General features: G+C 44.1%; 34 protein-coding genes. 29 read left to right on the top strand and 5 right to left on the bottom strand.

The window, feature by feature from the left end:
- Positions 1 to 666: 666 nt before the first annotated feature.
- Both KN811_RS19030 and KN811_RS19025 read right to left on the bottom strand, forming a co-directional pair.
- Complete coding sequence (locus KN811_RS19030; protein ID WP_187967096.1) at positions 667 to 843, bottom strand: histone H1; 177 nt, start codon at positions 841 to 843, stop codon at positions 667 to 669.
- Positions 844 to 1,000: 157 nt separating this feature from the next.
- Positions 1,001 to 2,119: a LytTR family transcriptional regulator gene (locus KN811_RS19025; protein ID WP_187967097.1), complete on the bottom strand. Its 1,119-nt coding sequence runs from the start codon at positions 2,117 to 2,119 to the stop codon at positions 1,001 to 1,003.
- A 206-nt stretch (positions 2,120 to 2,325) separates the two neighbouring features.
- Here KN811_RS19025 and KN811_RS19020 point away from each other — a divergent pair, with 206 nt between their 5' ends.
- The 5 genes from KN811_RS19020 (at position 2,326) to KN811_RS19000 (ending at position 5,765) form a co-directional block, all read left to right on the top strand.
- Positions 2,326 to 3,189 (top strand): hypothetical protein, encoded by an 864-nt coding sequence (locus KN811_RS19020; protein WP_187967098.1) that lies wholly within the window; start codon positions 2,326 to 2,328, stop codon positions 3,187 to 3,189.
- 84 nt (positions 3,190 to 3,273) lie between these two features.
- A complete protein-coding gene (locus tag KN811_RS19015; RefSeq protein ID WP_187967099.1) occupies positions 3,274 to 3,609 on the top strand; it encodes a hypothetical protein in 336 nt (111 codons plus the stop codon).
- Between the two features lie 14 nt (positions 3,610 to 3,623).
- Entirely contained in the window at positions 3,624 to 4,055 is a 432-nt protein-coding gene (locus KN811_RS19010) for an OB-fold protein (protein ID WP_187967100.1), read from the top strand.
- A gap of 14 nt (positions 4,056 to 4,069) precedes the next feature.
- Entirely contained in the window at positions 4,070 to 4,618 is a 549-nt protein-coding gene (locus tag KN811_RS19005) for a YceI family protein (RefSeq protein WP_187967101.1), read from the top strand.
- A gap of 235 nt (positions 4,619 to 4,853) precedes the next feature.
- Complete coding sequence (locus tag KN811_RS19000) at positions 4,854 to 5,765, top strand: DUF5777 family beta-barrel protein (protein ID WP_187967102.1); 912 nt, start codon at positions 4,854 to 4,856, stop codon at positions 5,763 to 5,765.
- Positions 5,766 to 5,865: 100 nt separating this feature from the next.
- Here KN811_RS19000 and KN811_RS18995 read toward each other — a convergent pair whose 3' ends face one another.
- On the bottom strand, positions 5,866 to 6,141 hold the full coding sequence (locus KN811_RS18995) for a hypothetical protein (protein ID WP_187967103.1): 276 nt from the start codon (positions 6,139 to 6,141) through the stop codon (positions 5,866 to 5,868).
- Between the two features lie 452 nt (positions 6,142 to 6,593).
- Between KN811_RS18995 and KN811_RS18990 the strand changes: the two genes are divergently transcribed.
- Positions 6,594 to 8,405 (top strand): glycoside hydrolase family 2 protein, encoded by a 1,812-nt coding sequence (locus KN811_RS18990; RefSeq protein ID WP_247716565.1) that lies wholly within the window; start codon positions 6,594 to 6,596, stop codon positions 8,403 to 8,405.
- Positions 8,406 to 8,809: 404 nt separating this feature from the next.
- Positions 8,810 to 9,268, top strand: coding sequence for a small multi-drug export protein (locus KN811_RS18985; protein ID WP_187967105.1), 459 nt, complete (start codon positions 8,810 to 8,812; stop codon positions 9,266 to 9,268).
- A gap of 48 nt (positions 9,269 to 9,316) precedes the next feature.
- Here the strand turns inward: KN811_RS18985 and KN811_RS18980 are convergent, their stop codons facing one another.
- A complete protein-coding gene (locus tag KN811_RS18980) occupies positions 9,317 to 10,090 on the bottom strand; it encodes a carbohydrate-binding family 9-like protein (RefSeq protein WP_187967106.1) in 774 nt (257 codons plus the stop codon).
- Between the two features lie 326 nt (positions 10,091 to 10,416).
- Positions 10,417 to 11,025, bottom strand: coding sequence for an RNA polymerase sigma factor (locus KN811_RS18975; RefSeq protein ID WP_187967107.1), 609 nt, complete (start codon positions 11,023 to 11,025; stop codon positions 10,417 to 10,419).
- 272 nt (positions 11,026 to 11,297) lie between these two features.
- Between KN811_RS18975 and KN811_RS18970 the strand changes: the two genes are divergently transcribed.
- The 22 genes from KN811_RS18970 (at position 11,298) to KN811_RS18865 (ending at position 40,837) form a co-directional block, all read left to right on the top strand.
- The gene (locus KN811_RS18970) at positions 11,298 to 12,296 is read left to right on the top strand and encodes a FecR family protein (protein WP_187967108.1); all 999 of its coding nucleotides are present in this window, start codon (positions 11,298 to 11,300) and stop codon (positions 12,294 to 12,296) included.
- Between the two features lie 124 nt (positions 12,297 to 12,420).
- On the top strand, positions 12,421 to 15,771 hold the full coding sequence (locus tag KN811_RS18965) for a TonB-dependent receptor domain-containing protein (RefSeq protein ID WP_247716564.1): 3,351 nt from the start codon (positions 12,421 to 12,423) through the stop codon (positions 15,769 to 15,771).
- A gap of 9 nt (positions 15,772 to 15,780) precedes the next feature.
- On the top strand, positions 15,781 to 17,391 hold the full coding sequence (locus KN811_RS18960; RefSeq protein ID WP_187967109.1) for a RagB/SusD family nutrient uptake outer membrane protein: 1,611 nt from the start codon (positions 15,781 to 15,783) through the stop codon (positions 17,389 to 17,391).
- Between the two features lie 14 nt (positions 17,392 to 17,405).
- Positions 17,406 to 18,578, top strand: a complete 1,173-nt coding sequence (locus KN811_RS18955) for a heparan-alpha-glucosaminide N-acetyltransferase domain-containing protein (RefSeq protein WP_187967110.1) — start codon at positions 17,406 to 17,408, stop codon at positions 18,576 to 18,578.
- Positions 18,579 to 18,708: 130 nt separating this feature from the next.
- Complete coding sequence (locus KN811_RS18950) at positions 18,709 to 20,523, top strand: PQQ-dependent sugar dehydrogenase (RefSeq protein ID WP_187967111.1); 1,815 nt, start codon at positions 18,709 to 18,711, stop codon at positions 20,521 to 20,523.
- A gap of 44 nt (positions 20,524 to 20,567) precedes the next feature.
- A complete protein-coding gene (locus tag KN811_RS18945) occupies positions 20,568 to 21,587 on the top strand; it encodes an SMP-30/gluconolactonase/LRE family protein (RefSeq protein WP_247716563.1) in 1,020 nt (339 codons plus the stop codon).
- A 16-nt stretch (positions 21,588 to 21,603) separates the two neighbouring features.
- Positions 21,604 to 22,851, top strand: a complete 1,248-nt coding sequence (locus KN811_RS18940) for an amidohydrolase/deacetylase family metallohydrolase (RefSeq protein WP_187967112.1) — start codon at positions 21,604 to 21,606, stop codon at positions 22,849 to 22,851.
- A 189-nt stretch (positions 22,852 to 23,040) separates the two neighbouring features.
- The gene (locus tag KN811_RS18935; protein ID WP_187967305.1) at positions 23,041 to 24,669 is read left to right on the top strand and encodes an aminotransferase class V-fold PLP-dependent enzyme; all 1,629 of its coding nucleotides are present in this window, start codon (positions 23,041 to 23,043) and stop codon (positions 24,667 to 24,669) included.
- Between the two features lie 289 nt (positions 24,670 to 24,958).
- On the top strand, positions 24,959 to 25,441 hold the full coding sequence (locus tag KN811_RS18930) for a RidA family protein (RefSeq protein WP_187967306.1): 483 nt from the start codon (positions 24,959 to 24,961) through the stop codon (positions 25,439 to 25,441).
- 41 nt (positions 25,442 to 25,482) lie between these two features.
- Positions 25,483 to 26,403, top strand: coding sequence for an RraA family protein (locus KN811_RS18925; RefSeq protein WP_187967307.1), 921 nt, complete (start codon positions 25,483 to 25,485; stop codon positions 26,401 to 26,403).
- A gap of 23 nt (positions 26,404 to 26,426) precedes the next feature.
- Positions 26,427 to 26,918: a nuclear transport factor 2 family protein gene (locus KN811_RS18920; RefSeq protein WP_187967308.1), complete on the top strand. Its 492-nt coding sequence runs from the start codon at positions 26,427 to 26,429 to the stop codon at positions 26,916 to 26,918.
- Positions 26,919 to 27,164: 246 nt separating this feature from the next.
- Positions 27,165 to 28,289 carry a bile acid:sodium symporter family protein gene (locus KN811_RS18915; protein WP_247716562.1) on the top strand — a complete coding sequence of 375 codons (1,125 nt, stop codon included), beginning with the start codon at positions 27,165 to 27,167 and terminating at the stop codon, positions 28,287 to 28,289.
- A 133-nt stretch (positions 28,290 to 28,422) separates the two neighbouring features.
- Complete coding sequence (locus tag KN811_RS18910; RefSeq protein WP_247716561.1) at positions 28,423 to 30,399, top strand: TonB-dependent receptor family protein; 1,977 nt, start codon at positions 28,423 to 28,425, stop codon at positions 30,397 to 30,399.
- A 232-nt stretch (positions 30,400 to 30,631) separates the two neighbouring features.
- The gene (gene tssD / locus KN811_RS18905) at positions 30,632 to 31,018 is read left to right on the top strand and encodes a type VI secretion system tube protein TssD (protein ID WP_187967310.1); all 387 of its coding nucleotides are present in this window, start codon (positions 30,632 to 30,634) and stop codon (positions 31,016 to 31,018) included.
- Between the two features lie 385 nt (positions 31,019 to 31,403).
- Positions 31,404 to 31,799: a type VI secretion system tube protein TssD gene (tssD, locus tag KN811_RS18900; protein WP_187967311.1), complete on the top strand. Its 396-nt coding sequence runs from the start codon at positions 31,404 to 31,406 to the stop codon at positions 31,797 to 31,799.
- A gap of 11 nt (positions 31,800 to 31,810) precedes the next feature.
- On the top strand, positions 31,811 to 32,647 hold the full coding sequence (locus KN811_RS18895) for a DUF2778 domain-containing protein (protein WP_187967312.1): 837 nt from the start codon (positions 31,811 to 31,813) through the stop codon (positions 32,645 to 32,647).
- 33 nt (positions 32,648 to 32,680) lie between these two features.
- On the top strand, positions 32,681 to 33,136 hold the full coding sequence (locus KN811_RS18890) for a hypothetical protein (RefSeq protein ID WP_187967313.1): 456 nt from the start codon (positions 32,681 to 32,683) through the stop codon (positions 33,134 to 33,136).
- 28 nt (positions 33,137 to 33,164) lie between these two features.
- Positions 33,165 to 34,952, top strand: coding sequence for a type VI secretion system Vgr family protein (locus tag KN811_RS18885; RefSeq protein WP_187967314.1), 1,788 nt, complete (start codon positions 33,165 to 33,167; stop codon positions 34,950 to 34,952).
- 2 nt (positions 34,953 to 34,954) lie between these two features.
- Positions 34,955 to 35,815, top strand: coding sequence for a hypothetical protein (locus KN811_RS18880; protein WP_187967315.1), 861 nt, complete (start codon positions 34,955 to 34,957; stop codon positions 35,813 to 35,815).
- Complete coding sequence (locus KN811_RS18875; protein WP_187967316.1) at positions 35,812 to 39,576, top strand: PAAR-like protein; 3,765 nt, start codon at positions 35,812 to 35,814, stop codon at positions 39,574 to 39,576. Before KN811_RS18880 ends, KN811_RS18875 begins: the two co-directional genes overlap by 4 nt.
- A 1-nt stretch (position 39,577) precedes the next feature.
- Positions 39,578 to 40,159: a hypothetical protein gene (locus KN811_RS18870; RefSeq protein WP_187967317.1), complete on the top strand. Its 582-nt coding sequence runs from the start codon at positions 39,578 to 39,580 to the stop codon at positions 40,157 to 40,159.
- Between the two features lie 12 nt (positions 40,160 to 40,171).
- Complete coding sequence (locus tag KN811_RS18865) at positions 40,172 to 40,837, top strand: XAC2610-related protein (RefSeq protein WP_187967318.1); 666 nt, start codon at positions 40,172 to 40,174, stop codon at positions 40,835 to 40,837.
- Positions 40,838 to 41,297: the final 460 nt, after the last annotated feature.

Genomic DNA, 41,297 nt, shown 5'->3' with positions numbered 1-41,297 from the left:
TGAAGTAACATCTGTAAATTTTTATAACCCATATGTAGATGGTTGAGTGATTGCTAAAGGCGATTATACCAAAACCCCGGCTGTATCGGTACATCCCGGCGGGGCCGGGGCACTCAGCGGCCTCCATTAAAGCTGTTTCAGAGAAATCCATACTAGTACCTCAAACCACCCAGTCCATAGGTGGTTGAGTGTCCCGAGCTCCGCTCGGGACGTATCGAAACCACCGGTCGCTCTTCATCAGCTTCACCCCCTTCATTCAAACTCATTCACAGGTTTCTCACGAATGCCCTACAAGATTATAACAATTTTAGCTGTTTTTAAACAAATACAATAAACACTACCCGCAAATGAAAAAAACTACCCGGTTTATCTTTAGTACATTAGCTGTTCTCGTAGGCTTATATCCTATCATATACTTTCTAAACGATAAGCATTTCGCTCTTACCTTCTTTACCTGGCTTCTTATAAGTGTCACTGCGAGAGGCAACATTTATCCAGCCACATAAATTGTAATGACATTAAACCCGGGATTAAATCTTTGTGAATCTGTGTAGTAAAATAAGGCCCATAACGGGAAAACCACAAATGGAAGAATAATAAGATGGAAAAAGACAAAAAGAAACCGCCCGGACCATTCTCAGTCCGGGCGGTCTTTTCTTTAAAGCACTATTTTTTGGATTCTTCCAAAGATACTTTGCGGAACTCTTTCATAAGTTTGCTGATTTCCAGCGCAGACTTACGGGCCCTTGTACCGGCCGCTTTGTTTCCTTTTTCAACTTGTAACTGTGCTTCCGCGTTAAATGTTTCGATCTCTGACTGGATCGTGCCTAATAAATCTTTCATTTGAACTGTAAATTTTTGCAATGAAGGGCGAAAATAGTCAAATTTAGTTACAGTAAAGGTTACCAAACGATTATTTTTAACCAGGAGAGAGGAAATCGAGCGTTATAACCGTGTTCTTTTTCATCAACCTGCAACCGGCAACTGGCAACCGCCACCATTACCCTCTCAACCACTGCTTAAACTCAGAAGCCTTGTTCTTGCTGATAATAATATCCAGGGGAAATTTAGGGTTCACTTCTATCTTCAACTGGTTGTTTCCGTATTTATAGATTTTGTCAATGCTGTTAATGGAGAGGATAACACGGCGGTTTGCCCTGAAAAAGAGGGTGCTGTCCAGCTCCGAGAACACTTCTTCCAGGCTGTTGTTGCTGTGAAAGATCCTGCCGTCCGAGCAGCAGATATGGGTCACGGTGTTTTCCATGTATATAAAGGCTATATTATGGGGTTCAATAGAAACGATCTCGTCTTTTACATAGGTTAATATCCGCTTTTTTGCCGTGCTATTGTCCCGGTCGCTTTCGGGGTCATCTGCATTTTCTTCTACTTTTTGTTTGTACAGGGTGAGGTCGTGATTCAGTTTGGACAGGGTTACGATATCCCGGGAAAGCCCTTCGTTCTTTATTTCCAGTTTTTTTTCGTACCGTCCGCTGATAAGGCGTACCATAAAAAGGGACATCAGCACAATGAGCATGCCCGAAATGGCATAGGCGAGGATAAAATTGTTCTTCAGTTGCAGCATTCTTGCCTTGATATGGTCTATATTGGCATGGGCGGCGACGATCCAATCCGTATTTTTTACGGGGTAGAGGTAAATGATCTCCGAGTCCCTGTCCGTATCAGAGAATTCCCGGATACCCCCGGTCTGTTTCTTTTGTTTCAGGAGACTGTACAGGTCATTAGGGTCCGGCTCGGAATACACGGCAGGTTGCACAAAAGATTCTTCCGGCAATATCAACTGGCCTATCTTTTCCGGGTTCGGATGGCAGATCTCAATGCCCGACCAGTCAAACATACATACAAAGCCTGCTTCCATACTCGTATTTTCAAGGCTCTTTTGCAGATTATTGACCACTTCTTCCTTAGACAGGCCGTTTTCCAGTTGAAACTGCACCAGGGATGAGATCTCACTGGCTTCGCGTTTGCTCGATTCGATCTGGGTCCGCAAAAAATGATTGGTCGAGATCTCCAGCAGGTAGTTCATACTGAAATAGCCCACCACAAAAGTAACAATGGCCAGGCCGAGGAAGGTAAAAAAATAGACATGATCTTTTTTCATACAGGGGGGAGTTTAAATGTCCAAAATACGGCTTTTAAAAAAGACATCGCAAACCGGGCGGCGGATTATTTTGGAATTTCCTGAGGTGCTTAACCGCAGTTTTTCCCTTTTACCGGTTATTTTTTCCCTCTCGCTCAGGTTTTTTTGGTGTAATGCGTTTATTGTCAGTTAATTTGATGTGTCAAATTTAAAACAAAATTTACATTATGAAAAAAACCAGCCTTTTACTTGCGATCGTGATTTTCGCCTTTTATTCCTGTAGCAGCGATGACGATTCTTCTTCTACCCCCGAGCCGGAAGAAAATTACATTAAGCTGGCAGAAGATGGCGATCACGGACAGATCCTTACCGACAGTGAAGGAATGACACTCTATTTCTTTTCCAATGATTCCAAAGAGACTTCTACCTGTAATGAAGGATGCCTGAGTGCCTGGCCCGTGTTCTATGCCGAAGACATTACGGTAGACGAAGGGTTGGATGCCAACGACTTTGCGACCATAACACGGGAAGACGGAGAAAAACAGACCACCTACAAGGGCTGGCCCCTGTATTATTTTGCCCAGGACAACGCAGCCGGGGAAGTAAATGGCGATGGAGTGAATGACATATGGTATGTAGCAAAGCCCGACTATTCCCTGATGTATGTCCATGCCCAACTGGTGGGAGACGACGGAAAAAATTATATTATCGATGAAAACGGGGATTATGTAGAAGGTGAGGGGACCACCCTTTACATTACCGATATCATGGGAAATACCCTTTATGCATTTGCCCCCGATACAAAAGACAATAATACCTATACTAACGAAGACTTTTCCAATGATTCTGTCTGGCCCATTTTTCATGTAGACCTCGACAGGCTTCCCAGTATCCTGAATCCGGACGATTTTAATACGATCCTGGTCCACGGAGAACGGGACCAATTGACCTACAAGGGCTGGCCCCTGTACTATTTTGGCCCTGACGATGCCAGGGGAGACAACAAAGGGGTGAGTGTGCCCAGTCCCGGCGTATGGCCCATAGTGAATACCGACACCCAGGAGGCCCCTGAAGCCGTAAACAGGGGATAGGCCGGAACGGACAATTGAAAAAGAGGGGGCATAAGACTTTTTAGCCCTCTCTTCCCTCTTAGTTTAACAGGCATGATAACAAAAATGACAACAACCAGAATTTTATACCTTATCCTTCTTGCCGTTTGTACGGTTTCCTGCGAGTATAATGTAGAAGAGGAGGACATGGAAGAGATTTCATGCGATCCCGGCATTTCTTTCTCAACGACGGTAAGGCCAATTATAGACAATAATTGTATACAATGTCATAATGGCTCTGTACATCCGCTCGATTTTCGCAATTTTTCCACGGTTAAGGACAATGCCGAAAAGATCAGGGAGCTTACCGAAGCGGGCATCATGCCAAAGCAGGGATCGCTGACTTCAGAAGAGATCGCCCTGATAGGCTGCTGGGTAGATAACGGGGCTGCGGATAATTAAAACTGGAAATTAATATGAAGGGAGTAAAACGTTCGGTTTATATTTCGGGCATACTTATCATTGTAGGTGTCCTGATAGGGCTTATTGCCTTTATGAGGCTCTATAACAAACCGCACACAGATGTTAACGCCTCCGATGCCGATCATACCCTGGCGGCAAAAACACTGCTGGAAGCATTTAAAACCGATGAGAACAATGCAAATAAATTGTACCTGGACAAGATCATACAGGTAGAAGGAGAGATCAGGGATATCAGCGCAGCCGATGGCAACAGTATTATTACCCTTGGAGTGGAAGGTTCCGAAGAGAGCATCATATGCAATATGTATCCTACCGAGAACAAGAAGGCCCTGGGCCTGCATAAAGGGCAACAGATCAGGATAAAAGGGATATGCACCGGGTTTCTGCTCGATGTTATCCTGGTCAGGGCAGTCATTAGCGATTAAAAACAGGTTTAAAAATGCAGATCAGATCCATAATAATACTGATTTTTATAGGCTGGCATTCTTTGCTGTTCCCCCAGGAAAAATACCTGACCAAACAGGGAAATATTTCCTTTTATTCCCATACCCCGGTAGAGGATATCAAGGCGGAGAACAAGCAGGTGCTGAGCATCGTTGACCTTTCTACCGGTGAGATCGCCATAAGTATACTGATGAAATCCTTTGTTTTTGAAAAGGCCCTGATGCAGGAGCATTTCAATGAGAACTATGTGGAGTCCGACAAGTTTCCCAAGGCGACCTTTACCGGGAAGATACAAAACCTGCAGGAAGTTATGTCCGGTGACAATGGTGTAGCGGAGGTCGATGGAAAACTGACCATTCACGGTATCACAAAGCCCGTTCAGATCGAGGCCAGGACAGATACGGAAAACGAAAAGATAAGCCTCACCGGAAAGTTTATGATCACCGTTGCAGACTACGATATTAAAATACCGGCCATTGTACGCAATAATATAGCCCGTGAAGTGGAGGTTTCCTTTAAGCTGGAACACCTGCCGTATCGTTGAGCTATATATGAACCAACGGCCGAACTTAAAAAGGTAGCCCGAAGATATCAGCTCAGTGCAGACAGGCCCGGTACAGGTAAACTCAATATGGTATTTATCGAAAGGCTTGCTCTGAGGTCGTTAATTCAGTCACATTTTAAAGTCCTATGTCCTATAATCTTATGTCTAACATCTGATATCTAATATCTAACATCTTATATCTTAAAGTCTTAAGATAAACCATTTATCAAAAAAAATGAAAAAGTCAATACTGATATTGTTTTTCCTGGGCCTCTGCACCCATATGTCTGCCCAGGACCTGATGGAGATACTGGATGAAGAAACTCCACAGCATACGGAATACATAAGTGCTACCTTCAAAGGCACGCGGATCATTAACGGCCATTCGATAGAGAACCGGAAAAAAGGGGTATTGGAATTCCTGATCTCCCACCGCTTCGGCCGGATCAATGACGGTATCGACGAATTTTTCGGCCTGGACGATTCCAATATCCGTTTTGCGCTGGAGTATGCCCTGACGGACAACCTCATGTTCGGAGTGGGGCGGAGCTCGTTCGAAAAAACATACGACGGTTTTGTAAAGTACAAACTCCTGAAACAGGCTACGGGAAAAAAACCGTTCCCTTTGAGTGTGTCCCTTTTTGGCAGTGCCGCCTGGAAAACGCTGAAGGATTACGATCCTGAAGACAAACCCGATTTCAGTGACCGCCTGTTCTACACCACCCAGGTGCTTATGGCACGGAAATTCAACGAAAACCTTTCCCTTCAGCTTTCCCCCACATACGTACACCGCAATTCTGTGAAAATAGACGCCGACCCCCACGATATTTTTGCCGTAGGGGCTGGAGGCCGTTACAAGATTAGCAAAAGAGTGTCTGTCAATGCCGAATATTTCTATACCGTTAATCCTTTAAAATCGGTAAACACCAAAGATGTCTTTGCCCTTAGTGTGGATATAGAAACCGGGGGGCACGTGTTTCAGCTTATGCTTTCCAATGCCCTCACCATGATCGAAAAGGCATTTATCACCGAAACCACCGACGACTTTTTTAGTGGAGACATTCACTTTGGCTTTAATATCTCCAGGGCCTTCCACCTCGGAAAAAAACACCGCAGGATTCCGGACGAAGGAGAACAGGAATGGTAAAAGGGTAAAAGAAACAGGAAAAAACAGATCGAAGCCGCTGTAACCGGTTCTTCTGGGGAAATAATTTTACCTTTAGCCTATGACAAAATCTGATAATTGACTAAAAATCAATCGGATAATTTTTTAGTGTTTGTTCCCTCCCAACCTCCCCCAAGGGGAGGAGCCATGGGCTCCCCTCCTTAGGAGGGGCTGGGGGAGGACTTTTCAGCTGGACTGAAGATAAAGAAGCGCTCATAAGTCTAATCCTTGTTAAGTCAACGTATTTTTTGTTATGTACTAAAAATTTTGCCTTATAGTACCTCATGACGATTGAAGGCCATACTATAAGTCCAATCAACAAATCAGCGAAAACCCCTGCTATCCCCGTTAATCTCATTCAATCTTATTTAATCTCCACTCCCCGGGCATCGTCGAGAGGAAAACATCTCCGGTTTCCCCGAAAAACCCCGGATTTGAAAAGAAATGACCAAAGAATGAGACAAAATGCAGAACCTTTAAATACTGCTTTCCTCTATCTTGGGACTCCTAAAATGATACATGTCAACGGTATGCTTATACGGTTTTAATCCGGCGAAACTTCCGGGGTTAATCTCCTATCAATCTTTTAACCTTGTCTTGACTGGCAAGGAAAAGGATACTTAAATAAAAGACCATTAACACCAGCTATTGACAAGACATAAAATACTATTAAACTGAAAAGGCAGGACAGGCTTTTTGGGGAAAGACTATTGTTTTTTTCACTGCCAAACGAAGTGCCGGACGAACCCTTAAATTAAAATTATATAACGCTAAAACAAATACAGAATTACTATGCGAAACACTCGAATCTTGACCGGAATATTTTTTATATCATTTTTTCTGTCAGCTTACCTGTTACAGGCACAGTGGAAACCTGCCGGAAATAAAATAAAAACCGTCTGGGCCGGGGAGATAGACCCGGAAAAGGTCCTGGACGAATACCCAAGGCCCATCATGGAACGAAAAGCCTGGAAAAACCTCAACGGCCTGTGGAATTACAGCATCACGGAACGCCATAAGGCCAAACCGGATGGCAACGACGGTAAGATTCTCGTTCCCTTTGCGGTAGAATCCAGCCTGTCGGGGGTTATGAAAAGAGTCGGCGCATCGCATGTGCTGTGGTATAACAGGAGTTTTACCGTCCCGGACGACTGGCAGGGCAAAAATATCAGATTGAATTTCGGTGCGGTAGACTGGCAGGCGGAGATATGGATCAATGACATCAAAGTCAGTACACATACCGGCGGATATGAACCCTTTTCAATAGATATTACCCCGTTTCTCAACAGCGATGGCCCCCAGGAATTAACGGTAAGGGTCTGGGACCCGTCCGACGAAGGCTCACAACCCCGGGGAAAACAGGTAAAGGACCCTAAAGGCATCTGGTATACCCCGGTTACCGGGATCTGGCAAACCGTCTGGTTAGAGCCGGTTAACGAAAAACACATAGAAAATACCAGGGTTGTTCCTGATATTGACCGGAATACGGTAAAATTCGATACGGATGTCAAAGGATTTGAGTATGGAGATGTGGTAGAAGTCACTGTTTTTGACAAAGGGAAAGAAGTGGCAAAAGGAAGATCTGCGGCCAGCCAGGAGTTTGAAATTACGATCGGCGATCCGAAACTCTGGTCGCCCGAATCCCCGTTCCTGTACAGGACAACGGTTAAACTGATCAGCAACGGTAAAGTGACGGACGAGTTCAAGAGCTATTTTGCCATGCGGAAGATCTCTACAAAAAGGGATGGGAACGGCATCGTGAGAATGCAGCTCAACAACAAAGATTATTTCCACTTCGGCCCCCTCGACCAGGGTTGGTGGCCCGACGGACTTTACACGGCCCCATCGGACGAAGCCCTGAAATACGATATCGTAAAGACCAAAGAAATGGGCTATAACATGATCCGGAAGCACGTAAAGGTAGAACCTGCCCGCTGGTACACCCATTGCGATGAGATCGGGATACTGGTCTGGCAGGACATGCCCAATGGCGACCAGCAAAAAGACTGGCAGATGCGAAAGTATTTCGACGGAAATGAATTGCAAAGAACAGTGAAATCAGAACAGATCTACCGGAAAGAATGGAAAGGCATCATGGATTACCTCTATTCCTATCCCAGCATTGTAGTATGGGTGCCGTTCAACGAGGCCTGGGGGCAATTCAAAACGGAAGAAATAACGGAATGGACCAAAAACTACGACCCCAGCCGCCTTGTCAACTCGGCCAGTGGCGGAAACCACTTTCAAACCGGAGATATCCTGGACCTGCACAACTATCCCGACCCCAGACTCTTCCTCTACGACGCACGCCGCGTAACTGTTTTGGGCGAATACGGAGGTATCGGGCTCCCGCTTAAAGGGCACCTTTGGGAAACAGATAATAACTGGGGATATGTGCAATTCAAGAATTCCAAAGAAGTGACCGATGAATATGTAAAATACGCCCGAAAGCTGAAAGAGCTGGTCCGGTCCGGCTTTTCAGGGGCGGTTTATACCCAGACCACCGATGTGGAAGGCGAAGTTAACGGACTGATGACCTATGACAGGAAAAAAGACAAAATGGATGTTGAACGTATAAAAAAGATCAACCAGGAGGTGATCAATGTGGTGAATGAAAAATAAATACTTCAGGTTTTCCGCTTTGGGGTTACTACCTCGGTATGGATCTGAATTATAAAAAGAGAATGTCTCAAAAGTAATATTTCCGTCACCCTGAACTTTTACCCTGAGCACAATCGAAGGGTTGTTTCAGGGTCTCATAACGATCGTCCGATTAGCATGATGGGATGCTGAAACACTTCAATTGTACTCTGTGCATGCAAGTTCAGCATGACGGTTTTAAAGACTTTTGAGACATTCTCTTTTTATAATTTACAGTTTTTTTAAGTAAACCTGAAAGAACCAGGCGTCTCCGTAAGTGATATTTTCTTTATATATAGCTCCCTTTTTCATGTTAAATAACACTTAAATGATACGGTCCTTAACATACTGATATTTTTAATTTCTATTTTTGGCAAAAAATTACCGTGATAGTAGAAATATTGATCGCTGCATTATGGAGTATTTCCCCTTTTGGAGAGGCAAAGGTCGGGATCCCGTATGCTATTTTTAATAACGTAGATATTTATATTTCGTTTATAGTCTGCTTTCTGGCCAATGTATTGGTATACCCTGTGATGAAGTTTTTTTTGGATCATTTAAACCACTATCTGCTAAAATGGAAATTTTATAAAAAAGGAGCTGTTAAGCTGGCCCGGCGGATTAAGATCAAGGCAGGTTCCAACGTTACAAAATTCGGCTTTGTGGGCATTTTGATCTTTGTAATGCTACCGGTCCCCGGAACCGGCGTATATGCAGGTACTATCGCCTCTTATCTGTTCAGGATGTCGTACGGCCAGGCTTTTTGGGCCAATACCATTGGTATTTTCCTGTCATGTGCCATCGTTTGGGGTATGACACTGGCTACATATCACGGGGTAAAATAAAACGGGCAGATTTCTACTTTAATTAGACGCTGACCGGACACTACTTTCCTACTTCAGGAACAAATACCCGAAATATTCCGGCCTGTGAAACTGGGGCCTTTGCGCCATAGTTGAGCTCCAACAGGCATATGTTGCATTTTCCGGATTGTTGCTCCAGTCTTTTACGGAATGGTCTGCCTGGGAAATAATGCGGTAAAAGTTCAATCGATAAACAGGGTCCGGAGTATTTTCAGGATATTGCAATAATTGTAACGGTATCCTTAAATGCCCGCTCCAGGTCCTGGCATCGCGGTCTTTTGCAACACTGTGCTCCACACCCGAGGTTTTGGTGTCTATATAATCGAGATTAAATTCCTTGTTCCCCTTGTATTGGTTGTTGATCCTGGCAAGGAACAATGCATTGTTCGGATTTAGTTGGATCTCCAGGTAATCCTCCCGGGCTTCTTTGCCCTTGCTGATAAAAAGTTCAAAGACTTCCTGGTTGAACATGGGCGAATTGTCCTCTGTATAGTGGTTCTGGTCCATTCTTGGATTGTTTCTGCACTCAAATTTTATCTCGAGAAACAGGCTGTCGTATTTTACCATGACCAGAGTTTCCTCCTTAATGGCCTCCCCGCCAACACTGTGCTTAAAATGAAGGTCTTCAATTTTGGTAAAGGATTCTTTATTTACGATAAGTTCGGGTAATGTCTCTTTTTTATTTTCGTTCATGGTTTGGACAGCTTCTGAAGTGATATCATTTTTCGTTTTCTTCTTTTCTTCACAGGCCAGGCTGGCGATTCCGCAAAGTAACAGAATAATTAATGGTTTGATGTAGCTCATGGTTTAACTTTATATTTTAACAAACTTCGAAAAGCTCCCCTCTTCAGATGAAGACCTGTGCTGGGCTTGTCGAAGTAGGGGTGCCCCGCTTGCGGGACGGGGAGTTTGACTCTGCCCAAGCCTTGGGGTTATCCCCGAACATTTATGTTTATCCAATGGTTTGGGCTTTCAAACCCTCCGTCACGACTGGAGTCGTGCCACTTCCCTTTATCTAAAGGGAGGAACTCTTTTTGTTACTTTTTGTATTCTCTTTACCTGTTCTTTGATCTCTTGTAAAACAGAAGACAGACACTCAAATGTTTTTTCATTATGGAATCCAAAGCAATTCAATGCGCAACGGAAATTTGCTTTTCCAACTCATTTTTAAAGGAAAACAGGATAAAAAGAATGGTTTTATATTTCTGCCCCAGTTTTTCTTCGAGGATTTTAAAGGCCCGGCTAATATGAGCTTCAATGGTTTTGATGGAGATGCCCAGAAGCTCGGAGATCTCAGTGTGTGTCAGGCCTTCTTTTTTGTTAAGCAGGAAAATGTGCTTGCATTTGGACGGAAGATTGTTGATCTCAAGGTAGACCAGTTTTATGATCTCCTCAAAATTATCCTGCTCGTTCTCCATAACCATATCAATGGCTTCGAAGTATTTTTTCTCCAGGTACAGAACGGATTTGTTCTTTCTGTATTCATTGATGAATTCGTTATAAACGGATTTATACAGAAAGTTCCTGATCAGAAAATCAGGGTTGAGTTTTTTTCTGCCCGTCCAGACTTTTACAAAGACATTTTGAACGATATCCTCAGCCTTACTATGGTCGTTTGTCAATGTAAATGCATACACGCAAAGCCTTTGATAATAGGCGTCCATTAAATATTCATACGCTTTCTCATCACCTTTGATCAATCTTTTTATCAGAAAGTAATTATTATCAGCAAAATCCATGTAACGATGATGATTTATAATGAGCTTTATCGTTTTCGTTGTGAAAATTATAAAAAAAAATCTTAAAAAAATGCAGGGTATTTAAAATTTCATACGTATTTAGGTTGTAATCGTGTAACGAAATGTCAAAAGGCCTTAAAATAATTGTCAAATTTCTAGGTAAAGAAGCCAATCAGGAAGAATTGGAGCAATTGGATGTTTGGTTATGCGATCCTGAAAATATAACAATCTTTAATAATTTAGTTAGAATACATTATCTGACAGCGAACTGCATGACAAAATACAATTTATACAAAGCCAAGGAGTCCATTAAAAAAAAGGTCAGGGCCAGGGAAAGAAAGCGGAGACTGAATACGTACAAGCGCATTTCAATAGCTGCAATGGCACTCCTGTTCATCGGCTTTGCGTTCAATTGGGTTTACAGGGATAAGGAAGCCCCGGAACCCTCCGACAAAATTGTGGTCGGATCGGATAAAGCCGTACTCACTTTAGAAAACGGGGACCAGGTGGCTTTGACAAAAGGGAAAAGTTTTAGAAAGGGAACACTCAACAGCAATGGAGAACAGCTTGTCTATTCAAAACAAGGACCGGCGGGGAAGAAGGCCGGTAAAATTTTGTACCACGACCTGACCGTACCAAGAGGGGGGCAATTTTCCGTAAAGCTGTCGGACGGAACAAAAGTGTGGCTCAATTCGGACACCAAACTAAAATACCCTTCTGCATTCCGGGAAGGGCAGACCAGGGAAGTGGAACTTGTTTACGGGGAGGCGTATTTCGAGGTTTCTCCGGGCTCAGCCCACAAGGGTTCGGGGTTCAGTGTTATTTCCAATGATCAGAGAATAAATGTCCTGGGCACCGAATTCAATATAAGTGCTTATACAGACGACAAGGAAATTGTAACCACTCTTGCCGGTGGAAAAATAGCACTTGAAAAGGGGGAAGTCCATAAAATACTGCACCCCGATCAACAGTCCAGGGTCGATAAGGCCACGGGTAACGTACAAATCGTGAATGTCGATGCCTCCCGGGCGATTTTATGGGTGAACGGGGTGTTTGTTTTTGAGGACGAATCCCTGGATGAGATCATGAAAGCGCTTTCGAGATGGTATGACATTAAGGTTGTTTTTGAATTGGCAGAACGCAAGGATTTCATTTTTACGGGAATACTGGAAAGGACCAGGTCCATTGACGATATTCTCGATTTGATTGAAGTTGCCGGCCAGGGAGAGGTGAAATTTGAAATCAGGGATAAAACAGTTCATATTAAATAATACAGATGCCTATACGAATAAACATCGATGTGTAAAAAAGGGAAAGGCTAGTACATTCCACCGCAATAGCCTTTGCCCAAAGAGGATTAGTTAAACAAAGTCTAACCAAACCAAACACTAATTTATGAAAATTAACTTGAATACGGAGCGATCCGGTATTGGATTCCGCTTCCTAAAATTTCTGATGAGAACCTTTGTTTTCTTATGCTGCACACTCGCCTTTGCCTTAGGGCCGGAGGATGGCTTTTCCCAAAATGCAGACATACTGATCACAGAAGACAAGACCTTGAATGCAAAACAGATCTTTAATCTTATGAATAAACAGGCGGATTATAAGTTTATTTACAGGAATGATCTGTTAGAAGATGCCCCGGATATTTTTGTTAAACGAGGAATTGTCAAGGCCAGAACACTGCTGGACATGCTTTTAACTCCTATTGATTTTACCTACGAATTCACCGCTAACAATACCATTTTACTAAAGAAAAAAGCAGGCACTGACGATAAGCCCAGGGTAGAGGTCGTCAGGGAAATGCAGCAGGAGGTGAGCGGTACTGTTATGGATGAACAGGGGCTTCCTTTGGTCGGCGCCAACATTGTGGAAAAAGGCACGACCAATGGGACCCAGACCGATTTTGATGGAAATTTTACTCTTAGCGCTGGTCCCAATGTCACTTTGGTCATTAGTTATATTGGTTTCCGGACGCAGGAGGTTGCTGTGGGCGGACAATCCAGGATAGACGTGACCCTTGTTGAAAATACCAGCCAGTTAAACGAGGTCATCGTTACAGCCCTCGGGATACAGAAAACCAGAAGCTCATTGACCTATGCAGCCCAGGATATCAATGCCGAAGAACTGAGCCGGGTAAAACAATCCAACCCCATCAACAGCTTGTCCGGGAAGGTGGCAGGAGTAGCTATTACCCGAAGTGCATCCGGTGTCGGAGGGTCGGTTAAGGTAACTTTAAGGGGAAATAATTCATTTGGAAATAATCAGCCTTTGTATGTGGTAGACGGTATACCCCTGTCCAACCCGACTGCTTCACAGCCGGATAGCAATTTCGGCAGTTCCCGGGGAGACGGGGGGGATGTACTGTCCCTGATCAACCCGGACGATATAGAGTCCCTGACCGTACTGAAAGGGGCATCGGCTTCTGCACTCTACGGTAATGCAGGCCTGAATGGTGTGATCCTGATTACGACCAAAAAAGGGAAAGAAGGCACCTTTAAGGTAGACTTTTCATCTAATTTAACAGTGGAAAGGGCCGCGTATATGCTGGATTTGAACGATACAGCGGAAGATAATGCAGACGATTTTTTCGAATCCGGACTGACCAATATCAACTCCCTCTCCATATCCGGAGGCACAGAAAAGGCCCAGACCTATTTTTCGTACAGCAATAGCTTTGCCTCGGGGATACTGCCGGAGAACGATTTAAAACAGCACACCATCAACCTTAGAGAAACCGCTAAGTTCTTTGATGATGTATTGGCGGTGAATGCCGGAGTAATGGCTTCCACCCAAAAGATCACCAACAGGGCGGTCCCGGGCCTGTACTTCAACCCTTTGGTCGGGGCTTACGGATTTCCGGCCGATGCAGGAAAACTTTCGGACTACGCCGATTTCGAAGAATATAATCCGGACAGGAATATTCAGTCCCAACGTTGGTTCAGGGGCACTTCAGATATAGAGCAGAACCCTTACTGGATCATGCACAGAAACCCCAGTACCGATACCAATAAAAAATTATTGGCCTCTTTGAACCTGAGTTTTAAAGTCACTGATTGGTTGTCACTTCAGACCAGGGGGACCTATGATCAGTCTTTAATGGATTTTGAGCGCAAGGTCTACGCCACCACCGAAGCTACCCTCTCACATGCCAACGGTAGATATATACTTAATAAACAAGATGTAAAGCAGTTGTATGGCGACATTATTGCCAACATCGACTATAATTTTACGGAGGCTTTTTCATTAAATGCCAACATAGGTGCCAGCATCAGAAAATCAACTACCGAAGTGTTCAATGCTGATTCGGGCACCCAGGGAGGCTTACAGTTTGCCAATGTGTTTGCCATTCAGAACTTTAACGCCAACCCACAGGTTACCCTGACGCAATCGAGTTTGAGCAGAAGGGTGAACTCTGTTTTTGCAAGTGCCACTTTGGGGTATGACGAAAAGATATTTGTTGATCTGACGGCACGTAATGACTGGTCTTCCACGTTGCCCCCGGAAAACAATTCCTTCTTTTATCCCTCTTTTGGGGTAACCGGGATACTGAGCGAAATGTTCGATCTGGGTAATGGGATCTCCTTTGCCAAGGTCAGGGCCTCTTATGCAGAGGTGGGTAATGATTTTGCCCCCAACCAGATTAACCCGGCCCGGGAAATTGTCTTTGGTAACGGAGTAAGCGCAACAGATCCCGTCAGACCGTTCCCGGGGACCATTCCGGAACCGGAAAAACAAAGGTCTTTTGAAGTGGGTACGGAATGGAGGTTTTTTAACAACCGCCTGGGCATTGATATCGGATATTATAACACCAACACAGTAAACCAGTATTTCCCTTTTCCAACTTCTGTTGCCATTATAGGGGCAGCCAATGCAGGATTGAATTCCGGAGAGATCGTGAACAGCGGGGTGGAGGCCACTGTTTTTGCAACCCCGGTTCAGACCGATTCCTTCAGATGGAAAACGACCCTGAACTTTTCGGCCAACGATAATGAGGTGAAAAGCATCTATGACGGAACCATTGCCGATGGACTTATAGAGCCGGATTTTTTCACGGTCTCTGCCAAAGGTGTCAATACTTTCGGATCGTACCTTGTTGAGGGAGGTTCATTTGGCGACATCTATGCCCAGGTAGTGAAAAGGGATGCACAGGGGAGGCCTGTTGTAGATGGCGATGCGTTGATCATCAATGATGAAAATCCCGAAAACGTAGTTGACGGGCTGGAAAAAGTAGGGAATGCCAACCCCGATTTTACACTGGGCTGGAACAATTCCTTTTCTTACGGGAACTTTAGCCTTGATTTTCTGATCGACGGAAAGTTCGGAGGCGAAACGGTGAGTATGACTGAGGCCGTCGTAGAAGGATTGAGCAACAATACGTCCAGGGAAACCACCAATGGTTCGGTGGAAGTGGTCGATCTTGCCGGAAATGTATCTACCATGACCGCCCAGCAATATTATGGCCTTGCCGGCGGCAGGAACGGTTTTACCGGAGAGTACGTTTACAGTGCCACTAATGTGCGCCTTGCCGAAGTGGCTCTGGGCTATTCTTTTGATCTGGAGGAGGACTCCTTTTTCAGCAATATCAGTGCTTCTCTCATAGGCAGCAACCTGTTTTTCTTTTACAAGGATGCTCCTCATGACCCCAATATATCACTGAGTACGGGTAATGCCCTGCAAGGGGTAGATATACTGGGGCTCCCGTCAACCAGGAGTATAGGACTCAACGTGAAGCTAACATTCTAAAAAAATCTTATGAAAAGTATTAAAAAACTAAACATAATGATAGCTGTACTGGGAGTTTTAGTATCCTGTACAGAAAATTTTGATGAACTGAATACGAACCCGAGAGATATAACCGAAGAAGAGCTCGAGGTCGATTTCCAGCATATAGGATCGTTGTATAAACCTATTTTCGAGAACATTTATAAATACGATCCGGCATCGTCATACCAATTGCAGCAAAATTTGAATGCCGACGTATACTCGGGCTATATGACCCCTCCAAGGCCGTTCATTGCAGGGGCGAACAATACGACCTATAACCTGGTAGGGGGGTGGAACAATACCATTTGGTCTGTTCCCTATTCCAATGTCATGAACAATGTCGAGACCATTGAAGAGCTGGCCAAGGACGAATATCCCACATTCTACGCAGTGTCCCTGATACTTAAGGTGGCCGCCATGCACAGGGTGTCCGATATCTTTGGCCCTATCGTATACACGAATTTCGGCGATCTGGAAAAAGCCGGGGTGTACGACTCGCAGGAAGAAGCATACCACGCATTTTTTGCAGACCTCGATACGGGGGTGGCCAATCTTATGGAAGATCTGGACAGTTCCAGGTTTACGGCCTTTGATCTCTCCTATGGCGGAGATTATTCGCAATGGGTTAAACTGGCCAATTCACTCAGGCTCAGACTGGCCATACGAATTTCAAAGATCGATCCGGCCACGGCAAAGGCCGAAGGCGAAAAAGCACTGAACCACCCGTTAGGGGTCATAGAGACCAATGGAGATGGTTTCTTTGTCAACAGTGCCGTTTCACACCCGTTGCAGACCATTGACAATTCCTGGGGAGATATCAGGATGAATGCCTTTATGGAGTCTGTGCTGTCCGGGTTCAATGATCCGCGGGCCGGAGCTTATTTTCTGGAAGTAAACCCCGGAGATTCTGATACAGAGCCCATAGTCCCCGGAGCTTTAAAGGGCGTAAGGGGAGGAATGCCGTTGTTGAGCGGGTATGCCGATGAATTAGATCAGAAAGGAGATTATATACGTTTTGCGGTGATCAATGACAATATCCACCAGACCAGTGTGCAATTAATGACCGCAGCCGAAGTGTATTTTCTAAAGGCCGAAGCCGCCCTGAGAGGTTGGAGCGGTGCCGGAGATGCCCGGGCCAATTACGAAATGGGTATTACCACTTCCTTTGAGCAGCGGGGTATCGGTGGGGTGTCGACCTACATGGCGGACAATGTTTCCACCCCGGCAGATTATAAAGACCCGGTAAATCCGTCTAACAATATTGCAGCGACAAGTGATATTACCATAGCCTGGAACGATGCCGACAACAACGAGACCAAGCTCGAAAAGATCATCACCCAAAAATGGATCGCCGTGTTCCCGGATGGACAGGAGGCCTGGAGTGAATTCAGGCGTACGGGATATCCCAGGATCTTTCCGGTAGTGAGCAACCAGAGTGCCGGTACGGTCGATACGGAGATCCAGATAAGAAGGATACCGTTTGTAGATAACGAGCGGTCAACCAATCCGGAAGGTGTTAAGGATGCCGTTACCAAACTTGGCGGCCCCGACAACGGGGGCACCAGGCTTTGGTGGGATACGGGCGGACCTAACTTTTAATACGGCAGATTATTATGCGACTGAGATCAATAGACATTCTAAGGGCATTGACCATGTTTTTCATGATTTGGGTCAATGATTTCTGGACCTTGAAAGAGGTGCCCAAATGGCTGGAGCATGCCAAAGCCAGTGAAGACTATCTGGGATTTTCGGATATTATCTTTCCCTTGTTCCTGTTCATTGTTGGCCTCAGCATTCCCCTTGCCATTAAAAACCGGTTGGGTCGGGGAGATAGTCAATGGACCATAGCCAGGCACATCCTGATCAGGTCGTTTTCCCTGTTGCTGATAGGCGTATATATGGTAAATTATGAAACTGCCTATGACGATGGGATCATCATAGGAAAGTACCTCTGGTGTATTTTCATGGCCGTGGCTGTATTCCTTATCTGGACCCATTGGAAAAAAAGCCCCGTTCCAAAAAAATGGCACTTCCCGTTACAGGTTTTGGGCATCCTGGTCCTGTTGTTTCTGGCAATCATCTATAAAGGGGGGGCATCCGGTGAGCATTGGATGCGTACGCAATGGTGGGGTATCCTGGGGCTCATAGGCTGGGCCTATCTGGTCAACGCCCTTGTTTTTCTTTATGCCAGGGGGAATTTCGCAATAATGATAGCGGCCTGGCTGGTTTTTAATATCCTCTCTGTATTGGGCCAGACCGAAATGGCATTGAAACCGGATGGTGTGTTCAGCTATGCTTCAACCATCCTGGGAGGTACCGTTCCCGGATTTACCACCGCCGGGATTGTAGCTTCACTGGTCTTCGACAAGTGGTCCAAAGCCAGTATAAAACAGGCATATGCCATCCTTGTTGCCATTGGGGTCATCTGTCTGATATACGGATTGGGGACCCGGCCGTTGTGGGGGATCTCAAAATTAAGGGGAACACCCTCATGGCTGGCCGTATGCTCTGCGATGGGCTTTATGCTCTTTGCGCTTTTGCACTATATCGCAGACAAAAAGAAGATCATCAACTGGGCCCGAATAATCGCCCCGGCAGGTACCGCTACGCTGACCTGCTATTTGTTGCCCTACATTATCTATCCGGCACGGGAGTTTGTGAACTTCAGGTTGCCCGATGTTTTAAATACCGGCATCATTGGTCTTCTGGGCTCCCTTGTATTTGCTTACCTGGTGGTGGCACTTACAGGATGGCTGGAGAAGAAAGGGATCAAACTGAAATTGTAGCACATGTCATCATGATAAAGAAAATACCCGTATTGACTTTGTTGTTGAACTGGGCAGTAAAAGGATTGAAAAAGTTTATACGGGTTCAATAAGTTGAATCAACCGAACAAAAATAATATCACCAATTAAAATGAACCGATTGTTAAACCATAATAACGGACTGAACATAGCATTCGTTTTTAAAAAACGTTTACTTACATATGGTGTGTTGTTTGCAATAACAGTTTCCCTTTTTGCAGGGTGCACATCAAAAAATGATGGATTACCTCCCGGAGACCCGGATAATGCCGGACTTTTTCTGCCCGGGGATTTTGAAGCCGTAGCAGTTGTTGATAGTTTAAAAGGAAGGGCCAGGCACCTGACCGTAAACACGAACGGGGATATATATGTAAAATTGAGGTTCCCCGATGATGAAGGCGGTAATGCAGCGCTGAGGGATATTGACAATGATGGCAAGGCAGATATCATCAAAACCTTTGACGATTATATCGACCGCAGTAGTTACGGAACGGAGATGCGTATTAACAAAGGCTATCTGTACTTCAGCTCGGTAACCCGTATTTACAGGCAGAAGCTGACCGACGAGCTGGTTCCTGATACCGAACTGGAACTGATCTTAACCGATACCCAGCCACCGAGGCAACACGATACCAAACCCATTGCATTCGATAAGGAAGGCAACCTGTACACTGTTTTCGGCGCTCCGTCAGATGCGTGCCAGGTCGATGACAGGTCTCCCTTGTCTCCCGGGATGTTCCCTTGCCCTCTTTTGGAGACCAGGGGAGGAGTGTGGCGTTTCGATGCGGACAAGAAGAACCAGTTTCAGGAAGACGGGCAAAAGTTTGCCACGGGTTTACGCAGTGTTGTGGGGATGGATTGGAATGAACAGGACAACAACCTCTATGCCGTGGTACATGGCAGGGATTATCTGCACAGTACCTGGCCCAATGAATTTACGGCCTGGGAAGGCGCTGTACTGCCTTCAGAAGTGTTTGTAAGGCTGAAGGAAGGGGACGATGCCGGATGGCCTTATCACTACTATGACCAGATCAAGGACGGTTATTTTCTGAGCCCGGAATACGGTGGTGATGGTGAAAAACAGGGAGAAGACATTGATAAACTGACCGATCCCGTGGTAGCCTTCCCCGGACATTTTGCGCCTAACGATATCCTGTTTTACAAGGGGGACCAGTTTCCTGAACGGTATAAAAACGGGGCTTTCATTGCATTCCACGGTTCTACCAGTAGTAACCCGTATCCGCAATCCGGTTATTTTGTCGGTTTTGTTCCCATGGAAAACGGTGTTCCAACAGGCCCCTGGGAAGTATTTGCAGATGGGTTTGCAGAACAGGAGATCATTTTAAACACAAGTGATGCCACTTACAGGCCTATGGGATTGGCTGAGGGCCCCGATGGTTCACTATACGTATCCGATTCCAAAAAAGGAAAGATCTGGAGGATCATGTACAAAGGAGACAAGGATAAATTCGGTGAAGCACAACTGGCCGGCATGGAAAAACGGAAAAGAACGGCACCCAATATAAAGACCCCCGTGGAAAACGAAGATATGATCGTCTCGGAAGATGATGACCTGGATAAGTACAAGGACGAAAACCTGGGTGAAGGAGGAAAACTCTACAACATATACTGTGCAATCTGCCATCAGCGCAATGGCCTGGGGAACGATCGTTTTCCCCCGCTAAACAATACAGAATGGGTTTTGGGGGACAGGACAAGGTTGATCAATGTTGTGTTAAAAGGACTTAGAGGAGAAATTTTTGTTAACGAAAAATCCTACACCAATGTCATGCCCAAGTTAGATAGGCTGACTGATGAAGAGATCGCCGGTATATTGACTTATATCCGTCAGAGTTTTGGCAATAGTGCATCCGGAATAACACCGGAAGAAGTGGCAGGTGTACGTAAGGCTAATGCTGCGGAATAGAAGGTAAATGGTTTAAAACTAATAACTTAAAACTGATTTTTTTTATGAAATACGTATATTGTAAAGTAATGGCCTTACTTAAGGATTATAATAATAAATGTAATTTCCCGTACGATTTTAAACTGTTGGTCCTTTGCTGTGTACTGCTTTTGGGAGGATGCAGGCAAAAAACAGGTGAACGGTCGGAGGCCGGATCTGAAAAAAACGGTGACAGTAAAGAATCTGTACTGTATCAAAACAGTGTTTTTACCGAACCGTTCGGATTCCCCGAGGGAATAGAGGGGCCCGCTGTGGATGCCGATGGAACCCTGTATGCGGTTAACTTTAAAAAGCCCGGGACCATTGGCCGGGTAGATGCTGAAGGGAACGCTTCTCTTTTTGTGACCCTGCCCGAAGGAAGCACAGGGAACGGTATCCGGTTCAACAGCAGCGGGCATATGCTCATTGCCGATTATACCATGCACAATATATTAAAAGTGGATATGGATAGCAAAGAGGTCAGTGTCTATGCCCATAACGATCAGATGAACCAGCCCAATGACATAGCGATCATGGATAACGATATATTATTTGCGAGTGACCCGGATTGGGACAATTCCAGAGGACAGATCTGGAGAATTGATACGGATGGTGCATTTACCCTGCTGGAGGGGGATATGGGGACCACAAATGGTATAGAAGTAAGCCCGGACAACAAAACGCTCTATGTCAATGAATCGGTTCAGCGTAATATCTGGGCCTATGACCTTTCGCCCGAAGGTGATATCAGCAATAAACGATTACTCATCAAATTTGATGACTTTGGAATGGACGGTATGCGCACCGATGCAGACGGGAATTTATACGTGGCCCGCTACGGTAAGGGAACCGTGGTCAAGGTATCCCCGCAAGGTGAGGTTTTAAAGGAAATCCGGTTGAAAGGGAAAAAGGTCTCCAATATTGCCTTTGGAGGAAAGGATGGCACCAGGGCCTTTTTGACGCTTCAGGATAATGGAAATATTGAAACCTTTAGCACGGAAAGACCGGGCAGGGCCTATCAGATGATGAAAAAAAATAAAGAATAATTTAATCTTTTAAATAATGAAAGTACATGATCTTAAGTATACACTTATTGTTTTAACAACCCTGTTCTGTTTAAAATTTGCCGAGGGACAGGAATACGATCTGCTCATCCGGAACGGGACCCTTGTCGATGCAAAAAGCGGTGTGAACAAAAAAATGGATGTAGCTATTTCCGGGGGAAAGATCGCTGAGATCGCGAATAGCATATCCGTCCAAAAAGCAAAAAAGGTGATCGATGCCCGGGATAAATTGGTTACCCCGGGACTTATCGATATCCACGGGCATGTATTTTTTGGTACCGATGAAAATGGAATGTACAGCGGAGGGATGCACAGTGTAGCCCCCGATAACTTCACATTCCGGAGCGGGGTAACTACCATTGTGGATGCAGGAAGTTCCGGATGGCGAAATTTTCATGTTTTTAAAAAGAACGTCATTGATAACTCGAAAACCCGGGTGTTGGCATTTTTGAACATTGTAGGGTCCGGAATGAAAGGCGGGGCGATAGAGCAGAACATTAACGATATGGACCCTAAATTAACCGCCATGACCGTGAAAAGATTTCCCGAACTGGTGGGGGTAAAACTGGCACATTACTCAGGCTTCGAATGGGAACCTACAGATCGTGCCATGGTAGCAGGGACCATGGCCGATGTTCCTGTAATGATCGATTTTGGAGGCAGTACACCAGCGCTATCCATAAAAACACTCTTTTTAGAAAAACTAAGACCCGGTGATATCTTTACCCATGCTTATGCCTCGCTGGGCAGCAGGGAGCGGGTGGTAAATGACCAGGGCAAAGTAAAACCCTTTGTGTTCGAGGCACAGAAAAAAGGTATTGTGTTCGATGTGGGACATGGCGGCGGAAGTTTTGCTTTCTCACAGGCAATACCGGCCATGCAGCAAGGTTTTAAACCCAATTCCATCAGTACCGATCTTCACATCGGAAGTATGAATGGAGGAATGAAGGACATGCTCAATATCATGTCCAAATTCATTAACATGGACATGCCCCTTGGCGAGGTCATGGCCGCTGCTACATGGAACCCGGCACAATACATCAAAAGGCCCGATCTGGGGCACCTGAGCGTAGGAGCAATTGCGGATGTGGCCATCCTAAGCCTTAAAAAAGGTGATTTTGGCTTTGTGGATACGGAGGACAAACAAATGAAAGGAAATCAGAAACTGGAGTGCGAGGTCACGATAAAGGACGGCGAGGTTGTGTATGACCTGAACGGCCTGTCCAGTGAGAAATGGGATGAATAGATATATAAGATTAATAAGAGATTGATAGGAGATTGATGGAAGATTGAATCCCGATCGTCATTGGGAGATTGATCTTAAACATTTCAATCTTATTCAATCTTCCGGCGTAGCCGGATCAATCTCCTATCAATCTTTTCCCTTTATAAAATAAACTGACAAATAAATACGAACCAACACCAAAAAACAACCATGAAGCGAAGGGAAATAATTAAACAATTAGGCGTAATTCCTCTGGCGGGGAGCCTGATGGCCAGTGATTCGATGCTTGGGGCTGTTTGGAAAAACCCAGCACCCCTGGCTGCAAAACCTTATACCAGGAACCAGAATATTTACGAGTCCCTGGGAATTGAGACCATTATTAATTGCAGGGGAACCTTTACGATCCTGGGGGGCTCAACGGAAAGACCCGAGGTTCTGGAGGCCATGGAAGCCGCATCGGGTTATTTTGTGCAATATGATGAACTGGCTTTTGGCATCGGACGCCGCCTGGCAGAACTGACCAAAGCCGAATGGGGAATGATCTCCGCCGGATGTGCTGCAGGGATGAAACATGTCACCGCCGCCTGTGTAACCGGGGGGAACCCCGAAAAACTGATCAGGATACCTCATATAGGCGACTTTGAAAAAAATGAGGTCATCATTCCGCGAAGTTCAAGGAATGTATACGACCATGCCATCCGGAATATCGGAGTAAAGATCATAACGGTAGATACCCCCGAAGAGTTAAAACAGGCCATTAACCCGAGAACGGCCATGATCTATATCATGACAGGCCCCGATAATGAAACGGGAAAACCGCTTTCCCTGGAGGTTATTGGCAAAATGGCCAAACCCGGGAATATTCCCGTCCTTGCCGATGCAGCCGCAGAAGACCTGAGCATTCCCTGTGTCCACCTGGAACGGGGAGCAACAGTGGTCGCATATAGTGGAGGAAAGGCCATCTGTGGTCCGCAATGTGCCGGCTTGTTGTTGGGTAACAAAGATCTGCTCATGGCGGCCTGGCAGGCCAGTTCCCCACATCATGGACCGGGAAGGGACAACAAGATCGGAAAAGAGGAAATGCTGGGAATGCTGGCCGCCGTTGAAGCCTGGACCACAAGAGATCACGATAAGGAATGGAATACCTGGTTGGGCTGGCTGGACGAAATTTCCTCCAAATTGACCAGGATAAATGGTATTACTTCAGAGATAACAACACCGACCGGCCTGAACAACAGGGCACCCAGGTTGATCCTGAAATGGGATCCGGACAAACTTCATATAAGGGGAGAGGAAGTCGCAGAAGAAGTGGCCCGTAACAAACCGAGGGTGGCTATTGGGGCACAGAGTAAGGACAATGGTACCTCTATTTCAATTACCCCGAGTCAAATGAGGCCCGGCAATGCCAAATTGGTGGCAGACAGGCTTTACAATGTACTGTCCGGGAAACGGGAACCGCGTTCCGATGAAATGACTCCTGCAAAAGAAAATATCTCGGGCCATTGGGAAGCAGATGTAGAATTTTTTACCGGTAAAAGTACCCATAAATTTTTCCTCGAACAGGATAAAAACTGGATTTCAGGAACACACACCAGCGAATATGCCATGCAGGAAATGATCGGTATGATCGAAGGAAATGAGGTGGTGCTCAAAAGTAATTACAGGGTTCCGGGAAATTCCATAAATTTTTGGTTTATCGGAAAAGTAGCTGACGGGGAAATAACCGGTTCCGTTTTTCTTGGAGAATATTTAACGGCCAGGTTCGGTGCAAAAAAAGTATCTTACAGGCAAAATAGAAAAAAATTGAATGTCCCCGGAGGACCACCGCTGGCAACCTGAACAATTGAAATTCTGAAAATAAAAAGTTTGAGTTATATAACTGTTAAACTCATAAGTTAATGGCTAAATGCCGTGTATGCTATAAAAAGGATAAACATTTCCAAAAGTTCCTACTTTGTGACCTTTGTGAAAAACTCAGTGGTCTTTGTGGTTTTTTATGCCATAGACTTTATTTTACCACAAAGATTCACAAAGCAGGCACAAAGTGACACAGAGAGAATTATACAGGAATTAAAAATATAACTTGATAAAAAGTAAACAAATATTTAATCATTTTAAACATTGTATTATGGAAAATCAAACATCGAGAAGATCATCACTTAAACGAATTGGAATGGGCTTGGCCGCTTTGTTCGGAGCAGGAGCTGCAACCGCTGCAAAAGCCATGACCGGAGGGTCCGGACCGAAAAAAGAGGTCGTGGGTGATATTGTGACCGATCAGGAAGTCCCTTTGTTTTCCGGGGCTGTTAAGCACGGAAATACATTGTATATAGCAGGGAAGGGAGCGCATGTTGAGCCTTTTGAAATAAAGGCCCACACCGAGATTGTCCTCAACGAACTGGAAAAGGAACTCAAAAAGAACGGATCTTCCATGGAGAAAGTACTTAAAGTAAACGTCTACCTGGCAGACCTGAACGATTATCACGCCATGAACGAGGTCTACAAGGGGCGGTTCGGCAAAAACCCTCCGGTAAGGACCACCGTCGCCACCTACGGAGGGGTTCCGGGAAATTCATTGGTAGAGATGGATTGTATAGCTGCTTTGGATTAAAAATAGTAATCACATCATTTAGTTTTATTATGACGAAATTCATGTTCAGATTGAACATTGCAACAGTTTTTGTATTCTTTATATCCGCTGGTCTTTTCGGCCAGACGATCCCGAAAGAAGAGCTTGTTTTTTTGACCTCTGAATGGAAAGGCGAACGCTTTCCGGACGGACGTCCGCACATTCCTGACGATTTACTGGAGCGTGCCGGGAAAATAGCAATAGACGATGCCTGGACGGTATTGAAGAACGAAGGGTATACAAACCAGTTCGAAGGCAACTGGAAGATGGTGCACGACGATGTGCCCGTGGTGGGCCGTGCACTTACGGCCATGTTTATGCCGAGCCGCCCGGACGTTGAAAGTAAGATCAAAGAACGCGGACAGGCACAGGGCCGGAAAGGAAACACCAATTCATGGCCCATTGAAATGCTGTCTCCCGGAGATGTCTATGTAGCCGATGGTTTCGGTAAGATTGCTGCAGGTACCCTGATGGGGGCCACCCTGGCCACATCGATTTTTACCAAGTCGGGCAACGGGGTGATCTTCAACGGCAGTGCCCGGGATCTGGAAGCGATTAAGGACCTGGATGGTTTCAATGCCTTTGTCCGGGATTTCCACCCCTCTTTTTTGGAAGAGATGGTAGCCATGGGGCTGAACGTACCCATTAGAATGGGGGAAGCGATTGTACTTCCGGGAGACCTGGTGATAGCTAAACAGGAAGGAGTACTCTTTATACCGGCCCATTTGGCCGAACAGGTGGTGGCCACCGCAGAATTTGTGGCACTTAAGGATGTATTCGGTTTTGAGATGGTAAAATCCAAAAAGTACACCACCGGTGAGATAGACAGTAAGTGGAACGATAAGATCAAGGACGACTTTATTGCATGGCTGAAGGAAAGGCCGGAGCTTGGCCGGATGACCAGGGCAGAACTGGACAAGGTCTTGAGCAAGCGGACCTGGTAGAGATAAACAAAAACCAGAGATTTATGACTATAAAGAACACTATGGCCATTGTGTTTTGGGCAATGGCCCTGCTCTCCCTTGTGTCCTGTGGAGAAGGGAACCAAAAGAAAGACCGGACAACGCCAAAGGCAGAAACAGCAGCTCCCGTGCCCACGGTAGCAGATGTTGAGGCCGCGGTATCAGAATTTAACAGGGCCCTGGAAAACCCGGGCCGTGAAGTTTTGGAAAGGCTCTGTTCGGAAAAGTTGACCTATGGCCATTCCAGCGGACTGGTGCAGGACAGGGAGGCGTTCATCGTTGATGTGCTCAATGGCCCCTTTGATTTCCTGGAGGTGACGGCCCCGGAACAGACCATTACTCTGTCGGGGAACACGGCCGTGGTGCGACATATTTTTCAGGCCAGCGCTACCAGGGATGGAGAGCCATTGGAGATCCGGATCGGAAATATGCAGATTTACAAACTCTCCGATGAGGGGCAATGGCTGCTTTTGGCGAGACAGGCCTATAAATTATAGGCGCTGTTTCAAAAAAAAACGCATTCCGTCATGCTGAACTGTCATCCTGAGTGTGGTATGCTGAGCCTGCCGAAGTGCAGTCGAAATGTCGAAGGGTTGTTTCAGCATCCCATCCTGCCGATCGGACAATCGTTAATGAGACCTTGATAGAATTTGGACCTCTCCATAAATTATTAGACAGTATCTAAGGCCATGCCATTTTCAATGGAAGAATAAAAATAAGAATAACCAAAACAAACTTGACTTTTGAAAAAATTGAACATATACTCAGCTTCATTGGGGATCTCACTACTTTTACTTTGCATTGCCATCGGAATGGCCCTGACGGGTAACCTGGCCAATGCCGGACCTGTGATCATAGGGATCTTTGTTTTTTGTGCCTATGGTTTCAGTGGGTACAGGTCATTGAACGGCAACGTATTTACGGCCATGATATTTGCCGGGGTAACGTTGGCCCTGTACTACCCGCAGTACTTCACAAACATAGGTGATTTTAAGTTCACCGTCCTGATCATCCCATTGATCCAGGTGATTATGTTCGGAATGGGAACTTCCATGAGCGTAAATGATTTTGTGGGGATTATCAAGACCCCGAAAGGGGTTCTGGTCGGGGTAGCGGCTCAATTGATGATTATGCCATTGATGGGTTTTGCACTTGCCTGGATCAGTGACTTCCCCCCGGAGATAGCGGCAGGCATAGTGCTGATCGGCTGCTCTCCCAGCGGAGTTGCCTCTAATGTAATGGCATTTCTGGCCAAAGCAAATCTGGCCCTGTCAATAACGATCACATCCATAGCCACGCTGTTGGCGCCCTTCGTAACGCCACTGTTGATGAAGCTGTTGGCCGGAGAGTTCATTGAAATTGACGTGCTGGCCATGATGTGGAGCATCGTTAAAATGATTATCCTGCCGATCGGTGCGGGGCTGTTGTTCAACAAGCTCCGCGGGAACAGTGCAAAATGGCTGGACAGGGCCATGCCGGTCATCTCCATGCTCGGCATAGGGTTGATCATAGTGGTGATCACCGCCGCGGGAAGGGACAGTCTGCTGGACATCGGGGGCATCCTGATGCTGCTGGTGCTCGTACATAACCTCTTCGGCTATACCCTGGGATATTGGTTTGCACGCCTCATGGGCATGTCCGAACGCGATGCACGGACGATATCGATAGAAGTGGGGATGCAGAACGGAGGGCTTGCCTCCGGCATTGCGAACTCTTTGGGCAAGATAGCCACAATGGGGCTTGCGCCGGCAGTCTTCGGCCCATTGATGAACATTACAGGATCTATACTGGCATCTTACTGGCACAAAAGGTCCCCGAAGGGAACCGATGAGGAGGAAGAATACAAGGTGCAGGAAAAAGTCAAATGAAAATAAAATTCAATATCACGTTAAACTCATGCTTATATCCCGGTATATGACAATCTATCGTTTTTTTCTGCCCTTCCTTGTTTTACCTGCTTTTTTTTACGCCCAGGATCAAAAAAAAGACTCGATCACCTCTTTGTCAGAAGTTATACTTATTGAGAAAGGGATAGAAAAAAAGGCTGTGGGCATAACTCCTTCGGGTACCATAGGGATCAAAGAAATGGAAAGGTACAGTCCGCTGGACATTGCGTCTTCCATCAATCAGATCTCAGGGGTATATCTGCTTTCCGGGGCATTGAACACCAACCGCATTACCATCAGGGGGGTCGGCGCAAGAACACCCTATGGTACGGATAAGCTGCGATTATATTTTAATAATATTCCCGTGACCAATGGTGCCGGGTTTTCAACTATCGAAGCCTATGACATGGAAAACCTCGGGGCCATTGAGGTGATCAAAGGCCCCAAAGGTTCCTCTTTTGGTACCAATCTGGGAGGCGCCCTTATCCTGAGGACCAGGGCACCTGAAGCGGGCAAAACATCCTTTACCAATTCCTCCACCTTTGGTTCGTATAAGATGTTCAAGAACAACCTGGCCTTCAGGCATTCCGAAAACGGTTTTAACATAAACCTTAGTTACAATCACCTCAAAACCGAAGGGTACCGGCAGAACAATCAATTTGAAAGGGATGGCCTATTGCTCACCTCCTCTGTGAAACTGGGGAACAATGACAGGATGGACTTTTTGTTCAACTACATTGACTATACAGCTCAAATTCCCAGCTCCCTGAACCAGACGGATTTTGAAGAGAATCCCACACATGCAGATGCCAATTGGCTGGCTGCCCGGGGATATGAGGCCAATAAATATACTTTGGCAGGGGTTACATATTCTCATCAGTTCAAAGGTTCACTTCAGAACAGCACAAGTGTCTTTTACACCTATCTGGACCATTATGAGCCAAGACCTTTCAATATTCTGGATGAATTTACCCATGGGTTCGGGCTGAGATCTGTTTTCAGGGGAAACCTGTTTAGCGGGAATTTTACATTAGGAGGAGAGGCATATAGAGATGAATACCACTGGGGTACTTTTGAAAATTTATACGAAGACAACAATGGCAACGGAAGCCTTCAGGGAAATAGATTGAGCGATAACCAGGAATTCCGGAGGCAACTGAACATCTTTGCAACATTTGAAGTTCCTTTGACCGGGAACCTTTCCGCCCAGGTAGGCCTGAACCTTAATAAAACGACGTATAACTTTAAGGATCTGTTCACTATCGGAGAAGACAATAAATCGGCAAGGCGGAGCTTTAAACCTATTCTTTTGCCAAGTATGAAACTCCGGTACCGATGGCAAAACGGATCATTGTTTGCCAGTGTGGACCGGGGATTTTCCAACCCGGGCCTGGAGGAAACATTGACTCCCGATGGGGTTGTCAACCCCGATATTTCCCAGGAGAAAGGAATGAATTACGAATTAGGAGGAAAGTTTTTGTTGTTTGACGGGGCCATGCAGGTAAATGCCACGGTTTACCTGATGCACATCAAAGACCTGTTGGTGGCCCAACGTGTGGGGGAGGACCAGTATATTGGCAGGAATGCAGGAAAAACAAGGCATAAAGGGCTGGAACTGGAAGCCAGGTATGCAGTTCCTGTTTCAGGATCATTGTCATTGACCCCATTTTTTGCATACACGCTAAGTGACCACAGTTTTGTGGATTTCGTTGATGGAGAAAATGATTACAGTGGAAACCCTTTGACCGGTGTGCCCAGGCATAGATTAAGCTCCGGACTGGATTTTGCATATGGAAATGATGTTGCACTAAATATATCACATCAGTTTGTGGATGATATTCCTTTAACAGATGCCAATACACAAAGTAGTAAGGCTTATAACATTTTTACGACATCTGCAAGGTATTCCCTGCCCCTGATCGGGCCTGTGAAATTGAGGCTCAATGCAGGGATCAATAATGTGTTAAACACAAATTATGCCGCTTCTGTACTGATCAATGCCGTTGGTTTTGGAGGAAGTCAACCGCGTTACTTCTACCCGGGCAACGGGAGAAACTATTTTGGCAGGATCGGCCTGTCTTATGTATTTTGATTTTAAGCCTGTTTTTCCGGGTCCGTATAAATGTCATATTCTTTCAGGTAGCATCATGCATTACCACTTCTTATCAGCTTAGTTTTCAGTCGCAAAAAGAGAAATAACATTTCCTTAATGAGATTTTTTTTGCTTAAAACATTCATGTTTAATATATTGCAGGCTGTAAATTATTCGATATTTGATTTGGTATTTTTTATTTGTTAACCTTAATTTTTAAAATTTAAGCATTATGTCATTTAAAGCAACATTATCTGTTGGCGGAAAAAAAGTAAACATTCTCAACGCCAACTACGACCTGGCACAGGAAGTAGATGCCACCGGACGACCTTCATCAGTAACCCGTGGCGGACGAATTTATCTTACTGTAGAATCTACCGGGGATTCTTTTTTCTTCGAGTGGATGACCAACAATTTCGAACGTAAGAACGGAGTGATCACTTACATCAAGCGGGACACCGATGCCAAACTTCGTGAAGTACATTTCACCGAAGGATACCTGGTGAAGTATAAAGAGAACTTCGACCACAGAGGAGACAATCCTTTAACAGAAACTTTTGCCATCTCCTGCCGTGTAATAGCCAGTGGTGGCGGAGAGCACATCAACGAATGGGTATAAACCGTTCCCTGAATTATTGTAATAAGTGATCAAATCAAATATTACTCAAAGGGGATGGTGAAGAACCCTCCCCTTTATTTACCTTCCTCCTAAAAGCTAAGCCAATTCTGGATATATCCCTGTTTTCTATGGGATAAGTGACCTTTTTATAAAAAATGGGTCATATGAATAAAGTATAATATTATATTTAGCAAAATACACAGAAAACTGCAAAAGGCAGAACAGAACCTATGCCCCCAGGCTTATCAATAATTACTGTGCTTTTTTTAAAGGGCTTCATCGAGAACTTAAGTTATAGTCAGAACGATTGGAGTTGAAATCATCATTTTGCAGCCCATTGGAAAAAATTTAAACAGCTTCTTAATACTAAAACAGAAATAAGGGTATGAGTTTTCTTGCCAAATTGACCATAGACAACGAAGAAATGAATGTACTTCAGTACAGAATGTCCATGATACAGGACACGGACCACAGCGACCGGCCGGCGGCAGATCCCAGGGGAGGGCGTATACGGGTGCTGGTAGAGCTGACCAAAAGTACTTCACTTTTTGACTGGATGCGGAACCCGAGCCAGGTCCGGGACGGGAAGTTTGTGTTTTATCGTAGGGACGGAATGTCCAAGATGCGGGGGCTTGAGTTTAAAAAAGCCTATTGTGTGACTTATGAAGAGGCCTTTGACTCAGACGATTCCCTTCCCATGCGTGCAGAGATCACCATTGTGTCCAAGGAGATCAATATCAACGGATCCAGGTTCGACAAGAACTGGCCGCCGGCTATATAGATCGCATAAGTATGGATATAAACGTAGGATCAATAAATGAGGTCTTAAACAAAATAGATGATCTCGTCCGTATAGGCGCTAACCTCGAGGAAGTCAATATGGTACTTAGGCAGAACCCGGGGAATAGTCCGGGATCCCTTTTAGAGCGTGAAGAGCAATATTATCTGAACGAATATGGGAAGCGAAGTTTTATTGTACCTGTCAGCGCAGGAGGTTTGCTGATAGCGCCGATCGGAATGGAAGGCAAATCGAGATATCAGGGCAGGACGGAACCTCAGGGTGTGGTAGTAGTATTTAACAGGTCCACCGGAAGGCTGGCACTTATAGACCTGGACCATTATAAAGAAGGGCTTCCCGGTATTAAGGTCAGTGCTTCAGACTATAAAACGGGAGGCATCAGGGACAGTAACGGCCATTTGACCCACAATCAGATATTGGTTGTACAACATGTTTTTACCGGGGGGCAGGCCGATCATGGGATCGTTACAAGAAACCCGGACAAGCCCATGCAAAGGCCTATACCCGATGGGCGATATGATATTCTGGACAATGATGCAGATACCCGTCACTCCGGATGGTTCAGGCTGGATTCAAAAGACGGAGACCCTTATAATGACAGGGATGAAACCACTGCAAGGGATGGGTTCAGGTGGCACATGGGAACCGAAAGCTGGGGATGTGTCACTCACGATGTATCCGTGGGAGACAGACAGGAAGAATGGGATGTGATCATGGAAATCCTGAATACAACCAGTACAACGACAGTCCCTGAGAGAAGGGGAAAACAGGGTTGGAACCCGTTCAGTCGTCTGACCAGGTATGGAGTGATGATCATTAAAAAAGAATAATAACATAGTAGTAAAACAACGACAAGATCAGACATGGCAAAAAAAATACTCAAGCATAAAAGGAACTGTTTCTACCTGGTGATTTTTTTGCTGTTTTTCTCCTGCAACACCCCTTGTAATGTAGACCGTATTGAAGTAAGTGAACTTTTACTTATAAAGTCTGAGGAGAACGCATATCACTATTGCACATTGCTAAAGGCTTCCATGGAAGGAGATGAGAACGCCATCCGGGAACTGTCCGTATTGGATTTTTCAGATTCGGCCGGATATGACCACGGTGCCGTACTGGTAGACTTAATAGGCATTATAGGAGAGAAAGAATTTATCAATGCCATAGCTGCAGTCGATAAAAAAGAAAGAAAGAAAATAGAGGCTTATATCGAGGTAGGCTTGATGTATGGGGGCAACCCGGACCTTGAGGAAAAACCTGTTGAAGAAGCCTTCCCTGGACTTTACGCCTTTTTAAAGAACGGATCTGTACCGGAATAAAACGAAACTCAATTTAAAAAAATATACCATGCCGATTCAAACAGACATCAGGATAAGAATAGATGGAGAACCGGTGGTGAAGTTTTCCAGTATCGGAATCTCGCAAAGCGTACTTGGCCATCACACATTTTTTATAAAGCAACCCCTTCCCAAGGCTTTTGTGCCGGAGGCCATAGACAGGGCCCAGGAATATGTTGGCCAGTCCGTTTCTATGGAGATACGGCCTAAAAATATAAGGGGCAACGATAATCCCCTTGTTTTTCAGGGGATGGTTACAGAAGTGTATGTAAACAGGAAAGGCGGGGCAGCAGGAGAAGTCGTTATTTCCGGTACCAGCCCTACCGTATTACTGGATGGGGTCCCCGATACCAGGTCTTATATTGGCGAAGACCTGTCTGCCGTAGTCTGGAATACAATGGGCTCATATAAGGAGCGCCTAAAGCTCAATATGGAAATAGACAAGGATATTGCCCTGGACTATACCGTACAATACAAAGAAAGTAACTTTGCTTTTTTGTGCCGTTTGGCAAGGAAAAAGGGAAAATGGTTTTACTACAACGGTACGGAAGTGGTTTTTGGCAAGCCTCAACCCCGATATTTTTCCCTGGTTTACGGGCAGAATGTATCCCAATTCAGCCGGCAGATGGGCATAAAGCCCCTGGGCTTTCAATATATGGGGTATGACGCGGAATATGCCGAAACCCAAAGGATAGGCTCCGGGGAAATAGGGCATGAATCCCGCGGGCTTACCCAGGCCATGCTCCAGGCTTCCAGAAAGATATTCCCGGACAATGGGGCCGGGTTGTATTACCATCATCCTATAACCGCCGGTAATGCCCAGAGCCATCTGCACGACAGGGTCAGGACCCAGTTACAGGGCAAGGCAGCCGGATTGGTCACAGCCAAAGGAGTTTCCACAGAGACCGGCTTGCGGATCGGGGATATTGTAAGTATAATAGAACCCAGATATTCCCTGACAGGAGACCCGGCCGATGGGGTAAAAGAAGAATCTTTCGGAAGCTATTACATTACCGCTATACATCATCTATGTGATGAAACAGGCAATTACAGTAATGATTTTACCGCCGTCCCCGATACGGTAGAGGCCCCGCCTTACACCAACGTACTCACCCCACCCGTGGCAGAAACTCAACCCGCCGTGGTTACTGACAACAACGACCCCAGGGGGCTCGGCCGGGTAAAGGTCAGGTTCCATTGGGACTACGAGAGCCCGTGGATACGTATGGTGCAGCCTCACGGAGGCGGGAATAAAGGTTTTTATTTTGTCCCGGAAAAGGGAGAAGAAGTACTGGTGGCCTTCGAAGGAGGCAATGCCGAAAAACCCTATATCACCGGGACCATGTATAATGGCAGCCAGAAGAGCGGTTATGCTACGGCCGGTAACGATCTTAAAGTGATCCACAGTCGCAGCGGTACCAAAATAAAGATGAACGATGCCGAGGGAAGCATTTTTATCGAAGACCCTTCAGGGAATACCTGGTTTATGGACGGGCAGGGCAATATAGAAGTTACCGCCCCGGAGACCATAAGCCTGAACGGTAAGAATGTAGACATCAGCGCCAGTGAGAATATCAGTATGGGAGCAGGTGATAACACCAGTATCTACACCGGAAAAGAGTTTAATGTTGCCGCGCAGAACGCAACGATGCAATCCGATGAAAACACCGTGATATCGGCCAAAAACATAGAACAGAATGCAGAAAAGGTAAGGATAGACAGTACCCGGGAAGATATGGTGCTGGCGTCGAACAAAATGGTGGATGTACAAAGTGGGGACAAATTGAAACTGTTCTGAACATGAACCGGTTGAACCCTGTACTTATTGCTATTAAAGAAGTTATTCCCAAACCCTGGAAGGGAATAATAACCTACAAAGTGTCCGTTAAAGAAGAATATTTTGTTCCGAGATATGCGCTGAATCATATCACTTTTACAATAAAAATGAGCTGTACAGCCGCAGATAACCAGGCCCCTTTTCTGTATTACACGATCGAAAAGAGCGACTATCTGGTCAATGGATTACCTCCTAAGACAGCATTCGACTATGTCATCCGGAAAGGAGAAGAAGTACTGGATAAGCTGCAAATAAAACAAATGATAGATGGAACATATATCGAGGCTGTTAACCTGGATGAGATCAGGGAAGTATGGAAGGAAAAAAAGAAAGATATCACCTTGCGGTATACCGGTGATGTTGTAGACAGATTTATAGCCATGCGTAATGCCAAACTCGATAATGATGAAAAGGTTCAGGAGGCCATTGAACGAAACCCGTTTATCAATTGTTATTTCTGTAATTTCTATCATTTTTACGGCGTGGACAAAGAAGCAACGGGCACGCATATGGTTGGCGGGCTGTTATGGCAAAAAATCACTTTTAATACCGTTAACCATATCCGGATGCAGGATAAGGTTCCGAAAAGTATAACCGTAAACGGAAAGCTCGTTTCCGATGTTATAGATCTGGAACGTTGCAATAGATCACTTAAAAGCAGGAATATAGTTGTACAGTCAACAAATGAATTAAAAGGGGACCTGAAAGCAACGTATTTTCTTGACTCCGGCCACCAATATATTCAGAAGGTAAATTCAGAACAGTCCTTATTCATAAAAGGAGAGGAATACCACCAAAGAACCATTAAGATACACAGGCTATGAGTACCACTACCGAAGAAAAAAGCGCTATTGAGGAAAAAGAGGCTAAAAATACCGGTATATTGGTTTGTAAGGGAGCGATCTGCCAATGCGATCAGGGAAGCATCCCTGCCCAGCTCAAGGTTACCAGCCAGGACAAAGTATCCATTAACGATGCCTCCGGACAGGATAAAATACTGGCCACCGATGCCGATCGGGATTTTGAGGGACTGAAATTTGGTGTATGCAAATACCTAACCGCCCAGAATAATGGTAAAAAGACAGACTGTGCCTACAAGTTCCCCGAAAAATGGAAGGATGCCTATGAAAACGCCGATGTTCACGGTCACCTGCCCCTGCTGGAAAAGGCTACACTGGAATGTGTATATACGGGAAAGATAAGCGTACTGTTTCACGGGCAGGCACAACAACTTTCGGCCGCCAATGTAGCCCATGCCGATGAAAATTTATCTGATGACTTACATGAAGGCGAAGAACAGGAAGCCCTGAAAGAAGAGGTTCCGTTAAAAAGAGTAGCTGTCAAAACCATAGCACTCAAAGAGAAACCCAGAAAGCAAAAGAACGGAACGCCCCAAAAAATCTGGCTGCAAAAAGGGGAAACCTGTCATTTTTCTGTATTCGGGTATTATAATATGGGGAATAGCTATACAAAAAACCCAAATGAAAAAGAAGCCGGGCAAATAGGATGGGTGGTCTCGGAAGGTCATGGCGAAAAATTTGGCAAACAACTGGCAATATACAGAAATACCGGAAAAGAGTTTGAAATACATTTTGAAGAACCTGGAAATTATAGGGTTACGGCTTACGGGAGAGAGTTTAAAGACGATGGGGTTACCCCCAACTGGGAAGATAAAAAACCGAGCATAGATGTAGTAGTAGAAGAAAATCAACTGCAAGGTGTCAAAGGAATAAGCGAAGGAAATAAAAAAGTACCTCATAGTTTTGTGGCTGACTATAAGTATAAACCGACACAAGAAGAGCAAAATAGAATACGCTGGGCAACGTATGACAGCAATGGTATACTTATAGGAGACAAAGAAGAAGGAAAAGCGGGTTATAGTAAAATTTTTGAAGCCAACGGAACTTATACGGTTAAAGTATGGTTGGAAGGACAAAAGGAAGAAGCCAAAACCCACAGTATAACAATAAAAGATAATGCAGTTTTAGGGATAAAGGCATCGAGTACTGTGATCAGACCGGGAGAAGATGTTACTTTTTCGGTTTCAAAAATGCGTTTTAGCGATAAAGTTACGGATGAAGAAACCGCAGCCATTAAATGGCAGCTTGGCCGGAGGCCCTATGATGAAGCTGATGGCAAACAGAAATTCACTAAAACTTTTCATGACTTAGGGGACTATGTGGTTGAGGCTTCAACAGTATTTGAAGGCCAGAACGCAAGCAAAAAATATGATGGTAAAGGAAGTGATTCGGCAAAAATAACCGTGACCCGCAACGAAGTAAAAGGGATAGAGATCACCAAACAACCTAAAATAGGCAGTACAGGGGAGTTTAAAGCCGACGAGCTTATATTTCCCGACCTGAAAGGAACAGAAAAAGTACATTGGAAGCTGTTTAGGGATGGTAAAGAAATTCTCGGTTTTCAAAATAAAGGGCAGAACAAGGGATTAAGGGTCGATCACCTGCATAAGGGAAAATACACCCTGAAAGCCTGGATTACAGATGAAAAACAGGCTGCCACACTCAATTTCGAGGCCATTGAGTGTGAAATCACAGAAGGCCAATGGGCCGATAATGACGGTAGTAAGATTAGAAAAGCCGGGGTTGACCAGGAAGTTACTGTTTATGTAAAACACATTGGCTTAAAGGGAGAAAAAGTAGATATACAGGTATTTGATATCGATTTTACAGGGCATAATATAGTGTACGAACAAAAAGGTCTTGTTGTTGATCAGGAAACGGAGTTTAAGCACAGTTTTGTTATTACTAAAGATATATGGCAAAAAATAGAGGAGCAGGGAGCTTCTGGTAATATTTTTAAGGAAGCCTATGGTGAGTTGTATTTTAAAATAACCCCGCAGGACGCTGATCTGAAAATAAAAGGCGACAGTCATAAGGAAAGCTACCCTTCCCGTTATAGATTGATAGTAAAAAAATCGGTAAATGTTATAGACCAGTATTTTACCGATTCACCTGATACTAAAAAATACAAACACATCCATAAAGACGACCCTTTTTTCTATAAACTGTACCTTACGAATATGGTCGGGGAAAAAGTAGACGTTTATTTTTTCGAACTCAAAGAGAGGCATAGTTTCCTTAAAACAAACCAAAAATTAAGTTGGAAAGAGATAACAGAAAAGTTTAAAGAAGACCGTTGTATACATGTAGAGAAAGATGCTCAGATAAACAATAAGGGTGAATTGTTAATTAAAGTCCCCCCGGAAGGACTGAGCACGGAAGGCACTTCAAGCAAGTTAATGGCTCTGGTTAAGATTGATGACAAGATCGGGTTTTATTCCAACCCGATAGTGGTCTTTAAACAAAAAAGCCATAAAGAGCACTGCAGGGAGAGTGAGAATTATGTGATGGTGGAGAAGGCGTTTGAACCTAAAACAGAAGAAAAAGGTGTTTGTGAGTGTGAGGCTAAGGTGAGGGCGTTTTTAAGAATGTTAAGAATAGGAGAAGGCACATCAGATGAAGGAGGGTATACCCGAATTGTTGGAGGAAGTTCATTTAAGGATCATGGTAAAGATATGTCTACTCATCCTGATGTATATATATCCAAACATGATTCCACTGCTGCTGGAGCATATCAAATTACAAGAACGAACTGGAATAGTAACCCCTTAAAATTTTGGAGAACTACAGACGAAAAATGGTTGGCATATAAGAGGAAGCACAATTTAGAGTCTTTTTCTAAAAAAGCACAAGATGCTTATGGCGCATTTTTGGTCATTAGTAAAAAGAAAGCTATTAATGAAATAAAGAATGGTCATATAAAGGAAGCCATTAATAAATGTGCAAATGAATGGGCAAGTCTTCCTGGAGCAGGATATGGACAAAGGGAAGAAAAATTGACAACGTTGTTAAATGAGTATGATAAATACTTAAAGGAAGAACTGGCAGGGAAAACATCTTTACACATAGAAGAAGGGTTTTTGAAAGAAATTTTTGGTATAGAATGTTGCAGCGATGAACAAGCCGTATTGGGCGATATGAATAAATATAAAATTGAAATTGATAAATTTACGTTTTCAAAAGTAATGATTTCAAATACCTCAAATAAATATGGATATAATATATATGATAAAGGAAAGTTGATCAAAACTTATATTTTGGAAAAGAATGATCATAATTTATTACCATTCACTGAAACTGGACCAAATTGGGGGCGATATGGAGCAAGAGATAAAGGAGGAGATAATTGGATTGATGAAAAAGTAGCAGCCGCTTTCTATGGCTTTTTGTATTCCTTACCCAAGAATGGATTTTCAGGAACATTATACTACAATGATATATCCGCAAATGATAGTCGAAATATTGGACATTCTGGACATAAAATAGGTAATGATATTGATATTAGATACCCGGGGAGTGCCAATAGTCAAGGAGAGGTTTTATGGTCTGCCGCAATGAAAACATACGGAACAGAAGATAAATTCGTAACCGTTTTAGAAAATATTCTCGGAATAGCCACAAAATGGGGATTTAATAAAAATTATGCATATAAGACGAGCATAAAAAATACAACGGGAAAAGCAACTGCTATTCATAAAAATCACTTTCACTTAGGACTAAGATAAAATGAAACAAATAATTGTATTACTACTGTTTTTTTGGTTTTTGGGGTGCAACTCTCAGAAAACTATTGAATTAGGTTATCAAAACGATGATCTTTTAGAAGAATTGGGAATTGGATTGATACAAGTAATCAACAGCAATGAAGAGATTAATTTTTATAGGGACGAAAATTTTATGGATATGGAGAAAATTACTAACCCCATACCTTTATTAAATAAAGCAGACTATGGAATTCTCTTTTTTGTTTGTACGGAGAAAATTTCAGGAGGATATAAAATAATGACTTCTAAAAAAAAGTATTCATATATTAAAGACTCAAATAACTTTGAATTTTATAATTGGAAAGGTTTTTTAAAAAATCAAGTAATCAGTTTTGAAAGTAAAGATATAACTCAAAATCCTCCTAGAGATTCGATTAATGGAAATATCATAGACATAACAGTTTGGCAAGATGATGATGAAGTAGAAGTAATACAGATAAAAGAAAACTGGGTTCAAATAAAAAATAATACAAGAGGTATTGTTTATTGGTTAAAATGGAAAAATAAAAATCAACTATTGGTTTATCTTAATTTATTGATATAAAAACCTTCTGATATGAATTTAAAAAATCGATCGATTATAATATTATTAATTCTTCTATTTATTAGTTGTAGAGGTCAGGAAAAATCAGAGAAACATAAGGGAGAAGTTAAGAAAGAGAGGAACTACGATAAAGATAGTACCTTAATTAATTTTTCTTCTGAAAAACATGAATATAACATTTTTCCAGATGAAGTAGATCCTAAAAGTAATCAAATACTAAGTGTTAATATCCAAATAACTAATATAAAAACTAATCAGATACAGAATATTGAATACAATCCAGAATTTTGGTATTATCCCCAAGAGTTAACCACTCATTCATTTTATCAATCTAAAGATTCAGTAATTAAAACAGGTTTTGGAGTAGAATCGTACAAAAATATAGTCATTTCGGATTTTAATTTTGACAAAAGAGAAGACTTTGCCATAACAAATTCAGAGGGTGGAAATGGAGGTCCGAGTTATAATTATTATATACAGAAGGAAGATGGGCAATTTGAACTGGATGACAATCTTACAAATAAAATACGTTTTTTTCCTGTAGAAATAAATAATGAAGAAAAAACATTAACAATAAGTCATCCATCTGGTTGTTGTAAACAGTTAACGTATAAAATTCAACTACAACCTGATGGAGAATGGGAAGAAATATTTTATGAGTTGAAAGACATGGAATAATTGTACGATGTCTTTATGGAAAAAAATAATTCTTCAGATAGTAGCATTATTAATTATTGTTGGTTGCAAGCAAAAGGCACAAACTAATAATGCAAACATAAACAATCAAAGCGGTATCCACGTCTCCACGCATCCTAGTGATAGTGTTAGTGAAGGAGAAGTATTTCTTAAAGAGTTTTATACACTATTTTATGGTACAGATACTCCTGTAACCGATAAAAATTTAAAAAAGAAATATATATCCGAACGTATATTAAAAACTATAGATAGCCTGAGATCCGGTGAAAATCTTATCATGGACTATGACCCGTTCATTAAAGGGCAAGATTATAATTGTAGGCTTACCCAATCTAAGACACCTCTAAATTCAATAAATTTTCATTAATATCATTAGATTGGGGGAAGAATTCTTCCCCCAATCTGGGTTTGTACTCTCTTGGAGATTTATTCCCCAGAGATT

Source organism: Sinomicrobium weinanense (assembly GCF_018863395.1).
Lineage (GTDB): Bacteria > Bacteroidota > Bacteroidia > Flavobacteriales > Flavobacteriaceae > Sinomicrobium > Sinomicrobium weinanense.
This window is presented reverse-complemented; position numbering and strand designations above follow the sequence as displayed.

Bases quoted from the DNA above. Each gene is read 5' to 3' on its own strand.
- KN811_RS18995 (WP_187967103.1), bottom strand. From the start codon at position 6,141: ATGAGATTAACGGGGATAGCAGGGGTTTTCGCTGATTTGTTGATTGGA.
- KN811_RS18925 (WP_187967307.1), top strand. From the start codon at position 25,483: ATGTTCAGATTGAACATTGCAACAGTTTTTGTATTCTTTATATCCGCT.
- KN811_RS18885 (WP_187967314.1), top strand. From the start codon at position 33,165: ATGCCGATTCAAACAGACATCAGGATAAGAATAGATGGAGAACCGGTG.
- KN811_RS19015 (WP_187967099.1), top strand. From the start codon at position 3,274: ATGACAACAACCAGAATTTTATACCTTATCCTTCTTGCCGTTTGTACG.
- KN811_RS19005 (WP_187967101.1), top strand. From the start codon at position 4,070: ATGCAGATCAGATCCATAATAATACTGATTTTTATAGGCTGGCATTCT.
- KN811_RS19000 (WP_187967102.1), top strand. From the start codon at position 4,854: ATGAAAAAGTCAATACTGATATTGTTTTTCCTGGGCCTCTGCACCCAT.
- KN811_RS18960 (WP_187967109.1), top strand. From the start codon at position 15,781: ATGAAAAGTATTAAAAAACTAAACATAATGATAGCTGTACTGGGAGTT.
- KN811_RS18875 (WP_187967316.1), top strand. From the start codon at position 35,812: ATGAGTACCACTACCGAAGAAAAAAGCGCTATTGAGGAAAAAGAGGCT.
- KN811_RS18880 (WP_187967315.1), top strand. From the start codon at position 34,955: ATGAACCGGTTGAACCCTGTACTTATTGCTATTAAAGAAGTTATTCCC.
- KN811_RS18980 (WP_187967106.1), bottom strand. From the start codon at position 10,090: ATGAGCTACATCAAACCATTAATTATTCTGTTACTTTGCGGAATCGCC.
- KN811_RS18935 (WP_187967305.1), top strand. From the start codon at position 23,041: ATGAAGCGAAGGGAAATAATTAAACAATTAGGCGTAATTCCTCTGGCG.
- KN811_RS18945 (WP_247716563.1), top strand. From the start codon at position 20,568: ATGAAATACGTATATTGTAAAGTAATGGCCTTACTTAAGGATTATAAT.
- KN811_RS19025 (WP_187967097.1), bottom strand. From the start codon at position 2,119: ATGAAAAAAGATCATGTCTATTTTTTTACCTTCCTCGGCCTGGCCATT.
- KN811_RS18920 (WP_187967308.1), top strand. From the start codon at position 26,427: ATGACTATAAAGAACACTATGGCCATTGTGTTTTGGGCAATGGCCCTG.
- KN811_RS18895 (WP_187967312.1), top strand. From the start codon at position 31,811: ATGGATATAAACGTAGGATCAATAAATGAGGTCTTAAACAAAATAGAT.
- tssD (WP_187967311.1), top strand. From the start codon at position 31,404: ATGAGTTTTCTTGCCAAATTGACCATAGACAACGAAGAAATGAATGTA.
- KN811_RS18955 (WP_187967110.1), top strand. From the start codon at position 17,406: ATGCGACTGAGATCAATAGACATTCTAAGGGCATTGACCATGTTTTTC.
- tssD (WP_187967310.1), top strand. From the start codon at position 30,632: ATGTCATTTAAAGCAACATTATCTGTTGGCGGAAAAAAAGTAAACATT.
- KN811_RS19030 (WP_187967096.1), bottom strand. From the start codon at position 843: ATGAAAGATTTATTAGGCACGATCCAGTCAGAGATCGAAACATTTAAC.
- KN811_RS19020 (WP_187967098.1), top strand. From the start codon at position 2,326: ATGAAAAAAACCAGCCTTTTACTTGCGATCGTGATTTTCGCCTTTTAT.
- KN811_RS18940 (WP_187967112.1), top strand. From the start codon at position 21,604: ATGAAAGTACATGATCTTAAGTATACACTTATTGTTTTAACAACCCTG.
- KN811_RS18890 (WP_187967313.1), top strand. From the start codon at position 32,681: ATGGCAAAAAAAATACTCAAGCATAAAAGGAACTGTTTCTACCTGGTG.
- KN811_RS18965 (WP_247716564.1), top strand. From the start codon at position 12,421: ATGAAAATTAACTTGAATACGGAGCGATCCGGTATTGGATTCCGCTTC.
- KN811_RS18930 (WP_187967306.1), top strand. From the start codon at position 24,959: ATGGAAAATCAAACATCGAGAAGATCATCACTTAAACGAATTGGAATG.
- KN811_RS18975 (WP_187967107.1), bottom strand. From the start codon at position 11,025: ATGGATTTTGCTGATAATAATTACTTTCTGATAAAAAGATTGATCAAA.
- KN811_RS18970 (WP_187967108.1), top strand. From the start codon at position 11,298: ATGACAAAATACAATTTATACAAAGCCAAGGAGTCCATTAAAAAAAAG.
- KN811_RS18865 (WP_187967318.1), top strand. From the start codon at position 40,172: ATGAATTTAAAAAATCGATCGATTATAATATTATTAATTCTTCTATTT.
- KN811_RS18870 (WP_187967317.1), top strand. From the start codon at position 39,578: ATGAAACAAATAATTGTATTACTACTGTTTTTTTGGTTTTTGGGGTGC.
- KN811_RS18950 (WP_187967111.1), top strand. From the start codon at position 18,709: ATGAACCGATTGTTAAACCATAATAACGGACTGAACATAGCATTCGTT.
- KN811_RS19010 (WP_187967100.1), top strand. From the start codon at position 3,624: ATGAAGGGAGTAAAACGTTCGGTTTATATTTCGGGCATACTTATCATT.